The organism is Thermus caliditerrae, assembly GCF_021462525.1.
In the GTDB taxonomy this organism is placed as follows: Bacteria; Deinococcota; Deinococci; order Deinococcales; family Thermaceae; genus Thermus; species Thermus caliditerrae.
The window spans coordinates 107,699-155,763 of record NZ_JAKEDT010000003.1; the positions used below are offsets into that span (position 1 = coordinate 107,699).

54 protein-coding genes and 1 tRNA gene (1 of these 55 cut by a window edge) are annotated in these 48,065 nt (G+C 66.3%); 21 read left to right on the forward strand and 34 right to left on the reverse strand.

Annotated features, from left to right (window positions below; translation table 11 throughout):
• From L1088_RS03420 to L1088_RS03520, 21 genes are all read right to left on the reverse strand, one after another.
• On the reverse strand, positions 1–295 hold the 5' portion of the coding sequence (locus L1088_RS03420; RefSeq protein WP_038047771.1) for a cytochrome c-type biogenesis protein. The gene continues 134 nt to the left of window position 1, outside the view; the window shows 295 of its 429 coding nt (coding positions 1–295); its start codon is at positions 293–295; its stop codon lies off the left edge, out of view.
• Positions 292–828, reverse strand: a complete 537-nt coding sequence (locus L1088_RS03425; protein ID WP_234553727.1) for a TlpA family protein disulfide reductase — start codon at positions 826–828, stop codon at positions 292–294. The genes L1088_RS03420 and L1088_RS03425 overlap by 4 nt, the downstream gene beginning before the upstream one ends.
• Positions 825–2,756, reverse strand: coding sequence for a heme lyase CcmF/NrfE family subunit (locus tag L1088_RS03430; protein WP_234553728.1), 1,932 nt, complete (start codon positions 2,754–2,756; stop codon positions 825–827). Before L1088_RS03430 ends, L1088_RS03425 begins: the two co-directional genes overlap by 4 nt.
• On the reverse strand, positions 2,753–3,181 hold the full coding sequence (ccmE, locus tag L1088_RS03435; RefSeq protein ID WP_234553729.1) for a cytochrome c maturation protein CcmE: 429 nt from the start codon (positions 3,179–3,181) through the stop codon (positions 2,753–2,755). The genes L1088_RS03430 and ccmE overlap by 4 nt, the downstream gene beginning before the upstream one ends.
• 91 nt (positions 3,182–3,272) lie before the next feature.
• Positions 3,273–3,959 carry a cytochrome c biogenesis protein CcsA gene (gene ccsA, locus L1088_RS03440; RefSeq protein WP_038047782.1) on the reverse strand — a complete coding sequence of 229 codons (687 nt, stop codon included), beginning with the start codon at positions 3,957–3,959 and terminating at the stop codon, positions 3,273–3,275.
• Positions 3,960–4,026: 67 nt separating this feature from the next.
• Complete coding sequence (locus L1088_RS03445; protein ID WP_038049591.1) at positions 4,027–4,692, reverse strand: heme exporter protein CcmB; 666 nt, start codon at positions 4,690–4,692, stop codon at positions 4,027–4,029.
• A 62-nt stretch (positions 4,693–4,754) separates the two neighbouring features.
• Positions 4,755–5,324, reverse strand: a complete 570-nt coding sequence (locus L1088_RS03450; protein ID WP_234553730.1) for an ABC transporter ATP-binding protein — start codon at positions 5,322–5,324, stop codon at positions 4,755–4,757.
• 75 nt (positions 5,325–5,399) lie between these two features.
• The gene (gene ccdA / locus L1088_RS03455) at positions 5,400–6,068 is read right to left on the reverse strand and encodes a cytochrome c biogenesis CcdA family protein (protein WP_234553731.1); all 669 of its coding nucleotides are present in this window, start codon (positions 6,066–6,068) and stop codon (positions 5,400–5,402) included.
• A gap of 9 nt (positions 6,069–6,077) precedes the next feature.
• Positions 6,078–6,626 carry a c-type cytochrome gene (locus tag L1088_RS03460; protein ID WP_234553732.1) on the reverse strand — a complete coding sequence of 183 codons (549 nt, stop codon included), beginning with the start codon at positions 6,624–6,626 and terminating at the stop codon, positions 6,078–6,080.
• Positions 6,619–7,812 (reverse strand): sulfite dehydrogenase, encoded by a 1,194-nt coding sequence (soxC, locus tag L1088_RS03465; RefSeq protein WP_234553733.1) that lies wholly within the window; start codon positions 7,810–7,812, stop codon positions 6,619–6,621. The genes L1088_RS03460 and soxC overlap by 8 nt, the downstream gene beginning before the upstream one ends.
• A 66-nt stretch (positions 7,813–7,878) precedes the next feature.
• Positions 7,879–9,168 (reverse strand): FAD-dependent oxidoreductase, encoded by a 1,290-nt coding sequence (locus tag L1088_RS03470; RefSeq protein ID WP_234553734.1) that lies wholly within the window; start codon positions 9,166–9,168, stop codon positions 7,879–7,881.
• 18 nt (positions 9,169–9,186) lie between these two features.
• Positions 9,187–10,038: a DUF302 domain-containing protein gene (locus L1088_RS03475; RefSeq protein ID WP_234553735.1), complete on the reverse strand. Its 852-nt coding sequence runs from the start codon at positions 10,036–10,038 to the stop codon at positions 9,187–9,189.
• Positions 10,035–10,466: a rhodanese-like domain-containing protein gene (locus tag L1088_RS03480; protein ID WP_038047796.1), complete on the reverse strand. Its 432-nt coding sequence runs from the start codon at positions 10,464–10,466 to the stop codon at positions 10,035–10,037. The genes L1088_RS03475 and L1088_RS03480 overlap by 4 nt, the downstream gene beginning before the upstream one ends.
• 2 nt (positions 10,467–10,468) lie before the next feature.
• On the reverse strand, positions 10,469–11,209 hold the full coding sequence (soxA, locus tag L1088_RS03485; protein WP_234553773.1) for a sulfur oxidation c-type cytochrome SoxA: 741 nt from the start codon (positions 11,207–11,209) through the stop codon (positions 10,469–10,471).
• Positions 11,210–11,278: 69 nt separating this feature from the next.
• Positions 11,279–11,839 carry a sulfur oxidation c-type cytochrome SoxX gene (gene soxX / locus L1088_RS03490; protein WP_234553736.1) on the reverse strand — a complete coding sequence of 187 codons (561 nt, stop codon included), beginning with the start codon at positions 11,837–11,839 and terminating at the stop codon, positions 11,279–11,281.
• The gene (gene soxB, locus L1088_RS03495) at positions 11,836–13,557 is read right to left on the reverse strand and encodes a thiosulfohydrolase SoxB (protein ID WP_234553737.1); all 1,722 of its coding nucleotides are present in this window, start codon (positions 13,555–13,557) and stop codon (positions 11,836–11,838) included. The genes soxX (L1088_RS03490) and soxB overlap by 4 nt, the downstream gene beginning before the upstream one ends.
• Complete coding sequence (gene soxX, locus L1088_RS03500; RefSeq protein WP_234553738.1) at positions 13,554–14,129, reverse strand: sulfur oxidation c-type cytochrome SoxX; 576 nt, start codon at positions 14,127–14,129, stop codon at positions 13,554–13,556. Before soxX (L1088_RS03500) ends, soxB begins: the two co-directional genes overlap by 4 nt.
• A gap of 9 nt (positions 14,130–14,138) precedes the next feature.
• Complete coding sequence (soxA, locus tag L1088_RS03505; protein WP_051913572.1) at positions 14,139–14,921, reverse strand: sulfur oxidation c-type cytochrome SoxA; 783 nt, start codon at positions 14,919–14,921, stop codon at positions 14,139–14,141.
• A 44-nt stretch (positions 14,922–14,965) separates the two neighbouring features.
• Complete coding sequence (gene soxZ, locus L1088_RS03510) at positions 14,966–15,292, reverse strand: thiosulfate oxidation carrier complex protein SoxZ (RefSeq protein ID WP_038047807.1); 327 nt, start codon at positions 15,290–15,292, stop codon at positions 14,966–14,968.
• An 18-nt stretch (positions 15,293–15,310) separates the two neighbouring features.
• Positions 15,311–15,763: a thiosulfate oxidation carrier protein SoxY gene (soxY, locus tag L1088_RS03515; protein ID WP_234553739.1), complete on the reverse strand. Its 453-nt coding sequence runs from the start codon at positions 15,761–15,763 to the stop codon at positions 15,311–15,313.
• The gene (locus L1088_RS03520) at positions 15,756–16,184 is read right to left on the reverse strand and encodes a thioredoxin fold domain-containing protein (protein ID WP_234553774.1); all 429 of its coding nucleotides are present in this window, start codon (positions 16,182–16,184) and stop codon (positions 15,756–15,758) included. The genes soxY and L1088_RS03520 overlap by 8 nt, the downstream gene beginning before the upstream one ends.
• 237 nt (positions 16,185–16,421) lie before the next feature.
• On the opposite strand from L1088_RS03520, the gene cycA reads away from it, so the two are divergent.
• The 7 genes from cycA (at position 16,422) to L1088_RS03555 (ending at position 22,646) form a co-directional block, all read left to right on the forward strand.
• Positions 16,422–16,868 (forward strand): cytochrome C-552, encoded by a 447-nt coding sequence (gene cycA / locus L1088_RS03525; RefSeq protein WP_234553740.1) that lies wholly within the window; start codon positions 16,422–16,424, stop codon positions 16,866–16,868.
• Between the two features lie 60 nt (positions 16,869–16,928).
• Positions 16,929–17,879: an ABC transporter ATP-binding protein gene (locus L1088_RS03530; RefSeq protein WP_234553741.1), complete on the forward strand. Its 951-nt coding sequence runs from the start codon at positions 16,929–16,931 to the stop codon at positions 17,877–17,879.
• Entirely contained in the window at positions 17,876–18,487 is a 612-nt protein-coding gene (locus L1088_RS03535; protein ID WP_234553742.1) for a thiamine diphosphokinase, read from the forward strand. The genes L1088_RS03530 and L1088_RS03535 overlap by 4 nt, the downstream gene beginning before the upstream one ends.
• 85 nt (positions 18,488–18,572) lie before the next feature.
• Positions 18,573–18,648: transfer RNA gene (locus L1088_RS03540), tRNA-Lys, on the forward strand.
• A gap of 82 nt (positions 18,649–18,730) precedes the next feature.
• The gene (locus tag L1088_RS03545) at positions 18,731–19,606 is read left to right on the forward strand and encodes a tyrosine-type recombinase/integrase (RefSeq protein ID WP_234553743.1); all 876 of its coding nucleotides are present in this window, start codon (positions 18,731–18,733) and stop codon (positions 19,604–19,606) included.
• Between the two features lie 254 nt (positions 19,607–19,860).
• Positions 19,861–20,898, forward strand: coding sequence for a DUF815 domain-containing protein (locus L1088_RS03550; protein ID WP_167764500.1), 1,038 nt, complete (start codon positions 19,861–19,863; stop codon positions 20,896–20,898).
• Positions 20,899–20,930: 32 nt separating this feature from the next.
• Positions 20,931–22,646: a GmrSD restriction endonuclease domain-containing protein gene (locus tag L1088_RS03555; protein WP_234553744.1), complete on the forward strand. Its 1,716-nt coding sequence runs from the start codon at positions 20,931–20,933 to the stop codon at positions 22,644–22,646.
• A 14-nt stretch (positions 22,647–22,660) separates the two neighbouring features.
• Here L1088_RS03555 and pyrG read toward each other — a convergent pair whose 3' ends face one another.
• Positions 22,661–24,313: a CTP synthase gene (gene pyrG, locus L1088_RS03560; RefSeq protein WP_234553745.1), complete on the reverse strand. Its 1,653-nt coding sequence runs from the start codon at positions 24,311–24,313 to the stop codon at positions 22,661–22,663.
• 135 nt (positions 24,314–24,448) lie between these two features.
• On the opposite strand from pyrG, the gene rplM reads away from it, so the two are divergent.
• Together rplM and rpsI are read left to right on the forward strand one after the other, a co-directional pair.
• Positions 24,449–24,880 carry a 50S ribosomal protein L13 gene (rplM, locus tag L1088_RS03565; protein WP_038047824.1) on the forward strand — a complete coding sequence of 144 codons (432 nt, stop codon included), beginning with the start codon at positions 24,449–24,451 and terminating at the stop codon, positions 24,878–24,880.
• The gene (gene rpsI / locus L1088_RS03570; RefSeq protein WP_234553746.1) at positions 24,880–25,266 is read left to right on the forward strand and encodes a 30S ribosomal protein S9; all 387 of its coding nucleotides are present in this window, start codon (positions 24,880–24,882) and stop codon (positions 25,264–25,266) included. Before rplM ends, rpsI begins: the two co-directional genes overlap by 1 nt.
• 43 nt (positions 25,267–25,309) lie before the next feature.
• On the opposite strand, the gene L1088_RS03575 is transcribed toward rpsI, so the two are convergent.
• From L1088_RS03575 to L1088_RS03610, 8 genes are all read right to left on the reverse strand, one after another.
• Positions 25,310–27,883 carry a UvrD-helicase domain-containing protein gene (locus tag L1088_RS03575; RefSeq protein ID WP_234553747.1) on the reverse strand — a complete coding sequence of 858 codons (2,574 nt, stop codon included), beginning with the start codon at positions 27,881–27,883 and terminating at the stop codon, positions 25,310–25,312.
• Positions 27,880–30,087 carry a PD-(D/E)XK nuclease family protein gene (locus L1088_RS03580; protein WP_234553748.1) on the reverse strand — a complete coding sequence of 736 codons (2,208 nt, stop codon included), beginning with the start codon at positions 30,085–30,087 and terminating at the stop codon, positions 27,880–27,882. Before L1088_RS03580 ends, L1088_RS03575 begins: the two co-directional genes overlap by 4 nt.
• A 217-nt stretch (positions 30,088–30,304) precedes the next feature.
• A complete protein-coding gene (locus L1088_RS03585; RefSeq protein ID WP_234553749.1) occupies positions 30,305–30,781 on the reverse strand; it encodes a hypothetical protein in 477 nt (158 codons plus the stop codon).
• A 98-nt stretch (positions 30,782–30,879) separates the two neighbouring features.
• Positions 30,880–31,461 carry a hypothetical protein gene (locus L1088_RS03590; RefSeq protein WP_234553750.1) on the reverse strand — a complete coding sequence of 194 codons (582 nt, stop codon included), beginning with the start codon at positions 31,459–31,461 and terminating at the stop codon, positions 30,880–30,882.
• Positions 31,462–31,484: 23 nt separating this feature from the next.
• Positions 31,485–32,789: a sensor histidine kinase gene (locus L1088_RS03595; protein ID WP_234553751.1), complete on the reverse strand. Its 1,305-nt coding sequence runs from the start codon at positions 32,787–32,789 to the stop codon at positions 31,485–31,487.
• Positions 32,764–33,408: a response regulator transcription factor gene (locus L1088_RS03600; RefSeq protein WP_234553752.1), complete on the reverse strand. Its 645-nt coding sequence runs from the start codon at positions 33,406–33,408 to the stop codon at positions 32,764–32,766. The genes L1088_RS03595 and L1088_RS03600 overlap by 26 nt, the downstream gene beginning before the upstream one ends.
• Positions 33,405–35,360, reverse strand: a complete 1,956-nt coding sequence (locus L1088_RS03605; protein ID WP_234553753.1) for a protein kinase domain-containing protein — start codon at positions 35,358–35,360, stop codon at positions 33,405–33,407. Before L1088_RS03605 ends, L1088_RS03600 begins: the two co-directional genes overlap by 4 nt.
• Complete coding sequence (locus L1088_RS03610; protein ID WP_234553754.1) at positions 35,360–36,115, reverse strand: PP2C family protein-serine/threonine phosphatase; 756 nt, start codon at positions 36,113–36,115, stop codon at positions 35,360–35,362. The genes L1088_RS03605 and L1088_RS03610 overlap by 1 nt, the downstream gene beginning before the upstream one ends.
• A gap of 25 nt (positions 36,116–36,140) precedes the next feature.
• On the opposite strand from L1088_RS03610, the gene L1088_RS03615 reads away from it, so the two are divergent.
• Both L1088_RS03615 and L1088_RS03620 read left to right on the forward strand, forming a co-directional pair.
• A complete protein-coding gene (locus L1088_RS03615; RefSeq protein WP_234553755.1) occupies positions 36,141–37,865 on the forward strand; it encodes a hypothetical protein in 1,725 nt (574 codons plus the stop codon).
• A gap of 42 nt (positions 37,866–37,907) precedes the next feature.
• Complete coding sequence (locus L1088_RS03620; RefSeq protein ID WP_234553756.1) at positions 37,908–39,113, forward strand: MFS transporter; 1,206 nt, start codon at positions 37,908–37,910, stop codon at positions 39,111–39,113.
• On the opposite strand, the gene hemB is transcribed toward L1088_RS03620, so the two are convergent.
• The gene (hemB, locus tag L1088_RS03625) at positions 39,110–40,090 is read right to left on the reverse strand and encodes a porphobilinogen synthase (protein ID WP_234553757.1); all 981 of its coding nucleotides are present in this window, start codon (positions 40,088–40,090) and stop codon (positions 39,110–39,112) included. The two genes, L1088_RS03620 and hemB, sit on opposite strands and share 4 nt — an antisense overlap.
• A 30-nt stretch (positions 40,091–40,120) precedes the next feature.
• Between hemB and L1088_RS03630 the strand changes: the two genes are divergently transcribed.
• Genes L1088_RS03630 through L1088_RS03655 form a run of 6 tightly spaced genes read left to right on the forward strand, consistent with a single transcriptional unit; the run spans position 40,121 to position 42,455 of the window.
• The gene (locus tag L1088_RS03630; protein ID WP_038047852.1) at positions 40,121–40,438 is read left to right on the forward strand and encodes a YbaB/EbfC family nucleoid-associated protein; all 318 of its coding nucleotides are present in this window, start codon (positions 40,121–40,123) and stop codon (positions 40,436–40,438) included.
• Between the two features lie 47 nt (positions 40,439–40,485).
• Positions 40,486–41,070 (forward strand): recombination mediator RecR, encoded by a 585-nt coding sequence (recR, locus tag L1088_RS03635; protein WP_234553758.1) that lies wholly within the window; start codon positions 40,486–40,488, stop codon positions 41,068–41,070.
• Positions 41,071–41,119: 49 nt separating this feature from the next.
• Positions 41,120–41,506, forward strand: a complete 387-nt coding sequence (locus L1088_RS03640) for a roadblock/LC7 domain-containing protein (RefSeq protein WP_234553759.1) — start codon at positions 41,120–41,122, stop codon at positions 41,504–41,506.
• Positions 41,494–41,823 (forward strand): roadblock/LC7 domain-containing protein, encoded by a 330-nt coding sequence (locus L1088_RS03645; RefSeq protein ID WP_038047858.1) that lies wholly within the window; start codon positions 41,494–41,496, stop codon positions 41,821–41,823. Before L1088_RS03640 ends, L1088_RS03645 begins: the two co-directional genes overlap by 13 nt.
• 21 nt (positions 41,824–41,844) lie before the next feature.
• Positions 41,845–42,192, forward strand: a complete 348-nt coding sequence (locus L1088_RS03650; protein WP_234553775.1) for a roadblock/LC7 domain-containing protein — start codon at positions 41,845–41,847, stop codon at positions 42,190–42,192.
• Positions 42,189–42,455 carry a DUF3467 domain-containing protein gene (locus L1088_RS03655; RefSeq protein ID WP_234553760.1) on the forward strand — a complete coding sequence of 89 codons (267 nt, stop codon included), beginning with the start codon at positions 42,189–42,191 and terminating at the stop codon, positions 42,453–42,455. Before L1088_RS03650 ends, L1088_RS03655 begins: the two co-directional genes overlap by 4 nt.
• Before the next feature lie 64 nt (positions 42,456–42,519).
• On the opposite strand, the gene L1088_RS03660 is transcribed toward L1088_RS03655, so the two are convergent.
• Complete coding sequence (locus tag L1088_RS03660) at positions 42,520–44,328, reverse strand: S9 family peptidase (RefSeq protein ID WP_234553761.1); 1,809 nt, start codon at positions 44,326–44,328, stop codon at positions 42,520–42,522.
• A 71-nt stretch (positions 44,329–44,399) separates the two neighbouring features.
• Between L1088_RS03660 and L1088_RS03665 the strand changes: the two genes are divergently transcribed.
• Genes L1088_RS03665 through L1088_RS03680 form a run of 4 tightly spaced genes read left to right on the forward strand, consistent with a single transcriptional unit; the run spans position 44,400 to position 46,630 of the window.
• Positions 44,400–45,128: a Nif3-like dinuclear metal center hexameric protein gene (locus tag L1088_RS03665; protein WP_234553762.1), complete on the forward strand. Its 729-nt coding sequence runs from the start codon at positions 44,400–44,402 to the stop codon at positions 45,126–45,128.
• Positions 45,125–45,721, forward strand: a complete 597-nt coding sequence (gene tmk, locus L1088_RS03670; protein ID WP_038047866.1) for a dTMP kinase — start codon at positions 45,125–45,127, stop codon at positions 45,719–45,721. The genes L1088_RS03665 and tmk overlap by 4 nt, the downstream gene beginning before the upstream one ends.
• Positions 45,722–45,728: 7 nt before the next feature.
• A complete protein-coding gene (locus L1088_RS03675; protein ID WP_234553763.1) occupies positions 45,729–46,181 on the forward strand; it encodes a DUF192 domain-containing protein in 453 nt (150 codons plus the stop codon).
• Positions 46,181–46,630, forward strand: a complete 450-nt coding sequence (locus L1088_RS03680; RefSeq protein WP_234553764.1) for a DUF192 domain-containing protein — start codon at positions 46,181–46,183, stop codon at positions 46,628–46,630. The genes L1088_RS03675 and L1088_RS03680 overlap by 1 nt, the downstream gene beginning before the upstream one ends.
• 95 nt (positions 46,631–46,725) lie before the next feature.
• Here the strand turns inward: L1088_RS03680 and L1088_RS03685 are convergent, their stop codons facing one another.
• A complete protein-coding gene (locus tag L1088_RS03685) occupies positions 46,726–47,661 on the reverse strand; it encodes a prohibitin family protein (RefSeq protein ID WP_234553765.1) in 936 nt (311 codons plus the stop codon).
• Positions 47,662–47,712: 51 nt separating this feature from the next.
• On the reverse strand, positions 47,713–47,934 hold the full coding sequence (locus L1088_RS03690) for an FmdB family zinc ribbon protein (RefSeq protein ID WP_234553766.1): 222 nt from the start codon (positions 47,932–47,934) through the stop codon (positions 47,713–47,715).
• Positions 47,935–48,065 lie beyond the last annotated feature (131 nt).

The window sequence follows — 48,065 nt, forward strand, 5'->3', positions numbered from 1 at the left end:
AGAGGGTCACCCCCCGCCTGGGGGGCGCGTAGAGGATCCACTCCCCGTAGCGCTCCACAAAGAAGGCCTTGATCTCCTCTTTGCTTTTCCCCTCCTCAAGCATCTCGGCGATGATGCGGCGCATCTCCACCGCCACCCCGGAGTTGGACTCCGCCGCCGACTCCCCTTGGCACACCGGGCAGCGCAGCTCCCTGGCGATGGCGAAGACCTCGGGGGAGAGGTCGGGAGGCGGGGCCGCGGGCTCCTGCGCCCAGGCGGAAAGGGCCAGGAGGGCTAACAGCAAGAGGAACCTCACGGAAGCACCTCCTTCAGGTACTTCTCCAGGGTAGCCGCATCGATGGCCCCCGCGTGGCGGGCCACCACCCGGCCCTCCCGGTCGATGAAGAACGTCTCCGGAACGCCGTACATGCCGTAATCCACCCCCACCCGGCCCCTGGGGTCAAAGACCTGGGGGAAGGTTAGGCCAAACTGCTCCCCAAAGCGCAGGGCCTCGGCCTCCTTGTCCTGGGTGTTCACCCCCAGGAAGAGCGCCCGGTCCCGGTAGCGGCGCCAGGCCTCCTCCAGCACCGGAGCCTCCTCGTAGCAAGCGGGGTAGCACCAGCTGGCCCAGAAGTTGAGCACCACAGGCTTTTGGCCCAAATGGTCGGAAAGCCTAAAGGTTTCCCCCCACTCCCCCCGATAGGGCGGAAGGACCGGAAGGGTGAATTCAGGAGCGGGCCGGCGCTCCTTGGCCAGGACCGAGGGAAGCTCCTTAGGGTTGCGCTGCATCCCCCAGTAGAAAAGCCCCCCCAGGGCCAGCACCACCAAGATCCAAAGCCAGCCCCTCACGCCGGGCTCACCCCCCTCGCCTCCTCAGCCCTCCCCACAGGCCAGAGGATGTAAAGGGTACCTAGGGCCATGAGAACCCCTGCCACCCACATCCAGAAGACCAGGGGGGTCACGATAAGGCGCAGCGAGGCCCACTCCCCCTTCTCCCGATCAAAGTCCATGAGGAGGAAGTAGTAGTCGTTGCCCGGGGTGTAGACCACCTTAGGGGCGGGCAGGGGGGAGTTCATCTGGGGGTAGAAGTGAAGCCGGGGGCGCACCTCCCCGAAGCGGTCGGTGCGCAAAAGGGCTTCCACGGCAAACCGCCGCCCCTCGTCCAGGGCCCGCACCCCCATGAGCTCCATCCGCACCCCGCCCGCCTCCCAGGCCTGACCCCGGTAGAGGGTCTTCTCCGCCTCGAGGCGGTAGGTCTGGCTGAAGGCGATGCCCAGCCCCATCAGGGCCACGGCGAAGTGGACCACCAGGCTCCCCACCCGCCTGTGGTTCTCCAAGAAGCTCCAAGGAGAAAGCCCCGCCCTCACGCGAGCCACCACCCCCTCCCGCACGAGGAGGAAGATAGCCAGAAGGTTGTACAGGAAAAGCCCCACCGCCAAGGAGGCCCCCAAGGTGTAGCCCCGGAGGAGGCCCAACAGGGTACCTAAGGCCAGCACCGCCAGGAGGAAGTACAGGTTGCGGAAGACCTCAGGCCTGGGCCTGCGCCAAGGGAGGATGGGCCCCACCCCCATGAGGAGGAGGATGCCTGCCCCAATGGGCGCAGAAAGCTGGTTGAAGAAGGGCGCCCCCACGCTCACCTTGGCCCCGGCCAAGGCCTCGGCTAGCAAAGGATAGAAGGTGCCCAACACCACCACCAAGGCCCAGCCTGCGAAGAAAAAAGCCCCGAGGAGGAGGGCCCCCTCCCGGGAGAGGGGCCGGAAAACCGCGGTGTCCCGCACCTCCCGGTTCACCCGGGAGAGGAGGCCGAGGCCCAAAGCGGTGGCCAGCAGGAAGAAGCCCAAGAAAGCAGGCCCTACCGGCCCCTCGGCAAAGGCGTGCACCGACTGGATCACCCCGCTGCGGGTGAGGAAGGTGCCCAACACCGTAGCGGCGAAGGCCAAGGTGACAAAGGCGAAGTTCCAGGCCTTAAAGGCCCCCCGGGTCTGCTGCACGATGGCGGTGTGCAGGAAGGCGGTGGCGAGGAGCCAGGGGATGAAGCTGGCGTTTTCCACCGGGTCCCAGGCCCAGTAGCCGCCCCAGCCCAGAACCTCGTAGCTCCACCACATCCCCGCCACCTTGCCCGCAGTCAGAAAGCCCCAGGCGATGAGGGTCCACCACCGGGTCTCCTCCACCCAGGTCTGGTAGCGGCGCACCCCCATGGCCGCCACCGCGTAGGCAAAGGGCACGCTCAAGCCCACGAAGCCCAGGTACATGAGCACCGGGTGGACGGCCATCATCCAGTGGTTCTGCAGGAGGGGGTTGGGCCCCATCCCGTCCGCCGGGGGGTTGGGCAGGGTCTGGAAGGGGCTGGCGATGGTGGCCATGACCCCAAAGAAGAAGACCTGGATGCCAAAAAGCACCGCCAGGACCAAGGAGGCCCGCCAGGGGTCCAGGGCCCGGCGGCTGGCCAGGAGGGTGTAAAGGGTCTGCAGGAGGCCCCAGAGGAGGATGCTGCCCTCGAGGGCCGCCCAAGGCGTGACCAAGGTGACCCACAAGGGATCCTTGAGGGTGTGGTTCCGAGCCACGTAGGCCACGCTGAAGTCGTGGGTGAGCAGAGCCCACTCCAGGGCCAAAAAGGCAGCCAGAGCCGCAAAAAGGGCGGGGAGGACCAAGGCCTTTGCCCCCTTGAGGAAGCGCCCATCCCCTTGAAAGTAGGCCAGAAGGGCCATGGCCAAGCCCAGGAGGCTGAAGGCCAGGGCCAGGCTCACACCCAGGTTGCCGAGAAGCGCCGGGGTCACTTGGCCTCCTCAATGAGCTTGCGCACTTCCTCCGGAGTCCAACCCTCCTTGGGAGCCTGGTAGGTTTCGGAGTGTTTCACCAGGAGGTTGGTGCCCTGGAAGTGGTCGCCCTGGAACCGTCCCTCCACCACCACCCCCTGCCCCTCCTTGAACATCCCCGGGGGCGTGCCCTTGTGCACCACGGGCACCTCGGCTACCCCGTCGGTGAGGGTGAAGCGGAGCTCGAGGCGGTCCTTGTCGTAGCGCACCGTGCCCTCCTTCACCAACCCACCCAAGCGCACCGGGCGGTTCTGGTACCGGGCCTGGTCTTGCAGGTACTCGGAAGGGGTCAGGAAGTAGACCAAGTTCTGCCCCAAGCCCCCGAAGATGAGGTAAGCCAAGGCCGCCAGGATGACCACCAGACCCAGGAGGTACTTGCCCCTCATTTGGCCCTCCGGTAGCGCCAGAAGAGGTAGGCCAGATAGCCGAAGACCGTGAGGTAGGTGAGGGCGTAGACCCAGGTGACGAAGACCTCGCTCACGCCTCCTCCCTTCTTGCCTCCAGAACGGCCAGCAAGGCGCGGAAGCGCACAAATCCCAGGTAGAGCAGGGTGAAGACCAGGAGGTTGAAGAGCAAGGCTTGGAGCATGGCCGGGTCCATGTGGATCTTGCCCGTGGTCAGGTCAATGGACTGGGTCTGGTGCAAGCTGCGCCACCACTTCACCGACATGTAGCTGATGGGCACGTTGATGAAACCCAGGATGCCCACCGCCGCCGCCGCCTTGGCCCTAAGCTCCGGGTCCTCGATGGCCCCCCTGAGAAGAAAGTAGCCCACGTATACGGCAAAAAGGATGGCGGTGGTGGTCAGCCTGGGCTCCCACGTCCAGTAAACCCCCCAGGTGGGCCTAGCCCAAAGCATCCCCGTGACCAGGGCCAGGCCCATGAAGACCAGGCCGATCTCTGCGCTCGCCAAGGCCACCCGGTCGTACCTGGGGTTCTGCCGGAAAAGGTAGAGGAGGGAGTAAAGGAAGGTGACGAAAAAGGCCAGGTAGCCCAGCCACGCCCCAGGCACGTGCAGGTACATGATGCGGGCCAGGTAACCCTGGTTCACGTCCGGGGGGGCGGCCAAGGCCAGGTAAAGGCCTACCGGGAGAAGGAGCAAACCCAGCCCCAAAAACACCCAGGTAAGAGTATCGGGCCGTTCAGGTTGGGCGGTCTTTAGCATGTTCTTGCCTCCACGCATCTAAGCATAGCCACAGCCCGGGTGAAAAGTTTGTGGTCCCCTACCCCCCCTACCCTTCCAAGACCACCGGGAAGAGGAGGGCGCTGGCGGTGAGGTAGACCACGTCAAACACCAAGAGGAGCTGCCACCAATTCTGCACCTCTTCCAAAGGAAGTCCCTCCACCAGACCCAAGGTGGCCCGAACCGCCGCCAGGACCACGGGCACCACCAGGGAGAAGAGGAGGAGGGGCAGGAGCACCTCCCGCCCCCTAAGGCGGGCCAGGAGCCCGGCGTAGAAGGTGGCCACGCTGGTGTAGCCCAAAACCCCTAGGAGCAGGGTCAAAAAGAGGGGCAGGAGGCGGTCCAACGGCAGATAGAAGAGCCCTGCGGCCATGAGCAGGGCCAGCAGGCTCAAGGGCAGGAGGAGGAACATCTGGAACAGGAGCTTGCCGAAGTAAATCCACTCCTTTCCTCCCGGGGTGAGGAGGAGGTCGTCCAGGGTGCCGTCCTCCACCTCCAGGGCAAAGGCCCGGGTGGAGAGGAGGGTGCTGCCGAAAGCCAGGGCCACCCATAAGACCCCTGGGGCCGCTCGGCGCAAGGGCTCCTCCTCGGGCCCCAGGGCCAAGGCCATGATGAAGAGCATCACGGAGAAGAAGGCCAGAACAGAAAGGAGCCCTGCCCGGTCACGGACCTCGAGGCGCAGATCCCTCCAGGCCAAAAGCCAGATCCGGCGCACCGCCCCCATCCCCTCCCCATCCCTCCCAGGAGCCTGGACGGCCTTCCCCACCCTGGGCGCCCTCATACCCCCCCCAGGACCAGGGTGCGGTCAGCCACCTCGCTGGCCAAGGCCCGGTCGTGCGTTGCCAGCACCACTCCTGCGCTTCGGCGGGCTTCCCGCAAGATTCCGATAAGGAGTGCCCTTCCCTCGCCGTCCAAGGCCGTTTCCGGCTCGTCCAAAAGCCAAACATCCGGGGCCAGGAGGGTCAGGCGGACCAAGGCCAAGCGTTTTTTCATGCCGCTGGAAAAGGCGGCTAAAGGCACCTCCTCGGGTAGCCCAAAGCGGCGCAGAGCTCCCTGCCAGTCCCCTTCGCGGCCGTGGAAGGCCAGGTCGTAAAGGAGGTGCTCCCGAGCGGTGAGGTGGCGGTGGAAGGCGGGGGGGTTGGGCAGGAAGAGCGCCCGGCCCTCGCGCTCCACCCGGCCCCGGGTGGGCTTCAAAAGACCCGCCATGAGGCGCAGCAGGGTGGTCTTGCCCGAACCGTTGGGACCCACCAGGGCCACCGTCTCCCCCCGCTCCAGGGCGAAGGACAGGTTCCGGATAACCCATTCCCTGCCGAAACGTTTGGAGATGCCCTGCAAGCGAAGAAGCATGCCTCTATCAGTTTAGGGGTATCCCTTGGGGGTAATTGTCCCTCATCGGAAGGAGACTCCCAGATCTCCTCAGCGCTACAGGTACTTCTGCAACCACTCTGGGGTGATGCGGAGGAAAAAGGAGTTCAAGGCGGTATACGTCCCCGTGAAAAGCAAAACGCCCACCACCAGAAGCACCACTCCCGCCAGAAGCTCCACGTAGTGGGAAAGCCGTCCAGCCCGCCGTAGCCACCCCTTGAGCCGCTCGGCGAAGAGGGCCACCAGCAAAAAGGGCACCGCCAACCCCAGGATGTACGCCAGAAGCAGGCCCACCCCGCCTCCCACCGCCGTCAGGGTGAGGATGGCCCCCAGGATGGGGCCAATGCAAGGGGTCCAGCCCAGGGCCAGGGTGGCCCCCAGGAGAAAAGCCCCCAAGGGGCGGCCCGTCTCCCCCTCGTAACGAAGGTTCACCCCCCAACGGGGCCTTAGGCCCAGCATGTACAGGCCGAAGAGGATCAGGACCACCCCTCCCACCCGGGCCAAGGTCTGCCGGTGTTCAAAGAGAAGCCCCCCAAGGAGGGTGAAGGGCAGGCCCAGGAGGAAGAAGACCGCCCCGAAGCCCAGCACGAAGAAGAGGGCGTTGAAGAGGGGGCGCCCCCGCTCCCCCCCCAGGTAGAAGAGGTAGGTGGGCACCAAGGGAAGAACGCAAGGGGAGAGGAAGGAAAGCACCCCCGCTAGAAAAGCCGCCGTCAAGGAAACGTTCATGCCTCCATCCTAGGGCAGGGTGAGCCAGGGGAAACGGCGCTTGGTTTCGGGGTCCAGGTCCAGAAGCTCCCGGGCAGGCATCTTGACCTGGGGCAAGGTATTCTGGTTGATGGGCTCGTCGGCGTCGATGATGCCGTTCATGTAGAGGAGGAAGGCCACCAGGTGGTAGACCTCCTCGTTGCTGAGGCTTCCTTCCTGGCCGAAGGGCATGGCCCGGCGGATGTAGTCGTAGAGGGTGGTGGGGTACTGCCAGTAGTTGCCGATGGCGAACTCCACGGGCTCGGTGTCCGGGGTGATGGGGAAGGGCTCGGCCACCAAGCGGTTGAAGGGGTAGCCCTCACCCCGGGCCCCGTGGCAGGAAGCACACTTCTCCGCGTAGATCCGCTCTCCCTCCTCCACCTTCCCCTCCCCTGGGGGAAGCCCCCGGCCGTCCGGAAGGACCGCAGGCCGAATGTCGTACTGGGCTGCTAGCTCCTCGGAGATGGGGGTACCCAGGTTGTACCGGGCCCCCATCGCCAGGCCCAAGAGGGCCAGAAGGATCAAGATGCGCTTAACCATCAAACACCTCCCCGCCGCATCCCCCCACGGGGCCGAAAGCCTGCTGGCCCAAGGGCCGGTCGCCGTTCACCACCCGGCCGTCGGGCAGGATGCGCCAGGCTTGGATGGCGTTGTAGTGGTAGCGGTTGTTCCTACCCCACTTCTTGAAGAACTCCTCCCGGGTGGGCTGGGTGTTGCCCTTCTCGTCCCAAGCCCGGCTCCAGAGGACCACCTCCTTGCCGTCCCAGTGCCAAGGCATCTTGAAGCGCACAAAGGCGTAGCGCTCCACCGGAGGTTCCAAAGTGGCCTGCCGCCAGGTCTTGCCCTCGTCAAAGGAGATCTCCACCTTGGTGATGCGCCCGTAGCCGCTCCAGGCCAGGCCGCGGATCTCGTGGAAACCGGGCTTGATCTGCTGGAGGCCGGAAGGGTAGGTGATGATGGACTCCGGATCCATGACCCAGGTGAAGGCCAACACCCGGCCATCGGCCATGACGTCGGTGTACTCGCTGGTCTCATCCTTGGCCATGGTGGGGAGGTCCGTGACCAGGATGCGCCGTAGCCACTTCACCTGGATAGAGCCCTCCCAGCCCGGAACCACCAGCCGCACCGGGTAGCCCTGCTCCGGGCGCAGGGCCTCCCCGTTCTGAGCGTAGGCCACCAGGACATCTTCCATGGCCTTCTCCAGGGGCAGGGAGCGGGTGTAGGCGGCGGCGTCCATGCCCTCGGGGATGAGCCACTTGGCCTCCGGCTTCACCCCGGCCTCCTTGAGGAGGAGGGCCAGGGGCACCCCCGTCCAGCTGGCGTTGGAGGCCAGGCCACGGCTTCGGGTGGCGGTGAGGTTGGGGTCCGGGGGGTTGCGGTAGCCGTTTTGCCCGTTGCCCGCGCACTCAATGAAGTAGGTGCGGGTCACGGAGGGGAAGCGCTTGAGGTCCTCGAGGGTGAAGACCAGGGGACGCTCCACCATGCCGTGGATCACCAGCCGGTACTTAGCCGGGTCTACCTGGGGCACGCCGCCGTGATGCCGCTCGAAGTGCAGGCCGTTGGGGGTGATAACCCCCTCCAGCTTCTCCAGGGGGGCGAAGTCGGCCCCGGAGTGGCGGGGGCGCCGGGGGGGGGNCTCGTCCCAAGGGGGAGTCTGGGCCCTGGCCTTAAACAAGCCCAGCACGCTCCCCGCGCCTAAGAGCCGGAAGAACTTCCTTCGGTCCATATACCCTCCCATCGTATCTGGCGAAGGGAAGAAAAGCCCCGCCCCCTTGGGGGCGGGGCCTTCCCCTCAGGCGGGGCCGAACATGTCGTTCCAAATCCCGGTGGCCCAGCCAATGGCGGCGGTGCCGTTGCCCGCGGAGCGCTGGTTGTCCACGTTGCTTTGCTGAACAATCCTCTTCTGCGCCTCGTCCCAGGAGTGCTGGTGGGCCACCCAGATGGCCTCCTCGGAGTCCACAAAGGAGTAGCAGATGTTGGTGGGGAGCTCGTAGGGGATTTCCGCCAAGGGCTTGCCCTGGAGGCGCTGCGTCAGGTGCCGGGCCACGATGGTGCCCGACACGTAGGCCACCATCCCACTCTTGGGGTAAGGGGTGTTGCCGATGATGTCCCCCACAAGGTAGACCCGGTCGTCCTTCTCCGAGAGGAAGTAGGGCAGACGGATGTTGGCCCAGCGCTCCCCAAGGCCAGCCACCCGCACCAGCTCCCCGGCCTTCATGGGGGGAATGACGTTGGCCACGGTGTAGGGCACCTCACCCAGTTCGGTGAGGATATGCTTCTTTGCGTAATCGATGCCCGTGATGCGGGTGTTGGGCACGTACTCCAGGTAGTCCTTGTAGAGGTCGTTGTAGGCGGAGAGGAACCCTGGGGCCTTGGAGATGGGCTGAGGGTTGGCGTCCAGGACGATGAGCTTGCCCTTTACCCCCTTGCTCTTGAGCCGCCAGGCCAGCATGGCCGCCCGCTCGTAGGGGCCCGGGGGGCAGCGGTAGGGAGGGTTGGGGATGTACATGACCAGTTCCCCACCGGTTTCGTCAAACTGGTCCAGAAGCCTCCTGAGGGCGATGTGCTCAAAGGGCTTGAAGCCCACGGGCATGAGGTGCTTCACCTCGGCGTAGCCAGCGATGGCCTCGTACATGTAGTCGATGCCCGGGGCCAGAACCAGGTAGTCGTAGCCGATGTAGCCCCCGGTGGTGCGCACCAGGCGGCGGTCCCGGTTGATGTCCAAGACCTTTTCCTGAACGAAGATCACCCCGTCCTTGACCACGTTGGTGTAGTCAAAGACCAGCCACTCCAGGGGCTTGACCCCGGCCAGGAAGAGGTTGGACATGGGGCAGGACATGAAGATGGGCTTCTGCTCGATGAGCACCACCTCCACATCCACCCCGGACTGGACCAGCTTCCGGGCCACCGTGGTGCCACCCCAGCCGCCCCCGATCACCACCACCCGGGGCTTCCGGGTGCGGGGAAGCAGGGTGGCTGGACGGCTATAGAACTCCTGGGCGAAGGCCGAGCCGGAAAGGGCCCCCGCCGCGGCCAAAGCCGCTCCCGACTTGAGCACCTGACGCCGACTTACCTTGCTCATACCCTCTCCTTTTGAGCTTCATTGGCCAGGGCGGTAAGGCACCCCGCCCGTGGCTTCTAAAATCTCCGTCATCACCCTGCGGGCCTCTTGGAGCATGGGCACTGCCGGGGAGTTCATGACGCCGGGCATGATGGTCATGAGCATGGGTTCAATGGCCCCCACCAGGACGTCAGGCCCCATCTGCATGGCGAAGAAGCGGCAAGGAGCGGCGAAGCCGCCCGCGGGCTGGGTGAGGAACATGACCCGGGCCCATTCGCTCTTGCAGGGCATGATCACCGTCACCGGCCCCACCTTCACGTTGGGCAGGAGGTTGAGGCCGTTGGAGGTGAGCTCGGTTTCCACCACGAGGACCACGTCCTCCACCTTGGCGCTGGGCACCCGGTACATGAGGGCAGGCATCATGCCGCTAGCGGGATCGGGCATCATGGCAGGAGGCAGGCGCTTCACGATGCCAAGCCTTCCCAAAGCCCCCTCGAGGCGCCAGGTGAGCCGCTCCACCTCACCTCCGTACACCTGGAGCATGCCGAAGAGAAGCCGCCCGTCAAAGGTGCCCACCAGGTACTTCTGGCCCTCCCCGGTGATGAAGACCGTGGGGGGCAGGACGATGGCCGCCATGGGGTTCTTGGAAGCCGCCTCCACGCTTCCCTTCTCGGGCTTCAGCACCACCAGGCGGTAGTCGGGGAAGCCGGGGCCCGTGACCTGGCGCACCTGCTCGCCCAGGTTCAGCACCCGGTCGGCCTCGAGGCCCACAGCCTTCAGGGCCTGCAGGGTCTTGGCCTCCACCTCTTCCAAGGAACCCTGAACCTCCACCACCAAGGCCTGGCCCAGGGCCAGCCCCAACAGGGCCACCAGCGCGAACAGTTTTCTCATGATCCTCCCTCCACTTCCAGGCCGGCGTCCAGCCAGCCCTTGAAGCCGTGCGTGATGTTCTTGGCGTTCTTGTAGCCCAGCGCCTGCAGGTAGGCCGCCACCACCGCCGAAACGCTCCCCGAGTTGCAGTACACGAGGATCAGGGCCTCCTTGTCCTTGGGGAGCTCCGCCAAGCGGTCCGGCACCTGCCCCGCGTAAATGTGCACCGAACCGGGGATGTACCCCTTTTTTCGCTCCTCCTCCGTGCGCACATCCAGGATGAAGGGGTCAAAGAGGAGCAGGTCCTTGGCCTCCGTGGGGTAGACCAGGTAGCTGGCAGGGGGCACGCGCTTGAGGAACTCCCCGAAGGCCTTGACCCAGTCCCCCTCCCCCTGGGCGCGGGCCAGGGGCAGGAGGGGCAGGAGGGCAAGGAGGTCCCGGCGGCGCATGGCTAGCGGGTGAAGAAGGGCAGCTCCTCAAAGGAGTGCCCGGCCTTAGCAGCCTCGGCCAGCATGTACAGGGTAAGGGCGATGTGCACGTCGGAGTAGAACTCGGGCTTGGGAATGGCGATGGACTCGTAGCAGAAATTGATGCGGTCCTCCATGGTGTAGAGCTTGTCCTCCTCAAAGCGGTAGGCAGGCCACTCGTTGCCCAAGCCCTGCTTGGGACTCCGCACCGGGGAAAGCCGCACCCTCTGGCCCGCATACTGGTCGTGGCAGACGGCGCAGCTCATGTCCCTTGCCCCCGCCCGGGTGTACCAAAGCTCCCGCCCCAGGTTGTACATGGCAAGCTCAGCGGGATGCTTGGGCGCCACCTGGATCTTGGCCTTGGAGGAGAAGGAGGCGATGTAGGTGGTGATGGCCTTGACCTCATCCCGCTCAATCTCGGCGGGCTTAAAGCCCTGAACCGTCTGCATGCAGGTGTAGACCCGGCTCTCCAGGTCCTCCACCCGGCGGCTGTCGAGGAAGTACTTGGGCAGAATGGCGTAGACCCCCTCCAAGACCCCCTTCCCCTTACCGAAGTCGCACTCCTCGAGGGTCTTTCCGCTCGGCCCCTTGCGGAAGAAGAGCTCCTTCCCCTCCTCAGCGAAGAGCTCCCCTGGGAGGATGCCGAAGGTTTCCAGGTACATCTGCCGCTGGCGCATGGCCTCCTCAAAGGGGTCCAGAGGCTTGGCCTGCTGGGTGTAGGCCATTAGGCCCACCAGGGCACCGAGCGCGAGCAAGCCCAGCACGGTGAAGCGGTTCTTGTGCGTTCTCACGGCTCACCTCCGGTTGATGGGGGAGTTGGGATCCAGGAGGAAGGCCACCAGGTCGGCGGTTTCCTCGGGGGTGAAGAGGCCGTGCACCCCACCCCGGTACATCAAGGAGCAGGGCACATAGGCCCAGGCGTTGTAGATCTTCTCGTAGGTGTAGCGGACCACCGCCTCCAAAGTCCCCCGCTGGCCGTAGTCCGTGAGGGGAGGCCCCATGGTGCCGTGGGCCACCTCGCTGGCCACCCCCGCGTGGCAGGCGTAGCAGTTGCCCCGTTTAGGGTCGGTGAAGACCTTCTCCCCGTTTTTCCAGTCCCCAAGGAGCTTGCCGCTTTGCGGGTACTTGATGAGGGCCTTCTGCTCCGCCAAGAAGCCGGGGATGAGGTCCGCGGGGAGTTTGTCCCGGTACTGGGAGCAAAGCGCTTGCCCCTTGTCCTGGGACAGCATCACCTGGGCGAACTCGTGCCCTCCCTGGTGCAGGACCGCCTCGAGGCGGGCCCGGAAGGGGCTCACCTGGGAGAGGCCCAGCCCCAAAAGCACAAGGCCAGCGACCATAACCGCTAATCTCTTCATCCTTTCACCTCCGGAACTCGGTAGGTTCTGCCCAGCACGTGCACGTTGGGGTTGGGGAGTACCTTGACCCTTCCCACCCCTCTCAGGTACTCCTCCAGCACCGCGTAGATGGGCCTAGGCTCATAGCCCGCCTTGGCCTCCCCCACCCGCTGGAGCCTTCCCCCGTAGGCGGCCACCAGGTAGCGGCGGTTCGGGTCCAAGGACTTGCCGCCCACCTCCACCTCCCGCACCCGCCGACCCGTGGGGGCATCGGGGTCCAGGGCGTAGCGAAGGCCGTAGGTACGGCTCACGTCCCCGCCCTGCTGGTAGAAGGGGTCGGGGCTGAACACGTTGCTGGCAATATCCTCCAGAACGCCCCGGATCTGCGCCCCCCGGAGCCAGAAGAGGTAGAGCTCCGGATAGGTGAAGCCAGTGTAGGCATAGAGGTGATCCCGGGTGATGGCCTGGCCGGGAAGGATGGTGGTCCCCCAGCGCACCGCTGGACTGAAGACCACCTCCACCTCCGGGTAAAGGGCCCGCACCGCCTCCCCCACCATCTGGTCAAAGGTGGAGTAAAGGGTGTCCCGCTTGTAGAGGAGGGTTTCGGAAACCGCCAAGGGCTCAAAGAGGTGTGGGCGGTGGGGAGCTACCCGCTCCTGAAGCCACTTTTCCACGTCCTCCGCCTTGGGCAGGTGCTGGGAGAGGACGGGAAGAACCCGTACCCGGAGGTTGGCGATGCCCCCCTTCCAGAGCTTCAAATCCACCCGCATCAGAGCCTTGCCCGCGGCGCTGCCCGCCACGATCCAGGTCTTCCCCACCCGCCAGGGCCTGGGGGTCAGGTCGTGGGTGTGCCCCGACAGGATGAGGTCAAGGCCCCGAACCCGCTCCGCCAAAGCGGCGTCCAGCTGTAGCCCGTTGTGGGAAAGGAGCACCACGGCCTCGGCCCCTTCCGCCCGGGCCTGGTCCACCGCTTCCTGCAACCTCTTCTCGTCCAGCGCAAAGGACAACCCTTCGGTGAAGGACTCCGGGTGGGAAACCCGCACGTAGGGGTAGGAAGCCCCCACCACGGCCACGGCGTGCCCCCCCAGCTGGTGGATGCGGTAGGCGGGGAAGAGGGGATCCCCGAAAAGCTCATCCACCACGTTGTAGGCAAGGTGTTCGCCCCGGAACCTCTTCAAGAGCTCCTCCACCCGCTCCCGCCCTAGGGTCCACTCCCAGTGGGAGACCATATGGTCCACACCCGTGAGGTTCTGCCACTCCACGATGGCCTCCCCTTGGGTGAGCAGGGAGAGCCCGGAGTTGGTCCAGGTGTCCCCGCCATCCAGGACCAAGGCCTGGCCCCCCTCGGCCTCCACCTGGGCCTTCTGCTGGCGGATGAGGGCGGTGAGGGCAGAAAGCCCCCCGATGGGACCGAAGGCCCGGGCCAGCTCCGCGAAGTCCAGGTACGAGAGCAGATAGGCCAAGGGCGTGCCCCGCTCCACCCCGTAGTAGCGCAGGATGGCCTCCCCGGTGAGGTACCCTGGGCGGCCCATGAGGGGCTTGGGGGCGATGAGGTTGGGGGGCTCCATGAAGTAGTGAGGGAAGGCCTGGCCGTGGAGGTCCGAGAAGTAGAGCAAAGTGGCATCCCCATATGGGGTGAGCTCATAGAGCCGGGCTGGGTTTTCCAGGACCTGGGCCAGGGCCTTAGGGCCCAGGCCCGCCAAAGCGGAAAGGAGGTAGAGGAGCTCTCTACGGTTCATTTAGACCCCACCGCGGGCTTGGTGTTGAAGTCCGACTCCGGGTCCAGAAGGTAGGCCACGATGTCGGCAATCTCCTCGGGGGTGAGCAGCCCCTGGGCCCCGAAGCGGTACATCACCGTGCAGGGGAAGTAGGCCCAGGCGTTGTAGATGACCTCGTAGGTGTAGCGCTGAACGGCTTCCGACTGCCCCCGCTTCAGGCCGTACTTCTCCAGGCTGGGCCCCACGTCCCCGCCCAGGTGCACCGGGGAGCCGAAGTGGCAGGAGAAGCAGTTGGCCTTCTGCAGGTTGTTGAAGATGGCCCCGCCCTTCTTCCAGTCCCCCATGAGCTTGCCATTTTGCGGATACTTGATGAGGGAACGCTGCTCCTCGAGGAACTTAGGCAGAAGATCAGCAGGCAGGCGGTTCCGGTGGATGGAGCAGAGGGCCTGGTCTGGGCGTTGGCTTACGAAGACCTCAGCGTAGGCCTTGCCCCCCGACTTGACCCGCTCCAGCTCCGGGTCCTGAAGGTAGCGCTGGGCCAGGCCCCAAGCCAGAAGGGAGAGGGCCAACAGGGTAAGGAGTGCCTTTTTCATGCTCCCTCCTCAGCGCACAAAAGCGGGCCACTCCTCCACCACCGCCCCGTTGTTGCTGTAGGCCAGGAAAAGCTCCAGGGCCAGGATGGGCAGGGAGTACAGGTCCGGCTGGGGGTGGGCGATGTTGCCGTAGCAGGCGCGGATGCGGTCCTGCATGGTCCAGATCTGGTCGTTAGAGTAGCGGTAAGCGGGCCAGTGGGTCCAGGACTTGTCCTTACCCAGGACATCCGCATAGGGAAGCACCCCGGCCCGCTTGCCCACGTAGGTCACGTGGCAGGTGGCGCACCCCACGTCCCGGGCCCCGGAGCGGGCGTAAAAGAGCTTTTCTCCCAGGGCGTAAAGGGCCCGCTCCTCCGGGAAGAGGAGGCGGACTTGGATGGGCTTGCCCGTGGAATGGCTGGCGATGTAGAAGGCCACGGCCACCACCTCGGACCGCTTCACCTGTGCCGGCTTAAAGCCCTGAACCCGGGTCATGCAGGTGATGATGCGGCTGTCCAGGTCCTCCACCTTCCCTGTGTCCAGGAAGTAGCGGGGAAGCCGGGCAGCGGCCCCCTCCAGCACCCCCTTGCCCAAGCCGAAGTCGCACTCGGCCATGGTCTTGCCCGAGGGCCCCTTGCGGTTAAAGAGGTCCTTCCCCTGCTCCACGATGAGCTCCGTGGGCAGGATGCCTGCGGTTTCCAAGAGGAGCTGCTTTTGCCGCTTGGCCTCCTCCCGGGGGTCCACCCCCTCCTGGGCCAAGGCGAGGCCCATCAGGGCCAGGGCACCGGCCATCAGCAACGCCTTGAGAGGCATATACCCTCCTCCATAAGGGCGCCCGGGAACCCGGGCGCCCAGCCTTACGCCAGCTCCAGCTTCACCGAACCCTCGCCGGTGTCCCCGCTCGTGTCCTTGAGTTTCACCACGAAGGTCCCCGGCTTCTCCGCCTTGAACTTGAAGCCGTAAAGGGGGTTGGCGCTGGTGGAGGGACCGGGGCGGGCCTCCGCTACCTTTTCCCCCTCAAAGTAGACCTCCACCAGGCTGATGTAGTTGGCGGGGATCAGGTTGCCCTGGGCGTCCCTCCGGGTGCCAGGCTCGTTGGGGTGTTGAGCAACCGCTTGCAGCTTGAACTCCTCGCCGGCCTTAGGCTTGGCGGGCGTGAGGCGAACGATGGTGCGAATGGCCATGTGCTCTCCCTCCTTTCCTTAACCGCAGCCGCCCACGGTCACGCGGGTGCTGGCCGAAGCCAGAAGCAGCTTGCCGTCTGCCGTTTCCACCACGGCCCGGATGGCGCTGGTTTCCGCCAAGCGCACCCGGGTGGCGTAGTAGGGCATGGCCTTCATGGGCATGAAGGTAACCAGCCGCGGCGTGGGGTTCTTGTCAGCGAAGAGATGGATGGCCTTCACCTGGCCGCCAGGAAGGTTCACCTCCACCTCCGCGGGCACATTGGCCCCGCTCTCCGCAATGGCGGGCATGGTGAGCTTCACCAGGTTGGAAGGGGTCAGGTCCTTGAACCCCTTGCCCAAAGCCTCCTGAAGAGCCTTCTCCAGGTTGGCCAAGTCCTCGCCCTCGAGGCCCTGCGCCCTCACCGGAAAGCCGGCCAGGGCCATGGCCGAAAGGGCCGCGCCGGTGGTCTTCAAAAACGCTCGCCTATTCACACGCACCTCCCTTGGCACACATCTGGCGTAGCTCCGCAAGGAACTGCGCCCGAGGCCGGCTGCCAAAAAACCGGCCCACCTCTTCCCACGTCCCCTTGCGGTGGACGAGGAAGACAAAGGTTGGAGTGCCCGGCACCCGGAAGCGCCGGGAGAGCTCCTGCCCCTCGGGGGTTTCCGTACCCACGGAGGCCACCACAAACCGCCCTTCCAAGAGGCGGCTAACGTCGGGGTCGGAGAGCACGAAGGTGTTCATCTGGTCGCAGTAGGGGCAGTGGGGGCTGTGGAAGTAAACCATGAGCACCCGGCCGTGCTCTTGGGCCAGCCCCTGCGCCTGAACAAACGGGTACCAACGCCCGAAGTCGGGAGCCGCCAGGGCCAGGCCCAGGAAGAGGAGCATCCAAAGTACCCGGTATCCGTACATCATCCTACACCGCCTGGGTACACCCAAGGACATTTGTACCTTACCAACCTATCAGAGCAAAATCAAGCCCTCCACTACACTTCTTTTGTTCCTTTTTTCACCAAATACCACTTGGCTTGCCTTCTTTCTGTTCTCGTCAAAGCCCCTCCCATTTGCTTGGTCACTAAAGGTTGGCTAAACTTTCGCCCCTTGACGGGCGGCTCGGGACAAATTACCCTGATACCCCGGAGGGTAAAGATGAAGCGGACCCTTATGGCTCTCCTCCTTCTCGGCGGCCTGGCTCTGGCCCAGGCGGACGGCGCTAAAGTATACGCCCAGTGCGCGGGCTGCCACCAGGCCAACGGCCAGGGGCTTCCCGGGGCCTTCCCTCCCCTGACGGGCCACGTGGCGGATATCCTGAGCAAGCAAGGCGGCCGGGAGTTCCTGATCAAGGTCTTGCTCTGGGGCCTGCAGGGGCAGATTGAGGTAAAGGGCATGAAGTACAACGGGGCCATGCCCGCATTCAACGGCCTCAAGGACGACGATATCGCCGCCGTCCTCAACTACATCGCTACCGCCTGGGGCGACGACAAGAAGGTGAAGGACTGGAAGCCCTTCACCGCCGCCGAGGTCAAGGCCCTGCGGGACAAGAAGCTCACTCCCCAGCAGGTGCTGGACGAGCGGAAGAAGCTGGGCCTGAAGTAAAGGTTACCTTTCCTCTGGTCCCGGGGCCCAAGGCCCCGGGTTCCCTAGTTTAATGAAGGGGTGCTGGAGCTCTCCCTGGAGAAGTCCTTCCCTGGCTTCCAGCTGGCCCTGAACCTCACGGCCCAAGAAGGAGAGGTTCTGGCCCTCCTGGGACCTTCGGGAAGCGGCAAGAGCACCCTCTTGCGGCTCATCGCCGGGCTCCTAGCCCCGGACCGGGGCTTCGTGCGCTTTGGGGGCATGGACCTCACCCCCTTGCCCCCGGAAAGGCGGGGGGTGGGCTTTCTCTTTCAGGACTACGCCCTCTTCCCCCACCTCACGGTGGCGGAGAACGTGGCCTTCGGCCTGGTGGAAGCCCGCTGGCCCAGGGCCGAGAGGGAAGCGCGGGTGCGGGAGCTCCTGGAGCGGATGGAACTCCTGTCCCACGCCGGCAAAAGGCCCCAAGAGCTTTCGGGAGGGGAGCAACAGCGGGTGGCCCTGGCCCGGGCCCTGGCCCCCAAGCCCCGCCTCCTGCTTCTGGACGAACCCCTGGGGGCCCTGGACCTGCGCCTGCGGGAAGAGTTGCTCTTCTTCCTGCGCAGGACCCTGCGGGAAGCAGGGGTCACCGCCCTGCTGGTCACCCACGACCAGGGGGAAGCCTTTCTCCTGGCCCACCGGGTGGCGGTGATCCGCCAGGGGCGTCTGGTCCAGGTGGGGCGGCCAGAAGAGGTCTACACCAAACCTAAAGATGCCTGGACCGCCCGCTTTATGGGCCACAAAAACCTCCTCTCCCCGGAGGAAAGCCAAAGGATAGGCCTGCCGCCTAAGCCGCATCTCCTACCCCCGGGGGCCCTGCGCCTGGGGGAGGGGGCGGAGGGTGTGGTGGAGGAACGGCTCTACTACGGGCCCAGGGTGGGGCTTTGGGTGCGGGTTAAGGGGGTGCGGCTTTACCTCGAGGCCCAGGAGGGCCCGGAGGAGGGAACCCCTATCCGCCTCCACCTGGACCTCAACCAGGCGTTACCCTTGGAAGGGTGAAGCGCTTTGCCCTCCTCCTGGGCGGCCCCCTCTTGGCAACGGAGGCCCTGAGGGCGCGCCTTCAGGGCTACCGCCTCCTGGCGGCGGACTCCGGTGGACGGCATGCCCTGGCCCTGGGGCTTCCCCTGGAGCTATGGCTTGGGGACTTCGACTCAAGCCCTCCTTGGCTCCAGCAAATCCTTCCCGCTCCCAAGGAGGTGCTTCCCCGGGATAAGGACCTTACGGACGGCGAAGCCCTGGTGCGGAAAGCCCTGGACCTGGGAGCGGAGGCGATGCTCCTCCTGGGGGCCCTGGGCGGGCGGCTGGACCACACCCTGGCCCACCTGGAGCTGGCCTTTTCCTTGGCGGCACTGGGGGTGCAGGTGGAGCTTTCCGACGGCCTCACCCGAGCCTTCCCCCTCCTCCCCGGAAGCCACACCTTTCCCTTGGAAGCCGGAGCCCCCTTCAGCCTCCTCCCCTTCCCCGAGGCCACCTTGGGGGTGGAAGGGGCCCGCTGGAACCTTCCCCCTGCCCCCCTCAAGGCCACCACCCTGACCCTGGAAAACCGGGCCCTAGGGCCCATCCGGATACGGGTGGAGGCGGGGCGGGCGGTGCTCTACCTCTTCTGAGGGCGGGGCCGCCAGGGGCAAAGAAGGGCCCGCCGCCTCTCCTTGACAGGAAAAGGGGGGAAGGCTACACTAGCCTTTGGCGTTTGGGCCGCTAGCTCAACCGGTAGAGCAACCGACTCTTAATCGGTGGGTTACAGGTTCGAGTCCTGTGCGGCCCACCATCGCCTTTTAAAGGCAAAGCTTCCACTCTTGGAAGCGAGTTGTCGAGCCCGGCATCTCTCTTGGTCGAAGGAGGTGCCGGGCATGACAATTCTTGAAGCGCTAGAAGAGTTTCTGCAGGAGAAAAGGGTGGAGGGGAAACGGCCAGCAACCATCCGCTGGTATCAGCAGACCGTGAGCTATCTACTACGGGAGCATTTGGACCAGCCTTTGGTAGCCCTCAACCGCAGCCTGGTAACTCAAGCCCTGCTCAAAAATGTATCTCAAGCTACACTGGGCAACTATGACCGGGCGCTAAGGGGCTTCTGCAATTGGCTTGTCGCCGTTGGCTATCTAGACAAAAATCCTTTCCAAGGGCGCAAGCGCCCTAGGCAAGACTTCCGGCCCAGGCAGGTTCTAAGCCTAGATGAGATAGCCGCTCTTTTTGCCGCAGCCCGTAAAGACCCTCGTTTCCGCTTCCGTAACCAAGCCATCTTAGCGCTCGCCTTGGGTGCCGGACTACGGGCCTCGGAGATTTGCCGCCTAACCCTCCAAGATATTCAATGGGAAGAAGCTGTCCTGCGGGTAGAGGGGAAAACGGGCTTCAGTGTCGTTCCCCTCACAAAAGACACTTTGCGGTATCTACGGCTGTACGTGGACCGGGAACGCCGGGCCACCATACCCTACTTGTTTGTTCACAGGAACCGGCCCTTGAACGCCAATGCTTTGTCTCGCTGGATTCATCGCCTGGCTAAGACCGCTGGAATTGACCGTCCTGTAGGCATGCATCTCTTACGCCACACTTTCGCCACGCACTTCCTCAAAAGCGGGGGCGACCCCTTTACATTGCAACGTATATTGCGCCACAAGACACCGGCTATGACCAGCCGCTACCTCCACCTCCTAACCGAAGACCTTAGGGAACGCCTGCAAACTGTGGACTTGGTGGCGTTAGTCAAAAGGGGAACACGCCCACGATGAAATTTGGAAGTGAGGTAGCATAGTGTAGCTTGGAAGGCTGTAACCCCGGATATGAGCAACCGACAGAGCTTGAAACCCCAATCTGGTGGTTGTACACTTAGGAAAGCGGACAGGCTTTGGGCTCCTGGACGCGGGAAAACGGCCATGCAAGGGAGAGCCTGGCTCTTAATCGGTGGGTTACAGGTTCGAGTCCTGTGCGGCCCACCACGGAACCCCGGGGCCTTCCCCGGGGGTCTTCCTTTACCATGGGGCCCATGAAGATTCCTAAGACCCCTTTGGACCTCCTGGACCTGGACCTACCCCGGGGTGAACCTTGGGGCTATGGCTTCGCCCAAAGCCTCCTCAAAGCCCCCTGGGCCTGGCGGGCTTTAAGGCCCACCCCAGGGCTTCTCCAGTTGATGCGGCAGGACCTCGAGGTCCTCTTCCTGGAACTGGAAGAAAGGCGGAAGGAGTACCCTTTAGCCGACCTGGGAGAGCGCCCCCCCCACCCTGCTGAGGAAGGGGCCCTGGCCGCCCTCCTCACCCGCGACCCCGAGGCCCTGGCCCGGGTACTCCAAGCCCACGGACCCTATCCCTTTGCCCTCTACCGGGCCTTCCGCTTCGTTGGCGAGGTGCGCCCCCTGGAACGCTACCGCCTGCCCCAGGAGGACGAACTTCTGGGCTACGAGGAGCAGCTTAAGGCCCTTAGGGCCAATGCCCTCCGTTTCCTCTCGGGAAAACCCGCCCTCCACACCCTCCTCTACGGGGCCCGGGGCACGGGCAAAAGCACTGCCGCCAAGAGTCTTTTGCACCTTAGAGAAGCCCGCATGGTAGAGGTGGAGCCCAATGCCCTAGCCCACCTGGAAAACCTGTTGGAAAAGCTGGCTCTCCTTCCCCATCGTTTCTTCCTCTTCCTGGACGACCTCTCCCTGGATCCTAAAGAGGATTCCTTCCATCACCTGAAGGCCCTCCTAGAGGGAAGCCTGGAAGGCCCCCCGGAGAACGTCCTCCTCCTGGCCACCTCCAACCGCCGCCACCTGGTGCGTCAGACTGGGGAAAACCCCCTACCCGGGGCCGACCCCAGCGCCTGGGACGAGCTTCAGGACACCCTGGCCCTTTCCGAGCGCTTCGGCCTGGTCCTCACCTTCCCCCCCTTTGACAAGGCCCTTTACCTTAAGGTGGTGGCCCACCACCTGGGCCGCTCCCTGACCCCGGAAGAGGAAAGGGAGGCCCTGCGCTTCGCCCTGCAGAAGGGCTTCTCCGGGCGGGTAGCCCGGCAGTTCGCACTTTCTAAGCTGGATTTCGGCTCTTGATACGGTCAGCTTATTTCCGCTAAAATCCAGGTATGCAAACAGGTTCCTTATCTATTCGGCAGCTCTTGCGAAAGGCCAAGGCAAAGCAATTCAAGTTACCTCAGTTTCAGCGAGACTTTGTGTGGAATGAAGCCCAGGTTGCCCTCTTGATCGACTCCATTGCGCGGAATTATCCAATAGGTTCTCTCCTGCTTCTGGAGCCCAGCCCTGACATTCAGCTAAGCACGCGCTCACTCCAAGCTGCTATTACCGAGATGGACCAAAGCATTCCAATCAATGATGCAGGGGTTGCCCCGGAGAATAGCGATGTTCCTGAAGCACAGGAACTTCTGATACTCGACGGACAGCAGCGGTTGACCTCTATCGTCCGAGTCCTTTTGAATGCCAATCCAACGAAAACTTATTGGTTTGACCTGAGAGAAATCTACGAATCATTCCATGAGGAAAGGGCTGACTGGATCAAGCAAACAAAGGGGAAAACTACTGATGCCACCCGCAATGATGGTCGCTGGGTTAGAGCCGATTTAATACTAGAGGGTGAGGAGCAGCAGTACGTTATAAGATACTTCCTTAGCCAAGAAGAAGACAAGGCACTTAGCCAAGAAGAAGACAAGGCAATGCATGCCATCCAAAAAGTACATCGTGTATTTGAAACCATACGAAATTATCAAGTGCCTTACATCCTTCTGGAGGGTCAAGAAGGTGTCGAAGCCATCTGTCGGATTTTTGAAACCATCAACTCCACCGGTACACGCTTGACAACTTTTGACTTAGCCGTCGCCCGTTATTTTCCCCATCCGGATCTCCGTGATTTGTATGAAAAGGCCCGCCATCAGCATCCCGTTTTATCAGAATTCGATGTTGATGGCGAACGGTTGTTGCAAGTAATTGTGCTGCTAGAAAAAGGAAGGGAACCTTCTCGTAGCGAGCAACTTAATCTTACCAAAGACGACATCATCAAGCATTGGGGAGCCGCCGTTAACGCCCTGGTAAGGGCTATCAATTGGGCACGTCGAGAATGTGGACTTGAACCCCAATTTTACGTTGGGGAAAGTCAACTTGTTGCTCTAGCCTCCGTACTCGCCGGGTTATCCGAGAAACAGCAAGAGCATTTTTTAACTCAAAAACACGATCAACTTGTTGAATGGTTTTTCTCAAATATAATGCAGAGTGGATTCCGCGCCACGAATTACAGGATTTTCGTGCATTACCAGAGCTTGCAAATCCTTCGAGAGCACGGGTACATCCCAGAAGAGGACATCCCAACCGTAAAGCTCGATGTAGACACTCTAATTCGCTTGGCAAAAAGCGACAACAGGTATAAAGCCGCTTTGGCCTTGTTACGTCGCTATGTTAAAGAGGACTTTTACTCTGGCGCAACGATATCTTCCGACAATTTCGAAATACATCATTTCTTCCCTCGTTCGTTTGGGGCCAAAAAGTACGTCGATAGTATTGCCAACCTAATACCTGTTACGAAAGACACCAACCGCTTTCTGTCCAATCGCAATCCCTCAGATTATATGAGGGACCTAATAGGAAAGGGCAATTTCCATGTGCTAAATAAGCGTTTAGCCGGTGCACTTCTACCAATACAAATCAATGCAGAAGGCATTGTGGAGCCAAATATTCTATCGGATGACCAATACAACACTTTTGTCCAAGAACGCGGCAAGATGATACTTCAGAAGATACGGGAAATCACTGGAAACCGGTTCGCCGAGACTATCGGCGAAACCGGGGAATAACCCTGAGCTTTAGCTCAGCACTCGCCCATGTACCGAAGGGCCGCCTCCACGAAGCCCGCGAAGGGGGGCGAGGGGCGCATGGGGCGGCTCTTGAACTCGGGGTGGCTCTGGAGGCCCAGGAAGAAGGGGTGGTCTGGAAGCTCGATGGCCTCCACCAACCCCGCCCCCCGGCCCCGCATGCCCGGGGTGGTGGCGGAGATCACCAGCCCGGCTCGCTCCAGCTGGTCTACGTAGAGGGGGTTCACCTCGTAGCGGTGGCGGTGGCGCTCCAGGGCCTCCTCCTTGCCGTAGAGGCGGTGGAGGAGGGTGCCGGGGCGGATGCGCATGGGCCAGTCCCCCAGGCGCATGGTGCCCCCCAGGCCCTCCACCTCCAGCTGCTCGGGCATGAGGTCGATGACCGGGTGGGGGGTGTAGGGGTCAAACTCGGTGGAGTTGGCCCCCTTGAGCCCGGCCACGTTCCGGGCGAACTCGATCACCGCGATCTGCAGGCCCAGGCAGATGCCGAGGTAGGGGATCTTCCGCTCCCGGGCGTACTGGGCCGCCCGCACCTTGCCCTCAATGCCCCGCACCCCGAAGCCCCCGGGCACCAGGATGCCCGCGACGTCGCGGAAGGCCTCGTCCAGGTCCCCCGCCTCCAGGCCCTCGGCGTCCACCCACTTCACCTCCACCCGGGCCCCGTGCCGGATACCCGCATGCTTCAAGGCCTCCAGAAGGGAGAGATAGGCGTCCGGCATCTTCACGTACTTCCCGGCGATGGCGATTTTCACCGTGCGCTCGGGGTGCTTCAGCACCCGCACCGCCTCCTGCCAGAAGGAGAGGTTAGGGAAGACGGCCTCGAGGCCCAAGGCCCTTTCCACCACCCGGCCAAGGCCCTGCTCCTCGAGGAGGAGGGGTATCTCGTAGATGTGCTCCACATTGGGGCTGCTGAACACATGCCCGGGGCGCACGTTGGTGAAGAGGGCCACCTTCTTCCGCACTTCCTCCGGCACCGGCTTCACCGAGCGCAGGACCACGGCGTCGGGCTGGATGCCCACGCCCCTAAGCGTGGCCACGGAGTGCTGGGTGGGCTTGGTCTTGAACTCCTCGCTGGTCTCCAGGTAGGGGACCAGGGTGAGGTGGATGTAGAAGGTGTTCCCCTCCCCCTCGTCAAAGCGGAACTGGCGGATGGCCTCCAAAAAGGGCAGGCTCTCGATGTCCCCCACCGTGCCCCCCACCTCCACCACCACCACCTCCGCCCTCTGCTCCTCGGCCACCTTGCGGATGCGCTCTTTGATCTCGTCGGTGATGTGGGGGATCACCTGCACCGTCTGGGAGAGGTACTCCCCCCGGCGCTCCTTCTGGATGACCGAGAGGTAGACCTGGCCGGTGGTGAGGTTGTTGCCCCGGGAGAGGTCCAGGTCCAAAAAGCGCTCGTAGTGGCCGATATCCAGGTCGGTTTCCGCCCCATCCCCGGTGACGAAGACCTCCCCGTGCTCGTAGGGGCGCATGGTGCCCGCGTCCACGTTCACATAGGGGTCGATCTTGATGGCCGTGACCCGGTAGCCCCGGGCCCGGAGGAGGGCCCCCAGGGAGGAGGTGAGGATGCCCTTCCCCAGGCTGGAAACCACGCCCCCGGTCACAAACACGTACTTTCTCGGCCGTTGCGCGCTCTCGGAAGCCCCGTTCACGGGTCTTCAGCCTACCACATCTGGCGCAAGGGGCCAGGTCTATGGTAAGCTTTCCTTTGGCGTTCTTGCGGGGTCCCCCGATCCCCCGGCAAGAACAGGGCGCGTGCAAGCGCGCCTCCAAGGAGGGCCCTAGTCATGCTTCCCAAGACGTACGTACCCAAGGAGATCGAACCCCGCTGGGTTCTCATTGACGCCGAGGGCAAGACCCTGGGGCGGCTCGCCACCCAGATCGCCACCCTCCTCCGGGGCAAGCACCGCCCCGACTGGACGCCCAACGTGGCCATGGGGGACTTCGTGGTGGTGGTGAACGCCGACAAGATCCGCCTCACGGGCAAGAAGCTCCAGCAGAAGATCTACACCCGCTACAGCGGCTACCAGGGGGGCCTCAAGGAGATCCCTGCGGAGAAGATGCTGGCCACCCACCCCGAGAGGGTGCTGGAGCACGCGGTGAAGGGCATGCTCCCCAAGGGGCCCTTGGGCCGGAGGCTCTTCAAGCGCCTCAAGGTCTACGCGGGTCCCACCCACCCCCACCAGGCCCAGAAGCCGGTGAAGCTGGAGGTCAAGTGATGGAGCAGTACTACGGCACCGGAAGGCGTAAGGAGGCGGTGGCCCGGGTCTTCCTCCGGCCCGGAAGCGGCAAGGTCACCGTGAACGGCGAGGACTTCCAGGATTACTTCCAAGGCATCGTGCGGGCGGTGGCGGCCCTGGAGCCCCTTAGGGCGGTGGATGCCCTGGGGCGCTTTGACGCCTACATCACCGTGCGGGGGGGCGGCAAGAGCGGCCAGGTGGACGCCATCCGGCTGGGAGTAGCCCGGGCCCTCCTCCGCTACAACCCCGACTACCGGGCCAAGCTGAAGCCCCTGGGCTTCCTCACCCGGGACGCCCGCGTGGTGGAGCGCAAGAAGTACGGCAAGCACAAGGCCCGCCGCGCGCCCCAGTACTCCAAGCGCTAAGACCCCCTCTGTACCCCCGAGGGCGTGCCCTCGGGGGGTTTTGCTATGCCAGTTCGGTGAGGGCCTCCCGGAGCTCCTGGGGGGCGAAGGGGTGCACCTTTTGGTGGCGCAGGTACACGAGCCGGGCCTCGGCCTCCACCCCCCAGGCCCGCCGCACCGCCTCCCAGTAGAGGGCCAGCTGGAGGCGGTAGCGCTCGGGGTGGACCTCGCGGTCGGTCTTGTAGTCCTCCAGGTACCAGCGCTCCCCCACCCGGTAGAGGCGGTCCAGCACCCCGTACCAGACGGTGCCGGCAAGGGGCAGGACCAGGGGAAGCTCGGCGTGGTCCTCCTCCCGGGCCTCGAGGGGGGGCAGGGCCTCCCCCAGCATGGCCCGGTGGTTCCGGAGGAGAAGGCGCACCTCCCGCAAAAGGCGCGACCGGTCCTCCCCGGCAAAGGGGAAGGCCACCTCCTGCAGGAGGAGGGCCCCCATGGACGCCTCGTCCTCGGGGTCCAGGTTCCGAGCCAGGGCGTAGTGCACCAGGGTGCCCAGGGCCCGGGCAAACTCCGGGAGGGCCTCGGCCTCGAGGGCCTCGGAGAGGGCCAGGGCCTCCCCCTCCCCCTTGCGGTAGGCGCTGGGGGAGTAGACCGGGGGGAAGGGCCCGGGAAGGATGGGGTGCTCCGCGTAAGGGGCAGGGCGTGGGGGGGCGGGGGGGGACGGGGGTGGGGGCGAAGGGGGAAGGCCTTCCAGGGGGTAGCGGTGCACCAGGGGGTCCCGATCCTGCGGCCCCAGGCCCAAGGCCCTAAGGGCCTCAGCCCAGGGCCCCGGGCGCTCCGAGGCGCTGCCCGTCAGGATCAGGACGTCCCGGGCCCGGGAGAGGGCCACGTAGAGGAGGCGCAGGGACTCCTCCTCCTGGGCCCGGTCCAAGGCCCGCTTCAGGTGTCGGTAGGCGTCCGTACCCTCCAAGGCCACCTCCCCGTCCAAGCCCACCAGGACAGGCTCCGGCCTCCCCCCCTCCCCCCGGGCCAGGTCAAAGACCGCCACCACCGGCCACTCCAGGCCCTTGGCCGCGTGGACGGTGAGGAGGGCTACCCCTTCTCCCCCCTCGGGGAGCTCGGAGGTTTCCGGGTCCTCGGCCCGCACCTTCAACCACTCCAGGAGGGCCTCGAGGTCGGGGAAGCGCTGGGAGGCGGCCAGGAGGAGGAGGGTGTCCAGATTGGCTCGGGCCCTCTGGGAAAGCCGCCTGAGGAAGGCCTCGTCCCGGGCCAGGGCCTTCAAGGCCTCCAAAGGACGCAGGCCCGCAAGCGCCTTGAGCCCATCCAGCCGCGTCTGCACCTCTAAGGGAAGGAGGGGCACAGGGTCTTCCGCCTGCAGGGCCTCCTCCACCTGCCCCAGGTCCAGGCCCAGGAAAGGCCCCCGCAAGAAGGCCAGGAGGGAGAGGCGCTCCTCGGGGCTCGGGGGGCCTTCCAGGAGGGCCAGGCGGAGGGCGTGGTAGACGTCCCGCACCTCGGGGCGGCGGAAAAAGCTTTGCCCCCGCCTTAGGACGTAGGGCACCCCCAGGGCCCGGAAGGCCCTCTCCAGGAAGGGCAGGCTCCTGCGGCTCCGCACCAGGACCGCCATGTCGGAGAAGGCGTAGCCCTGGCCGGAAAGCGCCCGCAGGCGCTCCGCCAGGAGGGCCGCCTCCCCTTCCCGCTTCCGGTCCAAGGGCCCCTCCCCCACCACCCAGTGGACCTCCACCCGGCCCTCCTCCGCCCTCAGGGGCTCCACCGGCACCCGCTCGGACTCGGGAAAGAAATGCCCCACAAAGCGGTTCAGGAAGTGGGCCACCGCCCGGGCGTGGCGCCTAGTTTCCCCCAGGCGTAGGACCTCTTCCGCCTCCCCCAGGGCCTGGCGGAACACCTCCACCCGGGCGTTGCGGAAGAGGTAGATGGACTGCTTGGGGTCCCCCACCGCCACCACCTGGGCACCTGCGGCCTCCAGGGCCTGGAAGAAGCGGCCCTGCAGGGGGTTCACGTCCTGGAACTCGTCCACCAGGAGGTGGGGAAAGCGCTCCACCACCCGCTCCAGCGCCTTGGGGGCTTCCAGCAGGCGCAGGGCCAGGGCCTCGAGGTCGGAAGGCCCCAGGGCCTCCCGGGTGCGGCGGCGGTAGCCCTGAAGGGCCTCCTGGTAGAGGGCAAGGAGCTCTTCCGCCCCAGGCAGGGGCCGGTACGCCTCGGCCAGGGAGCGCTTTTTGTAAAGGGTAAGGAGAAGCTTCTCCAGCGCCGGGTCCAAGTCCTTGAGGTAAAGGAGGCTTCGCGCCTCCTCCAAGAAGAGGGCCTCGGCCAAAAACTCGTCCAAAAGGGCGAAGTCCGGGTCCAAGGAGAGAAGGGGGGCGGCGTGGCGGAGTGCTTCCGCCATGAAGCCGTGGATGGTGGTGAAGACCGCCCCGTACGCCTCCCGCCTGGCCTCCTCCGCCCAGGGGTTTGGGGGGAGGTTGGCCACCTCCTCCTGGATACGCCGCCTAAGCTCCTCCGCCGCCTTACGGGTGAAGGTGACCGCGGCCATGCGCCTGAGGGGCACCCCCCTGCGCAGGAGGGCCAAAAGCTCCTGCACCAGGGCGTGGGTCTTCCCCGTGCCTGCGGAAGCCACGTAGAGCCTCATGCTTCCTCCTTGCGGCAGATGTCCTCCAGGCCGCAGGCCCAGCAGTGGGAGCCGGGCTTGGGGTGGAAGGCGCCCCCTTGCCACTCGGAAAGGGCCACCTCCACCCGAGGCCGGATGGCCTCCAGGGGCCTTAGCCTCTCCCCTTTGCGGAAGGGGCGGTCCCGGTAAGGACGGGGTTCATCCAGCCAGTTCCAGGTCCACAGGTAAACCCCCTCCACCTCGGGGCGCTGCAGGAAAGCCCCCACCGCATACCACTCGCTCCAGCGCTTGCCCGGGGAAAGGTCGGGGTCTTGGCCCGCAGGCAACAAGCGGTAGATGTGGACCACCTTCCCCTCCTCCTCCCGCCGCAGCCCGTCCAGGCGCAGCACAAACCTCTTCCCCGGCCAGCGCACCCAAAAGCTCATGGCCTGCAGGAGGTCCTCGTGGGCCTTGAGCCAGGGGCCCACCTGGGGGTCGGCCAGGAGCCTGTCCCACCCTTCGGGCAGGAGGTGCCAGCCCAAGGCGCCGTCCTCCGCACGGAGGGGGAAGCGCTCCAGATAGGTACGGAAGGGGCACTCCCCGTGGCGGCGGAGGACCTCCAGGTGGGCCGGGGGGGCCTGCGAGGCAGGCAGGGGCGGGGCGAAGGGCTCCTCCGGCAGGGCCTCGAGGCGGCTTGCGGGGGGCAGGGGTGCGGGCCTCGCCCCCCGCTCCAGGGGCTCGTAGGCCCCCGAGGGCCCGGCCTCCGGGTAAAGCAAATACACCTCTTCCCCCCGCGTGGCGAGCTCCTCCAGGAAAAGGGGGTCCAGGCCCCGCAGGCGCCGGGGGAGCCCTTGGAGAAGCCCCCTCTCCCTGAGCTCCTCCAGGAGGAAGTAATCCTCCCCCTCCCCCAGGGTGTAGCGCCCCGCCACCCAGTCCAGCACATAGGCCCGCTCCGCCCGCACCCCCGTGGCCCGCAAAGGGGGAAGGAGGGCCACCCCTCGAGGGGGCTCCGGGGGCAGGGTTTCGTCCAGCAGGAGGCTCCGCCACCAGGCTAGGGGATCCCCCGCATCCGCCCGCAGGGCCAGGCGCAGCCGGGAGAGAAAAGGCTCCTTGACCGCCACCCCAAGCCGCTCCAGCACCGCCTCCCCCCAGGCCAGGAGGTCGGGCCCCGGGGTGCGCAGGGCCAAAAACTCCTGCCACTCCTGAAGAAGGCCTTCCCTTTCCGCCAAAAGCCTCAAGGCCTCCTCCCCTGCAAGCCCCAGCCGCAAGGCCTTTCGCCCCAGGGCGGCAAACCCTAGGGCCAAAAGGTCACGCCCCGTGGGGAAGGGGTTCAAAAGGGCCAGGACCCTCTCTCCCTCTTCGGTGTCGGCCAAGGCCCTTTCCCGGCCGTCGTAGAGGGGCAGGCCGTACTCGTCCCCCAGGAGGAGAAACCCAGGGATGCGGTCCTCCGGGGCCACCACCATCACCGCAAAGGGGTCCAGGCCCTCGCCACCCAAGGCCCTGGGGGCCAGGGCCCGCTTCAGGGCCCTTAGGAGGTGGCGGGCCTCCTCCACGGGGTTGGCCAGGGCCCAAACCTCCTTCCGCACAGGCCTTGGGGGAAGCTCCCGCCAGGGCTCCAAGCCTTCCGGGAGAAGCTCCAGGGTAAGGAGGACGGGCACCTGCTGGGCCAGGCGCCGGAGAAAGCGGAGGTCTAAAGGCCCAAGCTCCCGGTACCCGTCCACCACCACCAGGTCAGGCCGGGGGAAGAGGCGGAGGGGCGCTTTGGTGGCCTGGAAGCGGAAGTCGTCGTAGTCCAGGTGGCCCCGCTTTAGGCGCTCATACGCCAGGTAAACCCGCCTGAGCCGCCCCGCCTCCCCCTCCTTGGGCAAGGCGAAGGGGGAAAGCCCGTGGCGCTTCAGCTCGGCGATAGCCCGGGCGAAGAGCCTGGCCTCCCCCGGGGCCACCCCCCCCTGGAGCTCCCTTAGGGCCTCCCCCACCAGGGCCACCCGCCCCGCCCCCGGCAACGGGGGCCCCAGGCGGCCCGCCTCCGCAAGGACCCGGTAGTATAGGGCCTGGAAGGAGAGGAACTCCAGGCCCAAGGCGGCCCCCCGCCCACCCAGTAGGCGGTACACGTAGGCCCGCTGGTGGGGAAGCCCCACAAAGTAGCCCCGCCCCCGCCGGGAGAGAACCTCCAGGGCCCACTCCAGGGCCAGGGTGGTCTTCCCGGAAGCGGGGGGGCCCAGGACGGGATAGAGGCCGGGCTTCATATGGAGACCATTCTAAAACCGCAAGGGGCGGGGATGGCTTAAGTACCCCGTCGTGGCTTGCGCCACGACGGGGGCCCCAAAGAGACCATGAGCACGCCGCTTTGGTTTTGGCCAATGGGGCAACCTTTGCGTGGGGGTACTTAAGTGCCCCGTCGGGGCCCAAGCCCCGACGGGAACTCCGGAAAAGAGCCGTTCTGGCCCTCCAGGCACTCACCCCTCACGGGGGCGGGGGAACCCCCGGCAAGGGCAAGGGCTCGAGGTCCTCCCCCAGGCGCAAAACCCCCACCACCCTTCCCCGGTGAAGGACAAAGCAGCGGTACTCCCCGCCCGCCGCCACCACCCGCCGGGCCAGAGCCAGCTCCCCCAAAAAGGGCAGGGAGCGCTTTTCCACCAGGCGGCCCCTTAGGGGGCCTGCGTGGGGCATGGGCCGACCCTCCTCTACGGCCAGGAGGAGGAGGGGGCGCTCCCGCCCCAGGAGGACCAGAAGCCTCCCCTCTTCCCAGTAGAGGGCTTGGATGCGCAGGCCCCGCACCACCTCACGGCAACGCAGGCGCACGGCTTCCGCCTCGAGGCTGGCCAAAGGCGGGCGTTGGGGCCAGGACCCCTCCGCCCGGACCAGGCCCGCCAGGGCCAGGAGCCCTAGGCCCAAGAGGAACCCAAGCGGCCCTTTTCCAGGGGAGCGACCTTCGCGCATGGCCCTTGCGCCCCGTTCCTCAGCTCACCGCCCGCATGGAAGCCGCATTTACCCTTCCGCTGGGACCCCCACCCTGGCAAGGCCAGGGTGGGGTGGCGCTAGAAGCCCCGCTCCGCCGAAATCAGGGCCAAAGCCGCCCGCGCCAGGAGGAAGGCCCGGGCGGGTTCCTTGGCCAAGCGGTTCTTGGCTTCTGCCACCAGGTCCTTCACCAGGCTGTCCTGGGCCCGGTAGTAGGCGAGCTCCTTCTCGGCGCGGTCCACCGCCGTCTGGGCCCCTTGGGCCAGCCGGGCCTGGGGGGCTACCGCGCGGGGAGGCTGGCCCACGGGACCCCTCTCCCACCGCCTGTGTCCCCAACCATGGTGCAGGCCCATCCCCATGCGGGGAGCGGCAGGTGCCTTGGCCTGTACCTGGGGCGTCCCCTGGGCTGCCCGGAAGAGGAGGAGGGCCGCCTGAGCCTCGCGAGCCGCCTTGAAGTAGCCTTTGGCCTCGTAGCTCTTCTCCGCCCGGGCCTTAACCTCCTTAGCCCAAGCAAGAAGCTTCTCCTCTCCCGTGGCGTTTTGCGCCACCGCTTGGAGCCGGGCCAAGGCCGCCGAGGCCACCGCCGCCTGCCGGTAGTCAACCCCTTGGGCCAGGGAAAGGCCCGCCAGAAGAAGCATCACGCCCAACAACGCTCTCTGCATACGCTCACCTCCAAGGGGCCAGGCTAGCCCCCCTTCCCAAAAGGCGCACCGGGGGAAACCTTAAGGGAAGCCAAAGGCAGGTAAAGCCCCACCGCCGCCCCGTTCCGGTTGGCCACCGCCGCCCTTCCCCCGTGGGCCCGGGCCACCGCCGCCACCAGGGCCAGGCCCAGGCCTGTGCCCTTACCCCCGTGGACAAAAGGCTCCAGGGCCCGGGGCAGAAGGGCTTCGGGGAAGCCGGGGCCGGCGTCCACCAGCCAAAGCCAGACGCCTTGCCCCTCCTGGCGGAGTTCGGCGTGCACCGGAGGTTTCCCGTGACGGCGGGCGTTCTCCAGGACGTTCTCCACCGCCAGGGCCAAGAGCTCCGGGTCGGCCCAAGCCGTGCCCTCCCCCACCACCGCCACCCCCCGCTCCTCCAGGAAGGCCCTGAGGTCCAGGAGCCTGGGGTGGAGGGGGGTGGCCTCGAGGCGGGAAAGGCGGAGGAGGCCCGAAAGGAGGGCCTCCATGCGCTCCGCCTCCCGCAAGGCCCCTTCCAGGGCCCTGGGCTCGGGAGCCCGCCGCAACACCTCCAAGTACCCTTTGAGGGCGGTGAGGGGGGTGCGGAGCTCGTGGGAGGCGTGGCGGGCGAAGCGGCGGGCGGCCTCCTCCTTCTCCGAAAGCTCCCGCAAAAGCCCCTCCACCTGGCCCAGGCGGCGGTTCAGGGCCTCCACCAGGGGCCGAAGCTCCTTGAGCCCGGGGTCGGGCAGGGGGCTGAGGTCCTCGAGGGGCCGGAGGGCGAGGAGGTGGGCCAGGCGCTCCAGGGGCTTAAGGGCCAGGGAGAGGCCCAAGGCGGAGAGGAGAAAGACCCCAAGGAGCACCCCCCCGCCCCAGGTGGCATAGAGCCCAAGGAGCCGCCGCCCAAGCCCCGAAACCCCTTCCAAAGGCACCGCCAGGCCAAACCCTCCGCCCTCTCGGGGCAAGGCCACGTAAAGGGCCCCCCGCCATACCCCCTGGTAGGCCCGCCCCTCCGCCAAAAGGGCAGGGAGGTCTGGGGGCAAGGGGGGTGGGGGTTCCTCGGTGAAGACCACGCCCCCCTGCCCCACCACGAACCCCGTTCCGCCCCCGAAGACCTGGGCCAGGCGGAAGAGCTCCAGGAGGAGCGCCTCTTCCTCCCTAGGCCCCTCCTCCCTAAGGAGGTAAAGCCGGGTGAAGAGGGCCCGGCGCAGGTCCTCGCTGGCCGCCCGCTCTGCCTCCTTGGCGGAGAGGAGGGCTAAGGGAAGGGTCAGGGCCAAAAGGGCCAGCAAGAGGAGGAGGAAAAGTCTCCCCCTAAGGGAGGAAAAGGCGGTAACCATAGCCGCGCACCGTCTGGATAGGGTTAGGCTCCCCCAGGGCCTTGCGCAGGAGGGAGAGGTGGACCTCTAAGGTGGCGGGCTCCACCTCCTCTCCCCAGACCCTGAGCATCAGGGCCTCCTTGGAAAGCACTTCTTCCGGGGACTCCAAAAAGGCCTTGAGGAGCAAAAAGGTTTTGGGGGAGAGGGCAAGCCGCCTTTCCCCCCGGTAAGCCTCCATGCGCCGGGGATAGAGGCGGAGGTCCTTGTAGGCCAGCACTTCCTCCTTGCGGTGGGCCCGGCGGTACAGGGCCTCGAGGCGGGCCAGGAGCTCGGAGAGGCTGTAAGGCTTCACCAGGTAGTCGTCCGCCCCTTCCTTCAGCCCCTTCACCCGCCACTCCACCGCGTCCAGGGCGGTGAGCATCAGCACCGGCACCTCCGAGCGGGCCCGGATCTCCTTAAGGAGGGCAAACCCGTCCCCCTCCGGCAACAGGACATCCAAGACCACCACCTCCGCCCAGGGGAGGAGCGCTAGGGCTTCCTTGGGGCTCTCCGTGGCCTTGACCTTGTGCCCCTCCAAGGAAAGGCCCAGCTCCAGGGCCTCCCGCACCCCAGGGTCATCCTCCACCACAAGCACCCTCATGCCGGGTTCTTCCAAAGGGCAAGGGCCCGCACCGGGGCGTAGACCTCCAAGGGCGGCAGGGCCTCCCCTGTCTTGAGGTCGATGCGGTGGAGGCGGCTCGAACCCCTGCGGGCGGCATAGAGCACTCCCCTAAAGGGCAAAAGCTCCACCAGGCTCATGCGGTCCTCCCCCTCCAAGAGGGGCAGGGCAAAGGAGGCCAGAAGGGCCCCGGAGAGGTCCACCACCCGCACCTTGGCCGCCTCCACGTCGTAGAGGTAAAGCCTCTCCCCTTCCACCCCCACCCCGCCCAGAAGCCTCAGTTCCTCGCTTTCTTTGGAGCGGCGGAAGGCGTAGCGGGAAAGGTACTGCCCCTCCAAGGAAAGCCGCTGCACCTGGCGGTTGCCGTAGTCCAGGACGAAAAGGAAGCCCCCTCCGGCCACCAGGGCCTTGGGGTCTTGGAAGGTTCCCCGCCCTGGCCCCTGCCCCCCGAAGCGCCCCTGGTACTGCCCCTTCAGGTCCAGGCGGCTTATCGTGGCCGTTTCCCCGTCCAGGACGAAAAGCGCTCCATCCACCGCCGCCAAAGCCAGGGGGAAAAGGAACTCCCCAGGCTTCATGCCGTAAGGCCCGGCGGAGAGGAGAAGCTCCCCCTCAGGGGAGAAGCGGTGAAGGAGCTTGGCCCCGTGCTCAAACACCGAGACCCAGATGCCCCCCTCGCCATCGGCAGCCACCGCCAGGGGAGGAGCAGGAAACTGCCCAGGGGCGGAGCCGATGCCGGAAAGGAGCCTGGCAGCGGTCCCCGTAAGGTCCAGCAAGCGGACCGTCCCCTTCTTGGCCTCCACCCCCAGGAGCAGGTAGTAGGGGTGGGGCAGGCCCCGCTCCTCCTCCCAGGAACCGGAGAGGCCCTCCATCACCTCGTCCAGGCTGGGGCGCTTGGCAGGGTCCTTCTCCAGCATCTTCAGCACCAGATCGGAAAGGGGCTGGGGAATCTCGGGTTTGAGCTGCTTGGGCGGGGTGGGCACCTGGAAGATCTGCTGGTGGATGACGGTCTCGTACCCCCCGGTGAAGGGAGGCTGGCCGGTTAAGGCCTCGTAGAGGACGATGCCCAGGGAGTAGATGTCCGAGCGGTGGTCTAGCTTCTGCCCCTTGGCCTGCTCCGGGCTCATGTAGACCGGGGTGCCGATGCGGGCCCCGGTGATGGTTAGGCGGGTGAGCACCTTCCCGGCGGCGATGCCGAAGTCCATGAGGCGCACCCCCCTGGGGTCCACCCCGTCCTCCCTCAGGGCTCCTTTGAGGACCATGATGTTGCCCGGCTTGATGTCCCGGTGGACGATGCCCTGGGCGTGGATGTGCTTGAGAGCGTCCGCCACCCGGGCCAGGATGGCCGCCGCCTGCTTGATGGAAAGGCGCCGCTCCTCAATGAGCTTGTCCAGCCCTTCCCCTTCCAGAAACTCCATGGCGATGAAGTGCACCCCGTCCACCTGGCCGTGGTCGTACACCTTGACGATGTTGGGGTGGTCCATCTTGGCCAGCACCTCCGCCTCCCGGTGGAAGCGGCGCACGAACCGGGGGTCCCCCACAAAGCGCTCCTGGGGCACCTTGAGAGCTACCAGGCGGCCCGTCTTCCGGTCCTTGGCCTTATAGACGGTGGCCATGCCCCCCACCCCCACCTTCTCCAGGATCTCGTACCGCTGGGAAAGGGCCTCGGCCTCCTCGGTGGTCTTCAGGCGGCCAGAGCGCTTTTCCTGGGTGGGGTGCCTGCGGCGCGGCCGCCGCCTAGGGCCCAGGTAGACCTTGGGCGCCGCCAACACCCCTAGGCCCAGGAGCAACCAAGGCAGGGCCACCTCGCTCCGGGCCCCCGTGGTCCAGGCCGCCCCCGAGAGGAGGGCCAGGAGCAGGAAAAGGGGCCAAGGCGAAAGCCTCGAGGCCAAGGCCGCGGTGAGCAGGACCAAGAGAAAGGCCAAGAGCAGGTGCATCACTCCACCCTCAGGGCCACGGCGGTGACGTTGTCGTCCCCGCCCCGGCGCAGGGCCTCAGCGACAAGGGCCTCGAGGCTCCCCTGCAGGTCCTTGCCCAAGAGCCACTCCTCCTCGGGCACCAGGCCGTAAAGCCCATCGGTCACCAGGAGCACCCCCTCCCCAGGAGCAAGGCGCACCTCCAAAAGGTCAAAGCGGGCCTCGGGAAGGCCTAAGGCCCGGGTGAGGACGTTGCGGTAGGGGTGGCGCTCGGCTTCGGTGGGGGTAAGCACACCCTCCCGCACGCGCTCGGCCACCCAGGAGTGGTCCTCGGTGAGGCGCCTAAGGCCCCTTGGGCCGAAGTGGTAGGCCCGGGAGTCCCCGATGTGCCCCACCACCCCCTCCTTCAGCCAGTCGGCGTAGAGCAAGGCGGTGAGGGTGGTGCCCATCCCCTTCCGGCCCGGCTTCTCCGCCTCCTTCTCCACCCTCCTTTGCGCCAGTTGGAAGGCCTTTTCCATCACCCGGGCAAGGCCCACCGCCGGACGCCCGCTTCTCAGGTGCTCGGCGTAGGTCCTTGCCGCCTCGGAAAGGGCCTCGATGGCCAGCTTGCTGGCCCACTCCCCCGCCTCCATGCCCCCCATGCCGTCGGCCACCGCCAGGAGGAGAAGGTTTCCCTGGGGCACCTCCAGGCGCAGGACCCGGTGGAAATCCTCGTTGTTCTGGCGGCGGCCCACGTGGGACACGGCAGCCACGCTGAAGCGCGGGGCGAGGCGCATCGGCCTCATTGTATAGGATGGAAGCGTGGAGCACCTGGCCGACCTGGTGGACCTCTACGAGTACCGGGTGGAGGACCTGGTGGCGGGGCGCGTACCCAAGGGAGGGAAAAAGGCCCTCCTGCAGCTACGAGCCTTCCTGGCCCAGTCCCGCCTCCCCGGCCCCCTGGCCAAGCGCTTCCGCCAGGCGGACGCCCGCTTCCGGGCCCTGCGCCCAGCTTCCGAAACACCCCCCCCTCCCCTGGACCTCCCCACCCTAATCCCCCCGGAGCCCGCCGAACCCGAAGCCCCCCAGGGAGCCTCGGCCCTGCGGGCCATCGCCCTTAAGGTGTGGCGCCTCCACGCAGGGCGGGAGCTCAAGGCAAGGGCCAAAGACCTCCTCTTGGGGCGCCGGGAGGAGCTTCGGCTCATCCACGCCTTCCTGCAGAACTACCTGGACTACCGGGAGAAGGAGGGGTTCAAGCGGGACTTCAACCTCTCTCGCTTCGTCCCCACCCATTCCATCCCCTCCCTTTCCGACAGCCTCATGGACCTCGAGGACCCCAAGGTGGCCGAGGCCCTGCTCCAGGAGTTCCTGGAAACCGCCCTGCACCTCCCCCAAGACCTCCCCCTACCCCCAGAGGAAACCCGCACCTACCTCCGCCGCTTCCTGAACCGCATCCTGGAGTGGGAGGAAGCCTACGGCCTGCCCCCCAAGCGGGACCTGCTGGCCCTGAGGCGGGCCCTGGAGGAAGCCAGGCGCCTGGGGGCGGCCGCCCAGGAGGTGGCGAGGCTGGAAGAACGCCTCAAGCGGGAGGCCCAGGAGGAAAGGCGGCGGGAGCTCCTGCTGGAGGAGGAGAGGCGGCGCTTTCGGGTGGCCATGGAAAAGGTGCTTGGCCTCCTCAACCTTCTTCCCGTCCCCCAGGGGGAAACCCCGTGGCCGCAGGTACCCGAGCCGGGAAAGGGGGAAGAGGGCCTCCTGACCCTGACCCTCAGGCCCGGCCGGATCCCCTTGGGCCCCCTCACCCTCACCCTGAGCCAGGTGGAGGGGATCTGGCACCTGGGTTTGGCAGGGCAGGACCACCCTCTGGAGGCGGGGGAGGACACCTTGGTCCTGACCTGGGAAGACCTCGAGGTCTGGGCGGTGCGGGAGGGGGACCTGCTCCACCTGCGGCTGGAGGCCAGGAGCGGTCTCCGCCTTTACGAGCTCCTCTCCGAGGGGCGGGTGCTGGCCCTCCTCCTCAACCCCAGCGGGGACTACGCCTACCTCCGGCTTCTCCGGGCCCTCTCCGCCCGGCTCAAAGGGGAGTTCAGCCCCCAGGCCTTCGGCCGGGAGCTGGCGGAGAAGTACCGCCAGGCCCCCCTCGAGGCCCTGCAAGACTTCGCCCGCAAGGCCCTGGAGCTGGCCCTGAAGCGCCTGGGGCCCAGCGACCCCGAACCCCTCCTACGGGAGGTGGGCCAGGCCCTGGGGCTCGAGGGCCAGGCCCACACCCTGGCCGAGGCCCTCAGAGAGTACTTGGGGCGCCGCCCCCCCACCCGGGAAACCCTGGGCGGGGAGGTGCACTTCCTGACCCTGACGCCCGAACCCTTGGCCTTGAAGGTGGGCCCCATCGTCCTCTCCTTGCGCCTGCGGGAAGACGCGGTCTACGTGGGCCAGGCAGGGGAGGTGCCCCAGCGCCTCAAAGACCTCCTGGTCTACCGCCTGCCCGAGGGCGCCGTGGTCCTAGCCCGGGACGGCCAGCGGCTGGCCTACCTGGTGATGGGAACCCCTTGACCTTCCACCGCTACTTGGTATAATCCCCGGGAAAGGTGGTTTATGAAAGCTCTACGGCATGCGCCCTTCGCTCGCCTCATCTTTTCCTACCTGGTTTCCCAGGCGGGGAGCAAGATCCACCGGGTAGCCCTTCTGGTCCTCATCTACCTGCTCACGGAGAAGGCCATCTGGGTCTCTTTGGTCCTGGGGGTCCAGCTTCTGGGCACCGTGCTCTTCTCCCCCCTCCTCTCCGCCTGGGCCGACACCCAAGACCGCAAGCGCCTTCTCGTCTGGTCCGACCTCCTCCGGGCCCCCCTGGTGGCCCTCATCCCCCTGCTGGGGGCCAAAAGCCTCCCCATCCTGCTCTTCCTGGTCTTCTTGATTGAGCTTCTGCGGGACCTGCACGACCCCATTCAAAACGCGGTGGTCCCCGACCTGGTGCCCAAGGAGGAGGTGGACGAGGCCAACAGCCTCATCCTCTTGGCCGACCGCCTTTCCGAAGTCCTCTTCGTAGGTGCGGCGGGGGTCTTGGTGGCGGCGGTGGGTCCAGCCTTCGCCTTCTACCTGGACGCGGCCACCTACCTGGCCTCGGGGCTCATCCTGGCAGGCCTCCCCCCCCTTAGGCCGGAGAAGCTTTCCAAAGCGGGCTTCCTCGCCCGGGTAAAGGAGGGCCTAGGGCACCTCGTCCGCCACCCCACCATCCGCCGGGCGGTGGGCACTCTCTTCGCCGCCGCCGCCTTCGGCTCGGTGGAAACCGCCTTAGGGGTGGTGCTGGCCATCAAGTGGCTCAAGGTGGGCTCGGCGGGCTTCGGCTTCATGGAGGCGGCCATGGCCCTGGGGGCCATCCTGGGGGGCCTCGCCCTCCCCCACCTCCTGAGGCGCATCCCCAGGGAGAGGCTCTTCCTCTTAGGCCTTTTGCTCTTTGGGATCTTCGAGGCCTCCATCGGGGCCTTCCCCTTCTTCGCCTGGGTGCTCCCGGCCTTCTTCATCAGCGGCTTCCTCAACATGGCCTTCATCGTCCCCGCCCGCTCCATCCTCCAGCTCAACACCCCGCAGGAGATGCGGGGGCGCATCTTCGCCGCCTTCGGCGCGGTGATGAACGCCGCCGTCCTCATCGGCACCATGCTGGGAGGCGCCTTGGAGGGGCTCATCGGCGCCCCCATGGTCTTCCTCCTGGCGGGGGCCATGGTGAGCCTGGCGGCGGGCTACACCCTCCTTACGGGAGGCATCCCCGCCCCCAAGGAGGCCCGCCAGACCCAGGGCGCTTAGGCCTCCTTGAGCCAGCGGGCCGCCTCCAGGGCGTAATAGGTGAGAACGCCCTGGGCCCCAGCCCGCCTCAAGGCGTAGAGGCTTTCCAAAACCGCCCGCCTTTCGTCCAGCCAGCCCCTGAGGCTGGCCGCCTTGAGCATGGCGTACTCCCCGGAAACCTGGTAGGCGAAGAGGGGCTTGGCGAAGCGCCCCTTGAGGGCGAAGAGCACGTCCAGGTAGGGCAGGGCGGGTTTGACCATGAGGAGGTCGGCTCCCTCGAGGTCGTCCAAGTGGGCTTCCCTTAGGGCGTCCCAGAGCCCCGCCCTGGGGTCCATCTGGTAGCCGGTGCGGTCCCCGAACTGGGGGGCGCTTCCCGCCGCCTCGCGGAAGGGGCCGTAGAAGGCGGAGGCGTACTTGACCGCATAGGAAAGGATGGGCACATGGGCGAACCCCCCCCGGTCCAAAGCCTGCCGGATGGCCTTAACCTGCCCGTCCATCATGGCGCTGGGGGCCACCACGTCCGCCCCCGCCTGGGCCTGGGAGAGGGCGGTCTTGGCCAGGAGCTCCAAGGTGGCGTCGTTGTCCACGTAGAAGCCCAAAGGGCCCTCCCGCACCACCCCGCAGTGGCCGTGGTCGGTGTACTCGCAGAGGCAGGTGTCGGCCATGACCAGAAGCTCCGGCACCTCCCGCTTGAGGAGGCGGATGGCCCGCTGCACGATCCCCTCCTCCGCGTAGGCCCCGTGGCCCAAGGGGTCCTTGGCCTCCTCGGGCAGAACCCCAAAGAGGATGACCCCGCCCAGGCCCGCCTTCAGGGCCAGCTCCCCCACGCGGGGGAGGTCCTGTAGGGGATGGCGGAAGACCCCGGGCATGGAAGCCACCTCCTCGGGCTCCCCCGCCTCCTTGACGAAGAGGGGCAGGATGAGGTGGCGGGGATTAAGGTCCACCTCGGCCACCAAGGGGCGCAACAGGGGGGAACGAAGCCTTCTTGGGCGCTCCATGCCTTCCACTATACTCATGGGGGAGGGAGCATGAACCTGCAGAAGCTCTTGAAGGAAGCGCAAAAAGCCCAGAAGAAGGCTGCGGAGATCCAAGAGCGGCTGGAGACCATGACCGTGGTGGGCATGGCCCAGGGCCTGGTGGAGGTGGAGGCCAACGGCCACGGCAAGATCCTGGCCCTGCGGCTCAAGCCCGAAGCCCTGAAGACCTTCGCCGACGACCCGGAGGGCCTGGAAGACCTTCTCCTGGTGGCCATCCAAGACGCACAGAAGAAGGCCCACGAGCTCTCGGAAAAGGAGATGAGTCGGGAACTGGGGGGCGTGGGGCAGATGTTGGGGAAGCTCTTCTGAAACCCCGCCAGGGCTAGCGCCCTGGCGGGGGCCCCGGGAAAGAACGCATGAAGTACCCCGAAAGCCTCCTGAAGCTGGCCCGCGCCCTCTCCCGCCTGCCGGGGGTTGGCCCCAAGACCGCGCAGAAGCTGGCCCTGCACCTGGCCTTCCACCGGGAGGAGGCCTTGGAGCTGAAAGAAGCGCTTCAGGGTCTGGAACGGCTGAGCACCTGCCGCCTCTGCGGCAACCTGGCGGAGGGAGAGCTTTGCCCCATCTGCCAGGACGAAAGCCGCGAACGCTCGGTCCTGGCGGTGGTGGAGAGCGTTTCCGACCTCTTCGCCCTGGAGCGGAGCGGGGAGTTCCACGGGCTTTACCACGTGCTGGGGGGGGCCTTGAACCCCCTGGAGGGGGTGGGGCCCAAGGAGCTCAACCTAGAAACCCTCTGGCCGAGGCTGGCAGGGGTGAAGGAGGTGGTGTTGGCCACCTCCATGACCGTGGAGGGAGAGGCCACCGCCCTTTACCTGGCGGAGGAGCTCAAGCGCCTTGGGGTGAAGGCTACCCGGCTGGCCTACGGCCTGCCCGTGGGGGGCAGCCTGGAGTACGTGGACGAGGTGACCCTGGGCCGGGCCCTCGAGGGGCGCAAACCCGTCTGAACCAGCCCGCCATGGGGGCTTGGGAGAGGGCATGGCTAGAAGGCCGAACATGGAGGAGCTTCTGCAAGGCCTATTGGACCGGGTGGAGGGGTCCTTCGCCGCGGCCATCGGCACCCTGGACGGGCTCCTGGTGGAGGGGGTGCGGCGAAAGCGGGTGGATCTCGAGGCCGCCATCGCCGAGCACGCCGCCCTGTTGCGCCAGGCCCGGACAGCCTACGCGGGAAGCCTCGGCACCCCCAGGGTGCAGGAGCTCCTGGTGGCGGGGCACCCCGTGGTAGGCTATGCGCGCATGGTGCGCGCCCTCACAGGCCCCAAACCCCGGGAAGACCTCTTCCTCCTTCTGCTTTTGGGGCAGGAAGCCAACCTGGGCCAGGCGCGCCTGCAGACGGCCAGGACCGCGGAAACGCTAGCGGAGGTGGTGGGATGGCTTACCTAGAGAGCCTGGCCCCCCTGGGGGTCCGGCGGGCCGTACTCACGGGTCTGGACGGACTGGTGATCGAAGCCCTGGGCCGCGGGAACCCCCCGGCGGAGGTCTTGGCGGCAGAGCTGGCCTCCTTGGTGCGGCACATGACCCCCTTGGCCGAAGCCCTCTCCGGGGAGGTACGCCGCTTCACCCTGGCCACGGAAAACCAGGAGGTGCTGGCCCTGCGGGTGGGGGAGTACATCCTGGGGGCGGTGATCGAGCGGGGGATGGACCGCAAGGCCATCGGCCAGGAACTCTCCCGCATCGCCCTGCAGGTGCAGAGCCTCTGATGCTTGGTATAAGGAGGCATGGTGGAAGAAGCCCTGCAAGAGCTCAAGGCCACCAAGGGGGTTCAGGTGGCCGCCCTCCTCAGCGAGGACGGGTTCGTGGTGGAAGAGGTACGGGAAGCCAACGCACCCGAGACCGGGTCCCTCTCCGCCCGAGCGGCCACGGTGCTGGGCACCGCCAAGGCCCTGGCCCAGACCCTGGGCCAGGAGCGGGTGGAAGAGGTCATGGTAGAGTACCCGGAGGGGGCTCTTCTCCTGGTGCCCTTGCCTGGCTATCACCTCCTCGTCTTCCTGGACGGGGTGAGGAGCCTGGGGCGGGTGCGCCTGGCCCTGAAGAAGACCCTGCCCAAACTCGAGGAGGCCCTGGCATGAACGAACTGAAGCTGGACATCCAGATCGACAAGGACGTGGCCCTGGGGCGCTACACCAACCTGGCCCTGATCGCCCACACCAAAAACGAGTTCATCCTGGACTTCGCCCTCCTGCAGCCCCAGGGAGGAGCCATGGTGGTGAGCCGGGTGATCACCAGCCCGCAGCACGCCAAGGCCCTTCTTCGGAGCCTGGCGGAGAACGTAGCCCGCTACGAGGAAACCTTCGGCCCCATTCCCGAGCCGGTGGCCGAGAACCAGGCCTGAAACCCCGTCGGCACGCTGCCCCACGCCCCCTAAAGGGGGCGTGGGTTTTGCTCTCGCCAGGGGGCTAAAGGTTTTCTCGCCACCAGTCTAGGTAAGCCTTAAGCCGAGCCACGCGGCGGTCGGGCCGACCGGAGCGGGAAAGCTCGTGGCCTTCTTCCGGCACCCGGAAGAAGCGGGTCCTCACCCCCAAGTGGAGGAGGGCGGTGTACCAGGTTTCCCCCTGGTCGATGGGGCAGCGGTGGTCCTGCTCGGAGTGGACCACCAGGGTGGGGGTCCGCACCTGATGAACCAGGCGCAAAGGGCTCTTCTCCCAAAGCACCTCCGGCCTCTCCCAAGGCTTGGCGGAAAGCTCCAGGAAGGTGAAGCGGGGACCGATGTCGCTGGCCCCGAAGAAGCTCAGCCAGTTGCAGATGCTCCGGTCGGTAACCGCCGCCCGGAAGCGCCCGGGGTGGCGGGCGGTGAGCCAGTTCACCATGTACCCTCCGTAGCTTCCCCCGGCCACCCCCACCCGGGCGGGGTCCAGGGGAAAGCGGGCGAGGACGTGGTCCAAAAAGCCCAGGAGGTCCCGCTCGTCCTTTTCCCCCCACGCCCCTTCCAGGAGGGCGAAGTCCTGGCCGTAGCCGGTGGAGCCCCGGGGGTTGGCGAAGGCCACCGCGTACCCCGCCTGGCGGAAGACCTGGAGCTCCAGCATGGGCGCCCGGCCGAAGGCGGTGTGGGGCCCCCCGTGGATGTAGAGGATGACCGGGTGGGGCCCTAGCCCTTCCGGAAGCAGAACCCAGCCCGGCACCCGGTGGCCCTCGGGGCTCGCCCACTTGGTGTAGACCGGCTCGGCTAAGGGGAGGGCAACCTTCTCGTTGGGGTCGAAGACGCCCAGGGGCCCCTCGAGGCGGGCCGGGCGGGTGAAGTCCTCGGTGAGGAGGAAAAGTCCTCGCTCCGTGGGGGCGAAGGCGAGGACGCTCCCCCCTGCGGGCAGGGCCTCGGCCTTCCCGGAAAGGTCCACCCGGTAGAGCCGGGCCAGGCCCGCCTCGGTGCGCACCACGTAGACCCCGTCGCCGCCCCACCTGGGCCCTTGGGGGTGGGCGCCGTAGCGCAGGTCGCTGTTCACCGAGTTCAGGAGGCTTCCCTCCAGGAGCACCCGGGCCTCCCCGCCCCGCAGGTGGTAAAGCCGGGCCTCCGTGCCCCCGCCCCGCTCGAAGGCGTGGCCCAGGAAGAAGAGCCCCTCCGGGCTCCACTCCAGGGCGAAGATGGGGCCCACCCCCCCGTAAACCCTTTCCAGAACCCCATCCCGCAGGAGGTAGAGGGTGTCCCGCCCCTCCGCCTGGGCAAGGACGTCCTCCGCCATCACCAGGTAGAGCCCCTCGGGGGCGAAGACCATCTCCTTGGGGGCGGGGTAGCGGTCCAGAAGAAGGCGCTTCTCCCCTTCCTTCCAAAGGTAGAGCGCCACATTGCCCTCGGGCAGGAGGCCGCGCCCGTCAAACTTGAAGGGCCAGCCCTGGTAAACCCGGGGGCTACCGGGCTTGGGCGCCTCCTTCAGGGCCAAAAAGGCCACCTCCCCCCCGGGGGAGAGGGCGTAGTCCAGAACCCCCGGGGTTTCCGTGAGCCGCTCCGCCTCGCCCCCCCGGAGGTCCAGGCGGAAGAGCTCCTGGGCCTCTCCCACCTTGCGCAGGAAGTAGGCGTAGGGGTGGGCGTAGCGGGGCTTTTTGGCCTCCTCCTGGGTGAGAAAGCGCAAGGTGCCGTCAAAAAGGGCCAGCCTCGAGCGGTACCGGGGCGGTTCCCCCGGCACGATGTCGGTGAGGAGGAAGAGGGGAAAGCCCTCAGGGCCAGGGGTCAGGTCGGAGAGGAAGCGGAGCTTAAGGAGGAGTTCCGGTTCCATGCCCCCATGATACTGACCGGTCATTCGCCAAGCCTGGCGTCCCCCGCCCCCGGCTGGGTAAGCTAGGCCCCATGGACCGGGACGAGCTGGTGCGCTACCTGGACGCCTACCTGCGGATCAAGGACTTTCCCCAGGACCCTTCCCTCAACGGCCTGCAGGTGGAGGGCAAACGGGAGGTGCGCAAGGTGGGGACGGCGGTGGACGCCGCCGAGGCCATCTTCCGCAAGGCCCTCGAGGAGGGGGTGGACTTCCTCCTCGTCCACCACGGCCTCTTCTGGGGCAAACCTTTCCCCATCGTGGGCCACCACAAGCGCCGCCTGGAGCTCCTCTTCCAGGGGGGGATCAGCCTCTACGCCGCCCACCTGCCCCTGGACGCGCACCCTGAGGTGGGCAACAACCACGAGCTGGCCCGGGCCCTGGGCCTCGAGGCCCTGGAGCCCTACGACGTGGGGGTGAAGGGGCGCTTTCCCCTCCCCACCCCCCTGGTGCAGGTGGCGGACCGGCTGGGCCAGCTCACGGGCATGACCCCCCTGGTGCACCAAGGGGGAAGCGACCGGGTGGAGACCGCGGTCATCGTTTCCGGTGGGGCGGCGGGGCTCGTGGAAAAAGTGGAGGCCGACCTCTTCATCACCGGGGAGCCCAAGCACAGCGTCTTCCACGAAACCTTCGAGCGGGGCTTGAACGTCATCTACGCCGGGCACTACGACACCGAGGTCTTCGGGGTGAAGGCCTTGGCAAGGCATCTAGAGGCCCGCTTCGGTCTGCCCTGGGTCTTCCTGGACCACCCCACGGGGCTATGAGGGGGGTGTTCCTGACCCTCGAGGGCCTAGACGGCTCGGGCAAGTCCACCCAGGCCCACCTCCTCCAGGGCTTCCTGGAGGGGCAGGGGCTTAGGGTGCGCCTCACCCGGGAGCCGGGCGGAGGGCTTCCTGGCGTGCGGGACCTCTTGCTGGGTACGGAGCTTTCGCCCGAGGCGGAGTACCTCCTCTTCAGCGCCGACCGGGCGGAGCACGTGCGCAAGGTGGTTCTCCCCGCTTTAGAGGCGGGGTTTTGGGTGGTCTCCGACCGCTACCTGGACTCCAGTCTGGCCTACCAGGGGTATGGCCGGGGCCTATCCCTTCCCTGGCTCCTGGCGGTGGCCCAGGAGGCCACGGGGGGCCTAAAGCCCAGGCTCACCTTCCTCCTGGACCTGCCCCCGGAGGAGGCCCTAAAACGGGTCAAGGACCCCGACCGCTTGGAAAGGCTGGGCCTCCCCTTCTTCCAGAGGGTGCGGGAGGGCTACCTGAGGCTGGCCGAGGCCGAGCCCGAGCGGTTTCGGGTCCTGGACGCCCGCAAGCCCGTGGCCGAGGTGCAGGCGGCCATCCGGGCGGCTCTCCTCCCCCTTCTGCCATAATGGCCCTATGCGCCCTCTGGCGGTCCTCCTCCTAGGGCTTTGGGCCTTGGCCCAGGGGCTCACCTTTCCCAAGAGCACCCTCTACGTGGAACAGGGGGGCAAGCGCCACCTCCTCAAGGTGGAGGTGGCCGACACCCCCGAGCGCCAGGCCCAGGGCCTGATGTTCCGCAAGGCCCTGGCGGAGGACGAGGGCATGGTCTTCCTCTTCCCCGCCCCCACCAACGGCGGCTTCTGGATGAAGAACACCCTCATCCCCCTCTCCATCGCCTTCTTTGACCGGCAAGGGGTCATCCTGCGCATCCTGGACATGGAACCCTGCCGGGCCGACCCCTGCCCCGTTTACTACCCCCTGGCGGTCTATCAGGGGGCCCTCGAGGTCAGCCAAGGCTGGTTCGCCCGGCGCGGCCTCACCCCCGGGGCCCGGGTGGGAGGTGAGGCCCTCAAGCTCTGGCCCAAGTAGTGGAGCGCAACCCCCTTTTTCCCCTCGCGGCCTTTGCCCTTTTGGTGGTGCTCTCCGTCTTTTCCTTCATGGGCTACCTCCTGGCGGCAAGGCGGCTCCAGCCCCCACCCCCCACGCAACGGGTGGTGGTGGAAACCCAAAAGGGCCCCCGCGCCCTCCAGGCCCCGCTGGCCCGCTCCCCCGAGGCTTGGAGCCGGGGCCTGGGGGTGCGGACCGAGGAGCTGGAAGCACTTCTGTACCTTTTCCCCGAAGCCACCGACGCCCCTTTCAGCACAGCGGGCTACCGCTTCCCCGTGGTTCTAGCCTTTCTAGACGCCCAGGGCCGGGTGCTCAAGGTGGTGCGTCTGACGCCCGGGGAGGTCTACACCCCGAGCCTGGCTTACCGGGGGGTGCTGGAGGTGCGGGAAGGCCTTTTGGAGCTCTCCCCAGGGGACCGGGTCTTGCCCTAAGCGTCGGCACGCCAAGGTCGCCCTCTCGGCCAAAGCTAAGCTACCTTGCCCGTGGCCTTTCTGGCCCCCCATCTGGCGCAAGCCCGACGGGGCGCTCAGCGGCCCTGTCCGCCCCCCTGCAGGCCCCGGAGGTCCAAAAGGAAGTTCCCCGTGCTGGGGACAAAAACCGTCTGCACCCCGGGGGCCAGCTTCTCGGCGAAGATGAGCTGGACCACCTCAGGGGCTGCCTTAAGGGCCCGGCCCCGAAGCTCGATGGCCTTGGCCTCCCCCTCCGCCCGCAGGATGGCCGCGTCCCGCTCCCCTTGGGCCTCGATCACCCGCCGCTGGGCGGCGATCTCCGCCTGCTTGCGGCGGTTGATCTCGATCTGCACCTGCTGCTCGGCGGTCTGCTTCTCCTCGATGACCTTGGCCACGGTCTCCGGGATGCGGATCTCCCTGAGGAGGACGGAAACCAGCTCGATGTGGTACTGGCGGAGCGTTTCCTCGAGGCCCTGGATCACCGAGGTTTCCAAAGCGGTGCGTTGGGTGCTGATAAGCTCGGCGGCGTTGTACTGCCCCACGGCGTCCCGCACCTTGGAGCGCACCTGGGGCACGATCAGGGTTTCCAGGTAGTTGGGCCCGACCTCCTGGTGCAACTTGGCCGCCCGCTCCTTGAGGATGCGGTACTGCACCGTGACGTCCACCCCGATCTCCAACCCCTCCTTGGAGCGGGCGCGGATGGAGGTGTCGGCCCGGCGCTCCCCCTCATGGGGCGCGGAGAGGGTCACCTCTTTGACCCGGGCGTCGTAAAGGATCACCTGCTGCAGGCCCGGAACCACGAAGTGCACCCCCTCGCCCAAAGGGGCGGGCTGCACCCCCTTGAGGATGTTAAAGACCACCCCCACGTGCCCCGCAGGAACCACCACGAAGCTATAGCTCAGCACCAGGAGCAAAAGCCCCACCCCCAGGAGGGGAAACGCGTACGCCCGTTTGGGGCTAAAAAGAACCCCCACCCCCAAGACGACCAGCACCAAGGCCACCAGGTCTAGCATGAAAAAAGTATAAGGCCCGAAGCCCTGGCTTCGGGCCCAGTGGTTTCTCCTCTACTCCTTGGACTCAGAACCCTCGGACTTGGAGCCGGAGTCCTTCTTGGCGTAGTCCTTCACGTGCCACCCCGAACCCTTGAAGATGATGGCAGGGGGGGTGATCACCCGCTTCAGGGGCTCTCCCGTTTCGGGGTGCGCCCTGAGGGGTTCGTCGTGGAAGCCCTGCTCAAACTCGTAGTAGTTGCCCGTTTCCAGGCCCTTGTAGACGTAGACCGGCATACCCTACCCTCCTGTTAGGGCATTTTGACACTCATACCTCTTGAGTGTCAAGGGCGGGGGTGGTACTGAGCTCCCCCTTTGAGTTCAGACAAAATGGGGCTGTATGAGGAGCTTGCCGTTTGGACCGGAGG

Excerpts from the sequence above, each read along its gene's own strand:
- recR (WP_234553758.1), top strand. The coding sequence starts at position 40,486 with ATGAAGTACCCCGAAAGCCTCCTGAAGCTGGCCCGCGCCCTCTCCCGC.
- L1088_RS03470 (WP_234553734.1), bottom strand. The coding sequence starts at position 9,168 with ATGAGCAAGGTAAGTCGGCGTCAGGTGCTCAAGTCGGGAGCGGCTTTG.
- cycA (WP_234553740.1), top strand. The coding sequence starts at position 16,422 with ATGAAGCGGACCCTTATGGCTCTCCTCCTTCTCGGCGGCCTGGCTCTG.
- L1088_RS03595 (WP_234553751.1), bottom strand. The coding sequence starts at position 32,789 with ATGGTTACCGCCTTTTCCTCCCTTAGGGGGAGACTTTTCCTCCTCCTC.
- L1088_RS03580 (WP_234553748.1), bottom strand. The coding sequence starts at position 30,087 with ATGAAGCCCGGCCTCTATCCCGTCCTGGGCCCCCCCGCTTCCGGGAAG.
- L1088_RS03660 (WP_234553761.1), bottom strand. The coding sequence starts at position 44,328 with ATGGAACCGGAACTCCTCCTTAAGCTCCGCTTCCTCTCCGACCTGACC.
- L1088_RS03545 (WP_234553743.1), top strand. The coding sequence starts at position 18,731 with ATGACAATTCTTGAAGCGCTAGAAGAGTTTCTGCAGGAGAAAAGGGTG.
- L1088_RS03550 (WP_167764500.1), top strand. The coding sequence starts at position 19,861 with ATGAAGATTCCTAAGACCCCTTTGGACCTCCTGGACCTGGACCTACCC.
- ccdA (WP_234553731.1), bottom strand. The coding sequence starts at position 6,068 with ATGAACGTTTCCTTGACGGCGGCTTTTCTAGCGGGGGTGCTTTCCTTC.
- soxZ (WP_038047807.1), bottom strand. The coding sequence starts at position 15,292 with ATGGCCATTCGCACCATCGTTCGCCTCACGCCCGCCAAGCCTAAGGCC.
- L1088_RS03620 (WP_234553756.1), top strand. The coding sequence starts at position 37,908 with ATGAAAGCTCTACGGCATGCGCCCTTCGCTCGCCTCATCTTTTCCTAC.
- tmk (WP_038047866.1), top strand. The coding sequence starts at position 45,125 with ATGAGGGGGGTGTTCCTGACCCTCGAGGGCCTAGACGGCTCGGGCAAG.
- L1088_RS03600 (WP_234553752.1), bottom strand. The coding sequence starts at position 33,408 with ATGAGGGTGCTTGTGGTGGAGGATGACCCTGGGGTGCGGGAGGCCCTG.
- hemB (WP_234553757.1), bottom strand. The coding sequence starts at position 40,090 with ATGGAGCGCCCAAGAAGGCTTCGTTCCCCCCTGTTGCGCCCCTTGGTG.
- L1088_RS03590 (WP_234553750.1), bottom strand. The coding sequence starts at position 31,461 with ATGCAGAGAGCGTTGTTGGGCGTGATGCTTCTTCTGGCGGGCCTTTCC.
- ccmE (WP_234553729.1), bottom strand. The coding sequence starts at position 3,181 with ATGAGGGGCAAGTACCTCCTGGGTCTGGTGGTCATCCTGGCGGCCTTG.
- L1088_RS03630 (WP_038047852.1), top strand. The coding sequence starts at position 40,121 with ATGAACCTGCAGAAGCTCTTGAAGGAAGCGCAAAAAGCCCAGAAGAAG.
- soxX (WP_234553738.1), bottom strand. The coding sequence starts at position 14,129 with ATGAAAAAGGCACTCCTTACCCTGTTGGCCCTCTCCCTTCTGGCTTGG.
- L1088_RS03655 (WP_234553760.1), top strand. The coding sequence starts at position 42,189 with ATGAACGAACTGAAGCTGGACATCCAGATCGACAAGGACGTGGCCCTG.
- L1088_RS03645 (WP_038047858.1), top strand. The coding sequence starts at position 41,494 with ATGGCTTACCTAGAGAGCCTGGCCCCCCTGGGGGTCCGGCGGGCCGTA.
- L1088_RS03475 (WP_234553735.1), bottom strand. The coding sequence starts at position 10,038 with ATGAGAAAACTGTTCGCGCTGGTGGCCCTGTTGGGGCTGGCCCTGGGC.
- L1088_RS03480 (WP_038047796.1), bottom strand. The coding sequence starts at position 10,466 with ATGCGCCGCCGGGACCTCCTTGCCCTCCTGCCCCTCCTGCCCCTGGCC.
- L1088_RS03520 (WP_234553774.1), bottom strand. The coding sequence starts at position 16,184 with ATGTACGGATACCGGGTACTTTGGATGCTCCTCTTCCTGGGCCTGGCC.
- L1088_RS03640 (WP_234553759.1), top strand. The coding sequence starts at position 41,120 with ATGGAGGAGCTTCTGCAAGGCCTATTGGACCGGGTGGAGGGGTCCTTC.
- soxX (WP_234553736.1), bottom strand. The coding sequence starts at position 11,839 with ATGAAGAGATTAGCGGTTATGGTCGCTGGCCTTGTGCTTTTGGGGCTG.
- ccsA (WP_038047782.1), bottom strand. The coding sequence starts at position 3,959 with ATGCTAAAGACCGCCCAACCTGAACGGCCCGATACTCTTACCTGGGTG.
- L1088_RS03605 (WP_234553753.1), bottom strand. The coding sequence starts at position 35,360 with ATGCACCTGCTCTTGGCCTTTCTCTTGGTCCTGCTCACCGCGGCCTTG.
- L1088_RS03450 (WP_234553730.1), bottom strand. The coding sequence starts at position 5,324 with ATGCTTCTTCGCTTGCAGGGCATCTCCAAACGTTTCGGCAGGGAATGG.
- L1088_RS03585 (WP_234553749.1), bottom strand. The coding sequence starts at position 30,781 with ATGCGCGAAGGTCGCTCCCCTGGAAAAGGGCCGCTTGGGTTCCTCTTG.
- rplM (WP_038047824.1), top strand. The coding sequence starts at position 24,449 with ATGCTTCCCAAGACGTACGTACCCAAGGAGATCGAACCCCGCTGGGTT.
- L1088_RS03685 (WP_234553765.1), bottom strand. The coding sequence starts at position 47,661 with ATGCTAGACCTGGTGGCCTTGGTGCTGGTCGTCTTGGGGGTGGGGGTT.
- L1088_RS03460 (WP_234553732.1), bottom strand. The coding sequence starts at position 6,626 with ATGGTTAAGCGCATCTTGATCCTTCTGGCCCTCTTGGGCCTGGCGATG.
- L1088_RS03610 (WP_234553754.1), bottom strand. The coding sequence starts at position 36,115 with ATGCGCCTCGCCCCGCGCTTCAGCGTGGCTGCCGTGTCCCACGTGGGC.
- L1088_RS03555 (WP_234553744.1), top strand. The coding sequence starts at position 20,931 with ATGCAAACAGGTTCCTTATCTATTCGGCAGCTCTTGCGAAAGGCCAAG.
- L1088_RS03675 (WP_234553763.1), top strand. The coding sequence starts at position 45,729 with ATGCGCCCTCTGGCGGTCCTCCTCCTAGGGCTTTGGGCCTTGGCCCAG.
- L1088_RS03575 (WP_234553747.1), bottom strand. The coding sequence starts at position 27,883 with ATGAGGCTCTACGTGGCTTCCGCAGGCACGGGGAAGACCCACGCCCTG.
- rpsI (WP_234553746.1), top strand. The coding sequence starts at position 24,880 with ATGGAGCAGTACTACGGCACCGGAAGGCGTAAGGAGGCGGTGGCCCGG.
- soxA (WP_051913572.1), bottom strand. The coding sequence starts at position 14,921 with ATGCCTCTCAAGGCGTTGCTGATGGCCGGTGCCCTGGCCCTGATGGGC.
- L1088_RS03665 (WP_234553762.1), top strand. The coding sequence starts at position 44,400 with ATGGACCGGGACGAGCTGGTGCGCTACCTGGACGCCTACCTGCGGATC.
- L1088_RS03690 (WP_234553766.1), bottom strand. The coding sequence starts at position 47,934 with ATGCCGGTCTACGTCTACAAGGGCCTGGAAACGGGCAACTACTACGAG.
- soxB (WP_234553737.1), bottom strand. The coding sequence starts at position 13,557 with ATGAACCGTAGAGAGCTCCTCTACCTCCTTTCCGCTTTGGCGGGCCTG.
- soxA (WP_234553773.1), bottom strand. The coding sequence starts at position 11,209 with ATGGCCTACACCCAGCAGGCCAAGCCTCTGGACCCCTTTGAGGAGGCC.